Here is a 56880-nt window from a genome sequence, read left to right on the forward strand (position 1 = left end):
CGGCTTTGTCTATTGACCGCCGACATGCAGAACCGCCGCATCATCAACCGGCACTTGATCGAGGCCGGCGCCACAGTACACCCGACACTCGAATCCAATTCGATGATCGTGCTGTTCTCGCATGTCCGGACCGGCCGCTGGGCGAGCATCATGCCGCGCAATGTGGCGAAATCCTTCGGATTTCCCGTCGAAATCCGCATGATCCCGATCGTCGAGCCGGAGGCGCATCATCTGGTCGGCCTTGTGGCGCCTTATCGCGAGCCGTTCACGCCACTGGTGTCGGCACTGCTGCACGAAGCCAGAGTTTTGGTCCAAGAGGAAGAACTTCAATAGGAAAAAGCTATCAAGCAACGAGATAGCTTTATTGATTGCCGGCTGCTTCCTTGAGATGCTGCTTGCGAAAATGACACTCAGGCTGGGGGAGGCCGTCATTTTGCAACGAGCAAGCCGTGGGAGGGCTGCCTTATGACCATTCATATCGCCGAAGGCGATATTGCAGCGCGTACCCGTTCCATCGTCGCCAATCTTCGCTTCCTCGAAGGGCCGCTGCTCCCCATTCTGCACGAAGTTCAGGAAGAGTTCGGCTATGTGCCGCAGGAAGCCCTGCCGGTCATTGCAGAGGAACTGAACCTCTCGCGCGCCGAAGTGCATGGGGTCGTGACCTTCTACCACGATTATCGCAATCACCCCGCCGGACGGCATGTGCTGAAGCTCTGTCGTGCCGAGGCCTGCCAGTCTATGGGCGGCGATGCGGTGGCCGAGCGCGTGAAAAGGCTGCTCGGCATCGATTTCCACCAGACGACGCTTGATGGCAGCGTGACGCTGGAGCCGGTCTACTGCCTCGGGCTCTGCGCCTGCGCGCCATCAGCCATGCTCGATGGCGAGGTCTATGGCCGTGTCGATGATCAGATGGCGGCGGAACTCGTCGCGGAGGCACGTCGATGACAGTGAAGATTTATGTTCCGCGCGATGCCGCTGCGCTGGCGCTCGGGGCCGAAAAGGTGGCAAAGGCGATTGCCCAGGAGATCGCCGCCCGCGGCCTCGACGCAGAGATCGTGCGCAACGGCTCGCGCGGAATGTTCTGGCTTGAGCCGCTGGTCGAGGTCGAAGTCGCCGGCAAACGCATCGGCTATGGGCCGGTCAAGGCAAGGGACGTGCCTGTTCTCCTCGATGCCGGGATGATGAGCGCCGGCGATCACCCGCTCTGTCTCGGGGAGGTTGAAGACCTCCCGTTCCTGAAGGAACAGACCCGCCTGACCTTCGCCCGCTGCGGCATCACCGATCCGCTGTCGCTCGCCGATTACGAGGCGCATGGCGGCCTTGCCGGCCTTCGCCGCGCCGTTTCGATGACGCCTGCCGAGATCGTCAAGGAGGTCACCGATTCCGGCCTGCGCGGACGCGGCGGCGCGGGTTTCCCCACAGGCATCAAGTGGAAGACCGTTCTCGATGCCGCCGGCGACCGCAAATATATCGTCTGCAATGCCGATGAGGGCGACAGCGGCACCTTTGCCGACCGGATGATCATGGAGGGCGATCCCTTTGTGCTGATCGAGGGCATGGCGATCGCTGGACTTGCGACCGGGGCGACCAAGGGCTTCGTTTACACGCGTTCGGAATATCCGCATGCGATTGCGGCAATGACCGAGGCTGTCGGCATCGCCCGGCAGGCCGGCATTCTCGGCCTTTCGGTGCTCGGCTCGGGCCGCGCCTTCGACATCGAGGTGCGCACCGGCGCGGGAGCCTATGTCTGCGGCGAGGAAACGGCTCTGCTGAACAGCCTCGAAGGCAAGCGCGGCATCGTGCGCGCCAAGCCGCCGCTGCCCGCGCATAAGGGCCTGTTCGACTGTCCGACCGTCATCAACAATGTGATCTCGCTGGCCTCGGTGCCCGTCATCATGGAAAAGGGCGCTGCCTTCTACCGCGATTTCGGCATGGGCCGCTCTCGCGGCACAATCCCGCTGCAGATCGCGGGCAATGTCAGGTATGGCGGGCTCTATGAGACCGCTTTCGGTCTTTCGCTCGGCGATATCGTCGACAGGATCGGCGGCGGTACGGCCACGGGGCTGCCGGTCAAGGCCGTGCAGGTCGGCGGTCCGCTCGGCGCTTATTTCCCGCGGGCGCTGTTCGACACGCCTTTCGACTACGAAGCCTTCGCCGCCAGGGAAGGGCTGATCGGCCATGCCGGCATCGTGGTCTTCGACGATACGGCCGACATGCTGAAGCAGGCGCGTTTCGCCATGGAATTCTGCGCCGTCGAAAGCTGCGGCAAGTGCACGCCCTGCCGCATCGGCTCGACGCGCGGTGTCGAGACGGCCGACAAGATCGCCCAAGGCATCGAGCCGGAGAAAAACCGGGTGCTGCTTGCCGATCTCTGCAACACGATGAAATTCGGCTCGCTCTGCGCGCTCGGCGGTTTCACGCCTTATCCCGTCATGAGCGCCATGACGCATTTCCCGGAAGATTTTTCGCCGGGGCCGATCGTGGAGGCTGCGGAATGATGACTTTCTACCCGTCAACTTCCTCCGAATCGCTCATCTCCACGTCCATACAGGAGGCCGACCATGTCTCTCATCCATGAAATCGACTACGGCACTCCCGCTTCCAAATCCGAGGCGATGGTGACGCTGACCATCGACGGGCAGCAGATCAGCGTGCCGGAGGGCTCCTCCATCATGCGCGCCTCGATGGAGGCCGGCATCCAGGTGCCGAAGCTCTGCGCCACCGATATGGTCGATGCGTTCGGCTCCTGCCGGCTTTGTCTCGTCGAGATCGAGGGCCGGGCCGGAACGCCGGCCTCCTGCACGACGCCGGTGGCCGCGAATATGGTGGTGCACACGCAGACGGGGCGGCTGAAGGATATCCGCCGCGGCGTGATGGAGCTCTACATTTCAGATCACCCGCTCGACTGTCTCACCTGCGCCGCCAATGGCGATTGTCAATTGCAGGACATGGCGGGCGCTGTCGGCCTGCGCGACGTGCGCTACGGCTATGAGGGCGACAACCACGTCAAGGCGCGTAACAACGGCGACATCAATCTGAAATGGATGCCGAAGGACGAGTCCAATCCCTATTTCACCTATGATCCCTCCAAATGCATCGTCTGTTCGCTTTGCGTGCGCGCCTGCGAGGAAGTGCAGGGCACGTTTGCGCTGACGATCGAGGGGCGTGGTTTCGGCTCCCGCGTGTCATCCGGCATGCATGAGAATTTCATCGATTCCGAATGCGTCTCTTGCGGTGCCTGCGTGCAGGCCTGTCCGACAGCGACACTGACGGAGAAGTCGGTGATCCAGATCGGCCAGCCCGAACATTCCGCCGTCACCACCTGCGCCTATTGCGGCGTGGGCTGCTCCTTCAAGGCGGAAATGCGTGGCGAGGAGCTGGTGCGCATGGTGCCGTGGAAGGATGGCCAGGCCAATCGCGGACACTCCTGCGTCAAGGGCCGCTTCGCCTACGGTTATTCCACCCATAAGGACCGTATCCTCAATCCGATGATCCGCGAAAAGGTCAGCGACCCCTGGCGGGAGGTGAGCTGGGACGAGGCCTTCGCGCATGTAGCTTCGGAGTTCCGGCGCATTCAGTATCAGTATGGCCGCGAGTCGATCGGCGGCATCACCTCCTCGCGCTGCACCAACGAGGAAACCTATCTGGTGCAGAAGCTGGTCCGCGCCGGCTTCGGCAACAACAATGTCGACACCTGCGCCCGCGTCTGCCATTCGCCGACCGGCTACGGTCTCGGCCAGGCCTTCGGCACCTCGGCCGGCACGCAGAACTTCGACAGCGTCGAGTATTCCGATGTCGTCGTCATCATCGGCGCCAATCCGACGGACGGGCATCCGGTGTTCGCCTCGCGGCTGAAGAAGCGGCTGCGTCAGGGCGCCAAGCTGATCGTCATCGATCCGCGCCGCACCGATATCGTCCGTTCGCCGCATGTCGAGGCGTCCTACCATCTGCCGCTGAAGCCGGGCACCAATGTCGCCGTCATGACGGCGCTGGCGCATGTGATCGTGACCGAAGGTCTCTATGACGAGAAATTCATCCGCGAGCGCTGCGACTGGTCGGAGTTCGAGGATTGGGCCGCCTTCGTCGCCGAGCCGCAGCACAGCCCCGAAGAGACCGAGATCTTCACCGGCGTGCCGGCGGCGGATCTGCGCGGTGCGGCGCGGCTCTATGCCAAGGGCGGCAACGGCGCGATCTATTACGGCCTCGGCGTCACAGAACACAGCCAGGGCTCGACCACCGTCATCGCCATCGCCAACCTTGCCATGGCGACCGGCAATATCGGCCGTCCCGGCGTCGGCGTGAACCCGCTGCGCGGCCAGAACAACGTGCAGGGCTCTTGCGACATGGGCTCCTTCCCGCACGAGCTGCCGGGCTACCGGCACATTTCCGACGATGCGACGCGCGACATCTTCGAGAAACTCTGGGGCGTGAAGATCAACAACGAGCCGGGCCTGCGTATTCCGAACATGCTGGATGCGGCGGTCGACGGCTCCTTCAAGGGCATCTACATCCAGGGCGAGGACATTCTCCAGTCCGATCCCGATACCAAGCATGTCGCGGCCGGGCTTGCGGCGATGGAATGCGTCGTCGTGCAGGATCTCTTCCTCAACGAGACCGCCAATTACGCCCATGTCTTCCTGCCGGGCTCGACCTTCCTCGAAAAGGACGGCACCTTCACCAATGCCGAGCGCCGCATCAACCGCGTGCGCAAGGTCATGTCGCCGCGCAACGGCTATGGCGACTGGGAAGTGACGCAGAAGCTTGCCCAGGCGATGGGGCTCGACTGGAACTATACCCATCCGTCCGAGATCATGGACGAGATCGCCGCGACGACGCCGAGTTTCGCGCTTGTAACCTACGACTATCTCGAAAAGATGGGTTCGGTGCAGTGGCCCTGCAACGAAAAGAACCCGCTCGGCTCGCCGATCATGCATGTCGACGGTTTCGTCCGCGGCAAGGGCAAGTTCATCCGCACCGAATATGTGGCGACCGACGAACGCACCGGTCCGCGCTTTCCGCTGCTGCTCACCACCGGCCGCATCCTCAGCCAGTACAATGTCGGGGCGCAGACCCGCCGGACCGAGAATGTCGCCTGGCATGCGGAAGATCGGCTGGAAATCCATGCGCACGATGCCGAGCAGCGCGGCATTCGCGACGGCGACTGGGTGAAGCTCGTCAGCCGCTCCGGCGACACGACGCTGAGGGCCCTGATCACCGATCGCGTGGCGCCGGGTGTCGTCTACACCACCTTCCATCACCCCACGACGCAGGCGAACGTCATCACCACCGACTTCTCCGACTGGGCGACGAACTGCCCTGAGTACAAGGTGACGGCGGTGCAGGTCTCGCCCTCCAACGGGCCGACCGACTGGCAGCTGGAATATGACGAGCAGGCGCGGCAATCGCGCCGCATCGCCGGCAAGCTCGAGGCGGCGGAGTGACGATGGGGGTGCGGGCTGGCGTTAGCGGTAAGACTGAAGGGCGGATGAGGGGGCGTATGCCATGAGCTTTCCGACCACCGCCCGCGTTCCCGAAACCGCCCGCCGCAACGGGATCATGCACACCGGCTCGCGCATCGTGCCGGAAGAAGTGCCGGTCGCCTTTTCCTATGGCGGCAGCACGCATGCGGTGATGATGGCGACGCCTGATGATCTCGAGGATTTCGCCGTCGGCTTCAGCCTGACCGAAGGGATCATCACCAAGCGGGCAGAGATATCGGCCATCGAGATCGTCGAAGGCGAGCAGGGCATCGACGTGCAGGTGAGCCTTGTCGACGACGTCGCCGATCGGCTGCAGGCGCGGCGCCGCAGCATGGCGGGACCGGTCGGCTGCGGGCTCTGCGGCATCGAATCGATCGAGCAGGCGGTGCGGCAGGTGCCCGATGTCTCGGCATCGCCGTTGTCGCTGTCGCATGCCGATATCGTGTGCGCCGTTTCGCTTCTGAACGAGGCGCAGCCGCTGCATCGGGAGACGCGGGCGGTGCACGGCGCCGGCTTCTATCTTCCGGCCAGAGGATTGCTTGCGGTGCGCGAAGATGTCGGACGGCACAATGCGCTGGACAAGCTCTGCGGGGCCGTCATCCGCGCCGGCGAAAACGGCGGGGGCGGCGCCGTTGCCGTGACCAGCCGGCTTTCGGTCGAGATGGTCCAGAAGGCGGCGATTCTCGGCAGTCCCGTGCTCATCGCTATTTCAGCGCCGACCGCTCTTGCCATCCGCACGGCCGAAGAGGCCGGCATGACGCTCGTCGCGTTGGTGCGCGGCGAGGATTTCGAGATTTTCACACACCCGCACCGCATCTCGCCCGGAAGCATCGCCGATGTCGCATGATACCAAGACCAAGCTCGTCTACATGGCGAACCAGATCGCAACCTTCTTCAAGAGCCAGCCGGCAGACGAGGCCGTGCAGGGGGTGGCTACCCATATCAACAAATTCTGGGAGCCGCGCATGCGGCGGCAATTGTTCGAAATTCTCGAAAAAGAGGAAAACGGTCTGGATGCCCTCGTGCTGCAGGCCGCTCCGATGATCCGCAAACCGGAGGCGGAAGCACAGCAGATCCGGTAGTCCAAAGTGGCGTGTGCAGAGGGAGGCACACTCCCTGCATGCGCCATCGTATACTGAAATTTAAATCGATTTAAATGTAACCTACCCAGAAATTCAAAGTGTTACAGCGTCCTTTGCGCTCCTGAAAAGACGGCAGCGCTCCAATCACAGCAAGGTCTGAAACAAGGAGGAGTTGTTCATGACTGCAGCGGAAACACGTACCGACGGAGCGGTGGCGGGCTCAGGCCTGCTCGATCGCGAAAGAATTGTCGCAAGGCCCGGTTTCAACAGGTGGCTGGTGCCGCCGGCAGCGCTTGCCATCCATCTCTGCATCGGCATGGCCTATGGTTTCAGCGTGTTCTGGCTGCCGCTTTCCAAGTCGCTCGGCATTACGGCCCCGACGGCCTGCCCCGACCTGACGCTCGCTTCGGCGCTCTTCACCACGACCTGCGACTGGCGCGTTGCCGATCTCGGCTGGATCTATACGCTGTTCTTCGTTCTGCTCGGTTCGTCGGCCGCCATCTGGGGCGGCTGGCTGGAGCGGGCCGGCCCGCGCAAGGCGGGTGTCGTTTCCGCCTGCTGCTGGTGCGGCGGCATCGTGCTTGCTGCTATCGGCGTCATCACCCATCAACTCTGGCTGATGTGGCTCGGCGCCGGGGTGATTGGCGGCATTGGTCTCGGCCTCGGTTATATCTCGCCGGTCTCGACGCTGATCAAGTGGTTTCCGGACCGTCGAGGCATGGCGACCGGCATGGCGATCATGGGCCTTCGGCGGCGGCGCGATGATCGGTGCTCCGCTTGCCAACTTGCTGATGAATGCTTTCAAGACCGATACGTCGGTGGGCGTCTGGCAGACCTTCATCGTCATGGCGGCGATCTATTTCGTGTTCATGATGGGCGGCGCCTTCGGCTACCGCATTCCGCCGGCCGGCTGGCGTCCCGATGGCTGGACCCCGCCTGTTGCCAAGAGCACGATGATCACCACCCGGCATGTGCACTTGCGTGACGCCCACAAGACCAAGCAGTTCTGGCTGATCTGGGCCGTGCTTTGCCTCAACGTTTCGGCCGGTATCGGCGTCATCGGCATGGGCCTCGCCGATGTTGCAGGAGATCTTCGCCGGCTCGCTGATCGGCCTGCCTGATGTCGGCTTTGCCCAGCTCGACGCCGGACAGAAGGCGTCGATCGCGACGATCGCCGCCGGTTTTGCTGGCCTGCTGTCGCTCTTCAATATCGGCGGACGGTTCTTCTGGGCGTCGCTCTCCGACAAGATCGGCCGCAAGAATACTTACTACAGCTTCTTCATCATCGGCATCGCGCTCTATGCGCTGGCGCCGACCTTCGCCGGCATGGGCAACAAGGCGCTGTTCGTTCTTTCCTTCGGCATCATCCTGTCGATGTATGGCGGCGGCTTTGCGACCATCCCGGCCTATCTTGCCGATATCTTCGGCACGCAGTTCGTCGGCGCCATCCACGGCCGGCTGCTGACGGCCTGGGCAACGGCCGGCATCGTCGGCCCTGTCGTGGTGAACTATATCCGCGAGGCGCAGATCGCCGCCGGCGTTGCACCTGGTCCAGCCCTTTATACCGGAACCATGTATATCCTCGCCGGCATGCTGGCGCTCGGCCTCGTCGCCAACGCGCTTGTCAGGCCGCTTCCGGACAAGTGGTTCATGAGGGATGACGAGGTTGCGGCGCTGCAGGCGAAGTCGGCCGCCGTCAATGCCGGTCCGACCGGCTCCTTCGGCATCGGTACCGGCGGGCTGGATGGTAAGGCCATGCTTGCCTGGGCCGTGGTCGGCATTCCGCTGCTCTGGGGCGTCTGGGTAACGCTGAAGGCGACTTTCGCCCTCTTTGGGTAACTGGTGAAAAGCGCGCCGCCTAGTTCCAGGCGGCGCGCTCTAAAGCGCATCGCGATCTTTCAGATTCGCTCTTGCGCTTTAGGTTTTTGTTTTGCGCATGTCGTTACCGCAAAACCGCTGCACACTTTTGCGCGACATGCGTTAAATCAGAATTCTTCCCAACTTTGGGCAGTTGGCGCGGCAGCGCCGTGGGCCTTGGCGACGCGCGCGACGAGATGCAGCGCCGGCGATCCCATCTGTCGCGTTTCGGGCCTGCTGACAGGCTGGGTCTGGCTCGGGAGGCGGAATTTCGACAAGAGGACACGCAGCGTTTCGGCCTCCCTCGCAAGGCTGTGGCTGGCGGCCGTGCTCTCCTCGACCATCGCGGCATTCTGCTGCGTTGCCTGGTCCATGGTGTTGACCGCCTGATTTATTTCCTTGAGACCGACGGCCTGTTCCTTCGACGCTCTGACGATTGCCTCGACATTGCCGTCGATATCGCCGACTTGGGCGACGATCTCTTCGAGCGCCTGGCCGGTCTCGCCGACGAGGCCGACGCCGTTCCTGACGAGTTCACTCGACGTGTTGATCAGCGCCTTGATCTCCTTGGCGGCCTTGGCGGAGCGTTGCGCGAGTTCCCGGACCTCCTGGGCCACGACCGCGAACCCCTTGCCGGCTTCGCCGGCGCGCGCAGCCTCGACGCCCGCATTCAGCGCCAGAAGATTGGTCTGGAAGGCGATATCGTCGATCACGCCGATGATGTTGTTGATCTCGCGCGAGGACTGCTCGATCTGGTCCATGGCCGCGACGGCATTGCGGACCACCACGCCGGATTGCTCGGCGCCTTGCTTGGTCTTGGCGACCAACCGGCCGGCTTCGTCGGCGCGGCGGCTGGAATCGTTGACGGTGGTGGTGATCTCCTCCAGCGCGGCAGCCGTCTCCTCGATCGATGCGGCCTGCTGTTCCGTCCGCTTGGAGAAGGTATCGGCCGACGCGCCGATTTCGCGCGAGCCGGCGGCGATCGCGCCGGCGTTTTCGCCGATCGTCTTCATGGTTTCGGCAAGGTCGCCGATGGCGGTATTGAAATCGTGGCGCAGCTGTTCCATCGAGGGAACGAAAGGCGTATCCACCGTCCGCGTCAGGTTGCCTTCGGAGAGGTCGCGCAGCGCGGTGCCGAGCTGAGCAATGGCACTCATGCGTTCGGTGACGTCGGTTGCGAATTTTACGACTTTGTTGACCTTGCCGTCGGCATCGAGGATCGGGTTATAGGCTGCCTGTATCCAGATCTGCCGGCCGCCCTTGCCGAACCGGACGAATTCATTGGCGATGAATTCGCCCCGCGCCAGCCGCTTCCAGAAATTGGCATAGTCTTCTGTCCTGGCGTAGGCAGGATCGCAGAACATGCTGTGGTGCTTGCCGGCGACCTCGGCGAGCGAATATCCCAGCGCATTGCAGAAATTCTCGTTGGCGGTCAGGATTTCGCCCGTGGGCGTGAATTCGATTACCGCCTGCGAGCGTGAGATCGCTTCCAGCTTGCCGGCATCATCGACGGCCTTCCGTTTCGCCGCTGTGATATCGGCTGCAAACTTTACGACCTTGAACGGTCTGCCGCCCCTGAAAACCGGGTTGTAGGACGCCTGAATCCATATTTCTCTGTTGCCCTTGGCGAAACGCTTGTAGGCGCCGGCATCATATTCGCCGCGTCCGAGCCGTGCCCAGAATTCGCGGTAATCGGCAGTCGCCGTATAGGCCGGTTCGCAGAACATGCTGTGATGCTTGCCGAGGATTTCGTTCAGGTTATAGCCAAGCGCACGGCAGAAATTCTCGTTCGCCGCCAGGATATTACCCTTGAGATCGAATTCGATGATTGCCTGCGATTTGGAGATGGCATCGAGAATGTATTTTGAATCGGAGGATAGCCCAAACATATCCGTCTCTCTGAAGTCCACAGCTGTCGCTGTTTCGGCCTGATAGAAGCGAAGCGGGGCATTCCGAGGACCGGAGACATGTCATCCGTAGGCTTCGTCACCCATAGTGGTGGCGCGTGGTTAATATTGCGTATAAAAGCGATCGCTAATTTTAAAGTATCGCACACTAACGGCAAGCATAGACTGCGCTGTGACCGATAACAAAAACCGCCCGGAGAGGCGGTTTTTCATTGCCGAATTGTTTTGGAAGATCAGGCGGCCAGTTCGTCCGTCTCGTTTTCCTTGAACATCTTGGCGAGGTTCAGGAAGCAGATCATGCCATTTTCCGAAGCGATGATGCCTTCGCAATAGGCGCGGTCGAAGGAGGCGGTTACCTCAGGCACCGGCTGGACCTGGCTGGAGGAGATGGTGAGAATGTCCGAGACGCGGTCGACCAGCATGCCGATGACCATGCTGTGGACTTCGGCGACGACGATGGCGCTCCGCTCATTGGCGACCGTGCTCTTCATGCCCAGCTTATAGGCGAGATCGATGATCGGGATGACCGAGCCGCGCAGGTTCATGACACCGATGACGTCGGCCGGCGAATGCGGGATCGGCGTCGACGGCGCCCAGCCGCGGATTTCGCGGATGGTCGTGGTCTTGACGCAGAATTCCTGGTCATGCAGGCGGAAGGCGATGATTTCGAGCGTGTCGCCGCTGAAGCTAGTGGAATTGATCGTGGCCATTAGAATTCTTCCCAACTGTCGTAAGCCAAAGCAGAAGCGGGTGCGCCACCATTGGCGCTGACAAGCCTTGCCTTCACACCACGCGATGGCTTGGCGCTTGGCGAAGCATCGTTACGGTTACGACGACATTAGCGAAAGAGTGTTGCCCAAATCTAAATCGGCAGACGCGTTTATGAACGTTTTCGGCCTGGATTTACTTCAGCTGATCGTCTTTTCGATCTGCGAGACCGCCCAATCCACCTGTTCCCGCGTGATGATCAATGGCGGAGCGAGGCGAATCGTATGGTCATGGGTGTCCTTGGCGAGAAGGCCGCGTTCCTTCAGCGCATGGCAATATTGCCGCGCGCCGCCGGCTTCGGGCTCGAGTTCGATCGCCATCATCAGGCCGCGGCCGCGCACGTCCCTGACGATGTTCGAGCGGATCGAGCGGAGGCCTTCGAGAAAATAGTCGCCCATGGCAGCGGCGTTCTCGATCATGCCCTCCTCCACGAGCACCTTGAGCGCCGTGCGCGCCACCGCACAGGCGAGCGGATTGCCGCCGAAGGTCGAGCCGTGCTGGCCGGGCTTCAGCACGCCCAGCACCTCGGAATTCGAAAGCACGGCCGATACCGGGTAGAAGCCGCCGGACAGCGCCTTGCCGATCAGCGTCACATCGGCCTCGATGCCTTCGTGCTCCTCGGCCAGCAGCTTGCCGGTGCGGCCGAGACCGGTCTGGATCTCGTCGAGGATCAGGGTGACGTTGTTATCAGTGCAGAGCTCGCGGATGCGGGTGAAATAACCGGCCGGCGGGATGATGACGCCGGCTTCGCCCTGGATCGGCTCGATCAGGGCGGCAACCGTATTGCCATTGATCGCGGCCTCGAAGGCCTCGGCATCGCCGAAGGGAATGGTGCGAAAGCCGGGCGTGTAGGGGCCGAAGCCGGTGCGGGCGTCGGGATCGGTGGAGAAACTGATGATGCTCAGCGTCCGGCCGTGGAAATTGTCGGCGCAGACGATGATCTCCGCCTTGCCCTCGGGCACGCCCTTGACCTCGTGCCCCCATTTGCGCACAGCCTTGATGGCGGTTTCGACCGCCTCGGCGCCGGAATTCATCGGCAGGATCTTATGGGAGCCAGTGAGCGCCGCAAGCTCTTCGTAGAGATAGGCGAGCTGGTCGTTGCGGAAGGCGCGGGAGGTCAGCGTCAATCTTCCCGCCTGCTCGACCATGGCGGCCAGGATCTTCGGGTGACAGTGGCCTTGGTTGACGGCGGAATAGGCCGAGAGGCAATCGAGATAGCGATTGCCTTCGGTATCCCAGACATGAACGCCTTCGCCGCGCGTCAGCACCACGTCGAGCGGCTTGTAATTGTTGGCGCCGAGCCGCTGTTCCGTGGCGATCAGTTTTTCCGACGTGTTCATGGCTTTCTCCCCTCTATGCTGCGCGTGTCGGGCGGTCGAAGATGCGGCGGCCGAAGAGGCTTGCCGTCAGCTCCACGAGGATGCGGGCGCTCTTGCCGCGATCGTCGAGAAACGGATTGAGTTCGACAAGATCCAGCGACGAAACGAGGCCGCTGTCCGAAAGCATTTCCATGACGAGATGGGCCTCGCGGAAGGTCGCGCCGCCGGGCACCGTCGTGCCGACGCCGGGGGCGATATCGGGATCGAGGAAATCGAGATCGAGGCTGACATGCAGCAGGCCGTTCGCCTTGGCGACGACGTCGAGAATATGCCGCATGATGGCGCCGATGCCCTGCTCGTCGATCGCCCGCATATCGAAGACGTTGACGCCGTGTTCATGGATTTCCTCGCGCTCGCGCGCATCGACCGAACGGATACCGACCTGGAAGACATGCTTCGGGTCGACGAAGGGACGGTCCTTCGGCAGGATTTCGGCGAACTCCGCCTCGCCGCAGAAGAAGGCGACGGGCATGCCGTGAATATTGCCGGAGGGCGAGGTGGCGGGAGAGTTGAAATCGGCGTGCGCATCGAGCCAAAGCACGAAGAGCGGCCGGCCTTTGCTGGCGGCATAGCGGGCCATGCCGGAGACGCTGCCCATGGAAAGGCTGTGGTCTCCGCCGAGAATCAGCGGAAAGCGGCCGGCGGCGGCAACCTCATAGACGCTGCTTTCGAGCGCGCGGGTGAAAGCGCCGACGATCCTCAGATTATGGGCTTTGGGATGATTCGGCAGATCCATCGCCGGCACGATGCTGAGATCGCCGTTGTCCGCGACATCGTGGCCGAGATCGATCAGCGTCTGGTCGACGCCGGCAATGCGGAGCGCCGCAGGGCCCATGGCGGCGCCCCGGCGGCCGGAGCCTTCTTCCAGCGGTGCGCCGATGAGGGTGACAGATCTCGATTGGACATTCATTCGGGGGCTCCGGATTGAGGCCTGTTTTGGCCGATAGTGGGATAATGGGTTGCCGGCAAAAAGATGGAAAAGTGTCAGAAATGAATTATGATTGCGCAGATTGATAAAGCTATTTTGACAAAGTGATCAGCGTGGATGATCTCGATACCGAACTTCTGAGCGCCCTTCGCCACAATGCCCGAATTTCCGTTTCATCGCTTGCGGCGATTACGGGCGCATCGCGGGCGACGGTGGCCGCCCGCATCGACCGGCTGGTGGCCAGTGGCACCATTGTCGGTTTCACTATCCGCACCAGCCACGAGACCCGGTCCGCCGGCGTGCGCGCCATCGTGATGATCGAGGTGCTCGGCAAACTCGCCGACAGGGTCGCCGATCAGCTCAGGGGCTTGCCGCAGGTCCGCGCCCTTCACAGCACCAACGGCAAATGGGATTTCGTCGCCGAACTCGAGGATCGCGACCTTGCTTCCTTCGACGAGACGCTGCGCCGCATCCGGCTGATCAACGGCATCAACTCGACCGAGACCAATATTCTTCTGAAGACGAGCAAGACCGGTTTCTAAGCAGTCCCAGCCGGCTCAGTATTCTCGTTCATAGACGATACCGGCTTCGCCGTCGCCGTTGCCGCCGGCTGCGCCGCGCAGTTTGACGCCGCGGCCGACATCGAGGTTGATGATGGCCTTGGCGCCGGCCGCGCCACCCTGCTGCAGTTCGAAATAGGTGCGGTCGTTGAGATAGCGGCCGACACTGACGCTCGTCTGGCCCTTCTCGTCGGTGCTGATGTCGAGGTCGTCGACGCCGAGCTGGTTGCGCAGGCCTTCGAACAGCGAGGTGGAGCGGTTGCCGGCCAGTTGGCTGACGGCGTCGGCGAGCTGGGCGATCTGCACCGGCGAGAGTTTCGACATCGACTGGCCGAATATCAGCTGCGCCAGCACCTCGTCCTGCGGCAGCTGCGGCGAGGAGGAGAAGGTGATCGAGGGATCGGTGGCAAGGCCGGCGACATCAACGGTCAGAGTCGTCGTACCGGAGGTGGAGGTCGCTTCCATGTCGAGCGCCGGCGTCAGGTCGCCGGCAAAGGTGATCCTGCTCTTGTCGGAGAAATCCAGGCGGCGGTTGAGGATGGTCAGCCGGCCGCGGCGCATGGTGAAGCCGCCGGTCACGATCGGTGCTGCCGCCGTTCCACGGATCGTCACGCTGCCGCCGACTTCGGCATCGATGCCGCGGCCGCGCACGAAGATGTGCGAGGGCGCGTCGATTTGGAGATCGAGGGTGAGAACCGAGGATTTCTCTCCCGGCTTCCGCTCGCCCTCGTCGCGCAGCTGCGCAAGCACCGCACGCGGCGCATTCTTGTGGCGGATGTCGATTTCCCGCAGCGAGGTCGGCAACTTTTCCGGAATGGTGATCGAGGTCTTTTCCAGCTGGAGCTTGCCGTTCAGCGTCGCGCTCATGACCGGTCCGCGCAGCCCGAGGTTGCCGCTGACGGTCGAGACGACGAGCGTTCCATCGACATAGACCGCCTTGTCGAGCTTGATCGAAATATCGGCGGGGAATCCGCCGGCCGGTTGGATGCCGATGGTGCCGCTTGCCGAAATCGTGCCGCCGCCGCCGAGATTGCCACTGAGGCGGGAGATGACGGCCTGGTTGCCATTGAAGGTCACGGTTGCCGCGAGATTGTTGACGGCGAGATTACGTCGGACATCGACGAGTTTTGCGCCTGACGTCGCGACCGTGCCGTTGATGACGGGTGTCGCGGCCGTTCCGCCGATCCGGAGATCGACGGTGGCGACGCCGTCGGCGACGAAGCCCTGCTCGGCCAGCGGCGTGCCGAGTACGGCGAAGGGAAGATTGCCGTTGAAGCGCATGTCGAGGGCGCGATTGCCAGATATCATCACGCTGCCGCCGCCTTTCAGCGACATGCCGGCGTCACCGGCGAGGCTGGTGTCGACCGTCAGCTTGTTGTCGGCAAGCTTGCCTGATGCGCCGATGGTGAAGGGCGAGAGGCCGGCGCCTTTCGTCTGGCTCGTCGCGGCGTTCTTCCAATCGACCTTGAAGTCGACGGAGGGCGCCGATAGCGCCCCGGCCGCCTTTGCGGTTGCCGAGACAGTGCCTTCGGCGGCAAGACCGGGAACGAAGCCATTGGCGATGCCGGCCGGAACATTCTCGGCATTGGCCGTGACGTCGACCGAGCGGATCGACGTGCCTGCGATGGCGAGGTTGCCGGCTGCCTTCACGGCAATGCCGCCGCTGCCGCTGAGATTGGCATCGAAATCCAGCCTGTCGCCAGCGTATTTTCCCGTCGCCGCCAGGGCAAGGCGGGAAAGGCCGGCAGCCTTGGTGTGGCTGGTCGCGGCATCCTTCCAGTCGAGCTTGAAATCGACGATCGGATCGGTCGGGGTTCCCGACGTGATCGCGCTTGCCGAAATCATGCCCTCGGCGCCGAGACCGGGGACGAAGGCATTCGCGATATTTGCCGGCAGGGCAGGGATATCCGCATTGATCGAAAGATCGCGAATGGCGGTCCCCGCGATCGTTACGCCGCCCTTCGCCTTGGCCAGCACGCCGTCCCTGCCGGTGAGGTTGGCATCGAAATCGACCCTGTCGTTGACGAATTTGCCGGATGCCGCAGCACTAAGGCCGGAAAGGCCGCTGCTCTTGGTCTGTGCGGTTGCGGCATTCTTCCAGTCCAGCTTGAAATCGACCGCCGGCTTCGGCAGCGCTCCGGAAGCGGATGCCGTTCCCGATACGGTGCCTTCTGCGGCGAGACCCGGCACGAAACCATTGGCAAGGCCCGCGGGCAGATTGGCGAGATCGGCCTTGACGTCGAGATTGCGAACCGATGTTCCCTCTATCGCGACATTGCCGGCGGCCTTCAGGGAGAGGCCACTCTCGCCGCCGAGATTGGCGTCGAAATCGAGCCGGTTATCGGCGAAACGGCCGGATGCGGCCAGTGCGAGGCCGGAGAGACGGGCGCTCCTGGTGTGGCTGGTCGCAGCGTCTTTCCAGCCGAGCTTGAAGTCGGCCTTCGGTGCGGCAGGCGTGCCGGCGGCCGACATAGTGCCTGAAATTGTGCCGCCGGCGGCAAGATCCGGAACGAAGGCGTTTGCGAGGCTGGCGGGAATATTGGCGATCTCGGCATCGACCTTCATGTTGTCGACCGCCGTGCCGGCAAGAGCGACATTGCCCACGGCCTTCAGCGAGAGGTCCTTCTCGCCGCTCGCCGCCGCGTTGAAATCAAGTTTGTTGTCGGCGAATTTTCCCGACGCAGTCACGCCGAGGCCGGCAAGGCCGGCGCGTCTGGTGTGGCTGACCGCAGCGTTCTTCCAATTGATGTCGAAATTCGCGGCCGGCGCCGAAAGAGAGCCTGCGGCCGAGAGTTTGCCCGAGATCAGGCCTTCTGCGGCGAGATCGGGAACGAAGCTGTTTGCGATGCTGGCCGGGACATTGTCCAGCGCCGCATCGACCCTGACGTCGCCGACCGTCGTGCCGGTGATGCCGATATTGCCGTTCGCCTTCAGCGACAGCCTGTCGGCGCCTGTGACCGCCGTGTCGAAATCGAGCTTGCTGTTTGCGAATCGCCCCGATGCCTTTACGGCGAGATCGGCAAGGCCGGCGCGCTTGGTATGGCTGGTCGCAGCACCCTTCCAATCGAGATCGAAATCGGCAGTGGGAGCGATTGCCGAGCCGGAGGCGGCCAGCTTTCCGGTTATCGTGCCTTCTGCGGCGAGGTCGGGAACGAAGCCATTGGCGATGCGGGCCGGCAGGTTGACGATATCGGCGTTTACATCGAGGACCGGGGCCGCCGGATCGGCGAGTCCAACATTGCCGGCGGCCTTGAGCGAAAGACCGTCAGCACCGCCGACCGTCGTATCGAAATCAAGCCTCTTGTCGGCGAATTTGCCGCCGGCTGTGATGCCGAGCGGCGCAAGGCCAGCCCCTTTGGTCTGACCCGTCGTTGCGTCCTTCCAGTCAAGCTTGAAGTCGGCCACGGGCGCGGCAGGCGTTCCCGTTACGGCAATCGTGCCGGAAATCGTGCCGCCGGCCGAAAGGTTCGGCACGAAACCGTTGGCGAGCGCGGCAGGCAGCTCTCTGATATCGGCGTCGAGTTTCAGCGTTTCGCCGGCGGAGCCAGTGACCGAGACGGAGCCGGCTCCCGTTTTCAACGTCAGCCCGTTCAGATTGGCGGTGCTGCCGGTGACCGTGACGCGCGTCGGTGCGGCAAGCTCGATCGGGATGTTGCGCGGGCTTGCCGAGAAGCGATCGAGGTCCAGGCCGATATTGTCGCCTGAAGTCTCGATATTGCCGTCCGCCATTACAGGATTGCCGTCATAGGCGGCATCGAGGTCGAAGTCGGTACGGTCCTGCTGCTTGGTAAAGCCGAGCGAGAGGCCGGCAAGCCTGTTCGTTCCGGCGCTCAGTTCTTCGGCTTTCACCGTGCCGTTTGCCGCAAAGGCGCCGAGGTCGCTGATCGTGACGTCGATATCCGGCTTAACGATTGCAATCGTATCGCGACGGATCGCGTTGCCTGACGCAAGCAGCTTGAGCCCGATCCTGCCGCTATCGCTGCTGACGTCGATGGAACCTTTGAGATCGCCTGCGGCCTTCTGACCGCCGAGCGCGGCGAGCAGGCCGATATTGGGGAAATCGAAGGTCAATGCGCCGGTCGGCTCCAGGGAAGGCGACACTTCGAAATTGCCGGTCAGTCGGTTGCCGCCGATATCGGCGGTCAGTGCCGGAATTCTGGTCTTGCCGTTCTCTGAGAGAATGTCGCCGTTGATGCCGATCGGCTGGCCGTCGATCGCCCCGGTGGCGGCGATCTTGCCCTGCGGCGCCTTGGGATCGGCGATGCCCGAAAGGTCGACATTGAGGTTGGTAAGGGCGCGGCCGGCCATCTCCAGGCGGGGGGCCTTGAGATTGGCCGTCACCGAGATGGCGGGCAGCTCGCCGCCCATTCTCAACGCATAGCCTGCGCTGCCGCTGGCGCCCGCCATCAGTCTGCCGATGTCCGGCAGCCGGCCGGAAAGATCGGCGTTCAACGCCGAGCCGTCGAGCGCCACATTGCCGGCGGCTTCGAGCGTCGTCGAGGAGAGGGCGATATTGCTGAAGGCGAATTTTGACGGGATGGTGCCGGCCAGCTGGCTTTCGAGCGAAATCGGCCCATCGAATTTGCCCGTCAGCGCAACCGGCAAAGCTGCCGGTTCGATGGTCAGCTTGACGTTGCCGGTCAGCGCCTGATCCGCCTGCCGGTAGGAACCGTTGAGGGTGCCGTTGATGTTGGCGCTTTCGACGGTGGTGCCGTTGAAGCCGATGCCGTCGCGCGAGATCTGCAGCGGCGCGGCGATCGTCACCGGCCCTTGAACCGCGCGATTGAGGTTCGGGTCGGTGAAGGTCGCGTCGCCGGCAACGAGGCGCAATTGAACGCTGCCGGAACGGGCGGCGAGATTGAAGGCGTCGCTCTTGGCCGTCAGCTTGACATTACCGATATCGGCCTGCGGAAGCCTGGCGGAATCGAGGGAGCCGCTGACGTTCAGCCGGGCCGCCTGCGCGTCGCCTGTCAGCGCCAGGTTGAGGCCCGATATCAGGAAGCGCGCTTCACCCTCGGCGAGAGGCCAGCGAAAATCGACTGGACCGGATGTGCCGAGCAGATTGGCGTTCAGGCTGTTGTTGCCGGACGGATCGAGCGTGCCCGATGCGGCAATCACGACGCTGCCGGTCGCAAGGTTGCCGGTCTGGATATCGATCTTGCCGCGGTTATCGAAGGTGGCGGCAAGATCGATATTGGTCTGGCCGGCAAAAAGCGGCCGGAACGCCGCCGGCAGAAGCGAGCTCAGATCGCCGCCGCCCTTGAGGTCGAGATGGTGGAGCCCGTCCGCAGCGATGGCATGCCGGCCCTCGACTGCGGCGCGCTGCTGTCCGTCGAGCGCGGCCTGCAATTTGCCCGTCCAATCGGAGATCGGTCCTTGGCCGTCGAGAGTGATGTTGACCGCCGGATCGCCCGGCAGGCCGAGAAAGCCGGCCACCAGCCCTCCCTTCGGCTCGGAAAGATTGGCTTTCAACTGCAGCCTGTTTTCGGCCGGCGCATAGGCAATGTCGGCAGTAAGCCGGGCATCCGGGACGGCGTGGCGGCTGACGTTGATGGCGCCCTCGCCACCGTTGCCGTCCGCCGACAGGTTTCCTTCGGCGGCAAGGGCGAAGGCGCGGCCGGCAAAGGGTTCGGCAAGTTTGATATCGGGCAGGGTCACGCGGTCTATATCGACCTTGATCGGCAGGCTGAAGCCGCCGGGATTTTCGGCCGCGGGCCGCGAGGGCAGGGTACGTACCGGCTTGCGCAGCACGTTGACCGAATCGATCTCGAAGCGTTTGGCGTGGAAGGTGCCGGTCAGCAGCGCCAGCGGATTCCAGTCGATCGCGATGCCGTGAATTTCGGCGAAGACGCCCTTGGTGTCGGAAAGGGAGATGTCGGCGGCCCGAAGCCCGCCAGTCAGGAGGCCTTCCGGTTCGCGAACTTCGATCGTCATGTCGCGGTTGGAAAGGGTGGAGGCGATCCTTTCGGTGACGATGCGGGCGCCGAAACTCGTAAAGCCGAAGATCGCAAGCGCTGCGACGGCGAGAATCAAAATGGCGCCCACGGCATAGCCGGTGAGCCGAATGATCCAGTTGACGATTTTTGCCAGCGTTTGCATCGGCGCGGACACTACCCCGTTTTCATGACGGCCCACAGGTTGGAAAACAAAGCGGTAACGGCAATCCTAGAAGGATTGGCCTATGCCGGCGTAAATTCCGTAATCTGTGCCATCTTCGTACTTGTTCAGCGGCATGGCAAAATCAAGCCGCAGCGGGCCGAAAGGCGTTGCATATCGTATTCCCGCGCCGGCGCCGGCGCGGATGTCGGAAAAACCGGGGAAGGTGCTGTCCGATACCGTACCGACATCGACGAAGGGCACGATGCCGATCGTATCGGTGATCTTGATGCGGGCTTCCAGCGAAGCGGTCACATAGGAGCGGCCGCCGGTGGCCTCGCCCACATCATTATAGGGCGAGATTTCCTGATAGCCGTAGCCGCGCACCGAGCCGCCGCCGCCGGCAAAAAAGCGCTGCGTGGCGGGAATATCCTCGATCCCGCCGCCGCCGATCAGCACACCGGCGGCAACCTTGCCGGCGAGCACCAGACGGTCTTCGGCGCCGAACGGCAGATAGCCGGAGATCGAGCCCTCGAAGGCCGCATAGGGCGTGGCGTTGAAGATCTCGTAGCCGGGCTTTGCCGAGAGCGTGGCGCGATAGCCCTGCGTCGGGTTGAACTTGTCGTCGCGCGCGTCGCGATCATACTGGATCGGCAGGGTAATGGTGAGATAGTCGTTGGTACCGAAGGCGTCGTCGTCACGCTCCCAGCTGACCTCGCCGCTTGCCGAGATCGTGTCCTGATCGGTCAGTTCGTAGGAAAGGCCGAGCGAAGCGGTGACCAGCGTCGCATTATAGGCGTCCGGATTCTCGGTCTTGGCGACGATGCCGGCTTTCAGCGTGGCGGCCGGAAAGAAGGCGCCGGGCTTGGTGAAGAGGATGCCGGCGGAATAATCGAGGCTGCCGACATCCGTCGTCTCTCCGAGCCGCGAGACCGATCCCTCGATCCTCAGCGTTTCGGCTTCGCCGAAGAGATTGCGATGGCCCCAATAACCCTGGACGCCGAAGCCGTCGATGGTGGAATATTGCGCGCCGACGCCGAAATAGCGCCTCTTGCCTTCCGAAACCTCGATCGTCATCGGCAGCGTGCCATCCGGCGCCAGCGCGTCGCCTTCATGAATGGTGACGCTCGAAAAGACGCCGAGGGCGCGCAGGCGTTCGCCGGCCTTCTTCAGCGCTTCCGGGGAGTAGGCCTCGCCCTTGTTCAGCCGGGAATATCGCTGGATGAAGCCTGGTTTGACGGTCTTTTCGCCGGTGACGCCGACATCGCCGATCGGAGCGATGGGCCCGCCTTCGGCGGCAAGCACGATATCGACGGTGTCGCTCTTGTGATCGGCGACGACCCTGCGTTCCGTCAATTTGGCGAAGGGCCGGCCTTCGCTCTTCAATTGTTCGACGATCTTGTCGCCGGCCTTGATGATGGCGAGCGAGCCGGCTTGAGCGCCCGGGGCGAGATCGTAATCGGCCGGATTGCGGCTTGCGGCGTCGCCGCCGAACTGAACCTCCTTGACCCTGAAGACGGGCCCGGGAGTGATATCGACGGTCACGGGGATCGGTCCGGAGCGGTTGAAGGTCGGGTTGGGCGGCAAATCGTCGATGTTCTTGCCGTCGATGGTGATTGTCACCACGCCGCCATAGCGGGCCTTTTCGTATAAGGCGGCAATCAGCCGTTCACGGTCGTCGCGCGCCTTGACGACGACACCGAGATCGCCGGACACCGGCTGCTTCTGGTCGCTGACGAGGCGGGAACTGTTTTGCAAGGCTTCCCTGAGGTCGGGATCGGCGGTATCGGCCTTGAGATCGACCTGGTAGCGCACAGGATCGGGCACCTGCTCGCCTTCGTCTTCCTCTTTGCCGAAGATGGTAATGCCGAAAAGCTTGAAGGCGTAAGCATCGCCGATCAGGACCGGTGAGAATGCAACTGCCGCTGCAACCACCATCATGGTGCCTGTTCGCCGATACGCAATACCTGTTTTCGGGCCTGTCCCTCTTATCCGCATCCGCTGCTTTTGGTTACGCCTACAATGAAGCTTCGTTGCCCAGCCGTGAACAGCTTAGCGGCAAAATCGCGCGGGGTGTACCATTTTAAATTGCTGGCGCGCTAATTTAGCACAAAAAATCCCGGATGTGTGTCCGGGATTTCCTGATTTGGCCGGTGTGCAAGCGCTCTCAGCGCGGGCAGGCGTCGATGTAGCGGCGGCCGTAGCGGTCGCGATAGTAGCACTGGCCCGGCTGTTCGGCGACGCTGCCGATGAGGGCGCCGGACACGCCGCCGATAGCGGCGCCGACGGCCGCGCCACGAACGTCACCGGTGACCGCACCGCCAATGACGGCACCGGATGCAGCGCCGATGCCGGCACCCTGCTGGGTCGGCGTGCAGCTTGCGATCGACAGGCCGATCAATGCGAGTATGACAGCTTTCTTCATTACTTTTCTCCTGGGTTGTCGCCCAATGGGCATAGGCCGTCCCTAGTCTTTTTTGCCACGCTAGTGCGAAAACTATGTCGGAAGAAAGGGTTGTCCACTCTTGTGCCGATTTTTTTGCAATGGGGACGTTGTCGTCGCCGGGTAGTTTTCGCGAATTTCGATGGGGTTATGCCGCATCGATTCATTCATCCCAGCTTGCGTATTTTTTTATCTGGAATCATTCAAAAAACTGGGCCTTTTGCCGCAGTTGATGTTAAAGCAAAGGGTAAGCATTGACGCGCGGACGTCCGGTCGGCAAGAACGGCCGCGCGATACTGGAGCATATGATGGATTTCGAAGCGTTTTTCAAAAACGAGCTGGACGGGCTTCATGCCGAGGGCCGTTACCGCGTTTTTGCCGATCTCGAGCGTCACCGCGGCAACTTCCCGCGCGCGACGCGCCATACGGCCGATGGCGAAAAGGAAGTCACGGTCTGGTGCTCCAACGACTATCTCGGCATGGGCCAGAACCCCAAGGTGATCGAGGCGATGAAGAACGCCATCGACCACTGTGGCGCGGGTGCGGGAGGCACCCGGAATATTTCTGGCACCAACCACCATCACGTCATGCTCGAGCGTGAGCTTGCCGATCTCCACGGCAAGGAATCGGCACTGATCTTCACCTCCGGCTATGTCTCCAACTGGGCGGCGCTTGGCACGCTCGGCGCCAGGATCCCGGGGCTCATCATCTTTTCCGACGCGCTGAACCATGCCTCGATGATTGAGGGCATCCGCTACGCGAAATGCGACAAGGTGATCTGGAAGCACAACGACATCGCCGATCTCGAGGCCAAGCTTAAGGCCGCCGATCCGAAGGCGCCGAAGCTGATCGCCTTCGAGAGCGTCTATTCGATGGATGGCGATATCGCCCCGATCAAAGAAATCTGCGATCTCGCCGACAAATACGGCGCGATGACCTATCTCGACGAAGTGCATGCGGTCGGCATGTACGGCCCGCGCGGCGGCGGCATTGCCGAGCGCGAGGGGCTGATGGACCGGCTGACCGTCATTGAGGGCACGCTCGGCAAGGCCTTCGGTGTCATGGGCGGCTATATCGCTGCTTCGGCGGCTCTTTGCGATTTCATCCGCTCCTTTGCCTCCGGCTTCATCTTCACCACCGCGTTGCCGCCGGCGCTCGCCGCCGGGGCGGTCGCTTCGATCCAGCACCTGAAGGTCAGCCAGTTCGAGCGTGCCCGCCATCAGGACCGGGTGCGCAAGCTGCGCTCGCTGCTCGATCAACGCGGCATTCCGCACATGCAAAATCCCAGCCATATCGTGCCGGTGCTGGTCGGCGATGCGGCCAAGTGCAAGTGGATCTCCGACCTGCTGCTCGACAATTGCGGTGTCTACGTCCAGCCGATCAACTATCCCACGGTGCCGAAGAAGACCGAGCGGCTGCGCATCACCCCGACGCCGCTGCACTCCGATGCCGATATCGCCCATCTCGTCGAGGCGCTGCATTCGCTCTGGTCGCGCTGTGCGCTGGCAAGGCACGTCGCCTGATTCTCTCGACATCGTCCGGTTCGAATCGCGGCCAGAATCTCGATCGGGTTCTGGCCGCGATTGTTTGGCAGCCGTAAGAGCTCGTCGTAAGCCTTTCTCCAACTGAACAACGTCATCCGACGCTGGCATGTGGGAACATGCCTACCGCATCGACAGGTTCCGTACGCGTGTTTTTTCACCGCGCAGCACCCTTCGATCAGATCTTCCGATTTGAATGAGAAAACCTTTTCTCACTTGACAGTGAAGTTGGTAAAAGCTTTTCTCAGTCCAACTTGAGAAGGAGGACGTGCCTGAACATATCGGGAGGAAAGAGAGGCAGGATCACCATCCATGAAGTGGCGTCCGCTGCCGGGGTGAGCATCTCGACGGCGTCGAAGGCGCTCAACGATACTGGCCGAATGGGCGCGGAAACGCGCGAGCGGGTGAAGCGGATTGCCGGCGAGATCGGATATCGGCCGAATGCGCTGGCGAGAGGCCTTCTCAGCAAGCGCAGTTTCACCATCGGACTGCTGACGAACGATACCTATGGCCGTTTCACGCTGCCTGTCATGGCGGGCATTTCCGACGCTCTCGTCGATCATGGGGTTTCGGTTTTCCTCTGCGCTATCGAAGACGATCCGGCGCTCGCCCAGACCCATGTCGATGCGATGCTGGATAAACAGGTCGATGGCATCATCGCGACAGGAAAGCGCCTGGACAGGCGTCTGCCGGTCGACCTGTCGAATTTGCATGTGCCTGTCGTCTATGCCTTCACGGAGGGGACGCAGAACAGCGTTACGTTTCGTTCGGACGACGAACAGGGTGCGAGACTGGCCGTCGAGTGGCTGGCGAAGATCGGGCGGCGGCGGATCGCGCATGTCACCGGACCGGAGGACTTCTTTTCGGTGCGGGAACGAGCCGGCGCCTATCATCAGGTGGCGGGCCACCGCGAGCCGGTGCTCTATGGCGTCTGGTCGGAAAGCTGGGGCCATGACGCGGTGGAACAGCTTTGGAAGCGGCCGGGAGAAAAGCCGGATGCGCTCTTCTGCGGCAACGACCAGATCGCCCGCGGTGCGGTGGATGCGCTGCGCGAGCGCGGCATCAAGGTGCCGCAGGACGTTTCGGTGATCGGCTTCGACAATTGGGAGATTGTCGCAGCCCAGACGCGGCCGCCGCTGACGACGGTGGACATGGAGCTGAAGGAGCTCGGGCGGCAGGCCGGATTGACGGTGCTGGCGCTTGCGGAAGGACGGCCTGTCGAGCCCGGCGTGCGGAAATTGCCCTGCCGGCTCGTCGTCCGGCAGTCATGCGGGGGATAAGGCCCCGGAATGGGAATGAGCAAAGGCGCGAGGAGATGCGCCATATTGGGAGGAGTGTCATGATCAAGCGTCTATTGGCGGCGACCGGCATCGCTACCTTGTGCCTCGTGTCGGCCGCATCGGCCGCCGAAAATGTCGAAATGTGGGTTCGCTCGGGGATCGGCGATGCCTTCAAGAAGGTCGTCGAGGCCTATAATTCCAGCCATGAGAACAAGGTCGTGATGACCGAAGTGCCGTTCTCCGAGCTCGTGCAGAAATATGCGACCGCGATTGCCGGCGGGCAGGCGCCCGACGCGCTGTCGATGGACCTCATCTACAATCCCGCCTTTGCCGCGGCCGGCCAGCTGGAAGACCTGACCGACTGGGCAAAGTCGCTCCCCTATTTCAATTCGCTGTCGCCCTCGCATGTCCGCCTCGGCACCTATCAGGACAAGATCTACGGCCTGCCGCTCTCGGTCGAGACATCGGTCTTCGCCTGGAACAAGGATCTCTACAAGAAAGCCGGTCTCGACCCGGAAAAGGCGCCGGCGACCTGGGAGGAGATCACCGCCAATGCGGAGAAGATCCGGGCCTTGGGTGACGACACCTACGGCTTCTATTTCTCCGGCGGCGGCTGCGGCGGCTGCATGATCTTCACCTTCACGCCGCTCACCTGGGGCGCAGGTGCCGACATCCTGTCGGCCGACAGCAAGACGGCGACGCTCGATACACCGCAGATGCGCAAGGCCGTCGACATCTACCGCAACATGGTCAAGAAGGACCTGGTGCCGGCGGGCGCGGCCAGCGATAACGGCACGAACTTCCTGACCTTCACCAACGGCAAAATCGGCCAGCAAAGCCTCGGCGCCTTTGCCATCGGAACGCTGGTGACCCAGCATCCCGAGATCAATTTCGGCGTGACCCTCATTCCGGGCGTCGACGGGAAGCCTTCGTCCTTTGCCGGCGGCGACAATTTCGTCATCACCAAGGGCACGAAGAAGATCGACGCGGTGAAGGAGTTCCTCGAATATATCTATTCGGAGGACGGCCAGAAGGTCATGGCAAAATACGGCAGCCTGCCGACGCGCGGCGATATCGCCGACAAGGTGCTCGAAGGTCTCGATCCGCGCATGCAGGTCGGCCTCAAGGCGATCGGCGTCGCCAAGACGCCCTATACGCTGCAGTTCAATGACCTGATCAACAGCGCCAACGGCCCATGGGCGACCTTCACCAATGCCGCGATCTTCGGCGACGACGTCGACGGCGCGTTTTCGAGCGCCCAGTCGGAAATGCAATCGATCATCGATAGCGGCCAATAACTCTCCCACGGCCGCGGCCGGGGAGCGGTGGCAGCTTCCCGGCCAATTTCACATTGTCAGATGCGGAGCGTTTCGATGACCGGTTCCGGTTCGGATATCCTATTGCCTCGGCGAAAGCGACGGCGCAGATCGAACTGGCGCGGCCTTCTCTACATCGCGCCTGCCATGGCGCTGGTCATCGTCTTTTTCGTCATGCCGGTTCTGTTCACCGGATGGATGAGCCTTCACAACTGGCCGCTGATGGGCGCGTCCCGCTGGATCGGCTTCAACAATTATTTCCGCATGGTCAACGATACGCGTTTCATGGCGGCGCTGAATTTCACCGCCTACTACACCGTGATCGTCACCGTCGCGATCTTCGCCGTCGCCTTTCCGCTGGCGATCTTCGTCGAAAAGGAGCGGCAGTTCGTCAGCGCCTACCGCACGATCATCTTCCTGCCCGTCGTCGTCGGCCTTGCCACAGCCTCGCTGCTCTGGGTCTGGCTCGCCAATGTCGATAGCGGCTTCATCGGCCCGGCCCTGAGGGCGCTCGGTCTCGTCGAAAAAAGCCCCAATCTGCTGGCCACCTTCGACACGGCGTTTCTGACGATCGTGGTGATGGTCGTCTGGAAGATCGCCGGCTTCACCATGATCATTCTTCTAACCGGGCTGCAGGCCATCCCGTCTGAGCTGACGGAGGCGGCCCGGATCGACGGCGCCGGCCGCTGGCAGCGCTTCCGGCACCTGACGCTGCCGCTGATGCGCAAGACGATCGCGCTGGCGCTGATCGTTTCCGTCACCGGCTCGATCCTCGCCTTCGACCAGTTCTACATCATGACGTCGGGGGGACCACAGAACAAGATGATCTCGGTGGTCTACTACATCTTCAACCAGTCCTTCGTCTCCTTCAATCTCGGTTACGGCGCCGCACTCTCGATCGCCCTTCTCGCCATCCTCGTCGCCATCAGCATCGTGCAGCTCTGGCTGCTGCGGGTCGGGGAGGAGCGCTGATGAGCACGTCAAAGGAACGGCGCAAGCGCAAGGCCATCCGCGCGAAATCGGCCTATCATCTGACCGGCGTCGCAATCTCGATCTTCTTCCTCGCCCCTTTCGTCATCGCGATCCTTGCCTCCTTCCGTCCGGGCGCCGAATCCAGCCTGCCGCCCTTGCCGCCATGGCCGACATCGGGCGTCAGCTTCGATGCCTACGCGCTGCTCGATACGTTCGGCGCAGGCATCTGGCGGCACATGATCAATTCGCTGTTCGTTTCGGTCGCCACCGTCGTGCTGACCGTTCTCGTCAGCCTGCTCGCCGGCTATGGTTTCTCGCGTTACCGCTTTCCGATGAAGAACGTGCTCTTCGTGCTGATCATCGCCACGCTGATGATCCCGTTCCAGTCGATCCTGACGCCGCTCTTCATCATCCTGGCAAAGCTCGGCCTCAACAATTCGCTGCTCGGGCTGACGCTCGTCTACGTGACGCTGCAATTGCCCTTCTCCGTCTTCATGATGCGCAACGCCTTCGACGCCGTGCCGAAGGAAATCGAGGAGGCCGCGCGCATCGACGGCGCGCGCGATCTGAGGCTGTTGGCGCGGGTTCTCCTGCCGCTGGTGCTTCCGGGTGTCGCCACGGTCGCGATCTTTGCCTTCCTCAATGCCTGGAACGAGTTTCTGGCCGCGCTCGTGCTGCTCTCCAGCAACGAGAAATACACCCTGCCGGTGTTGATGACGGCGGTTCGCGCCGGACGGCTCGGCGCGATCAATTGGGGAGCGGTGCAGGCCGGCGTCGTCGTCATGACGATCCCCTGCCTGATCGTCTTCCTGCTCCTGCAACGCTACTACATGCGCGGGCTGATGGCCGGCGCGGTGAAATGATCCCAAGAAGGTAGAGCCCATGACCAACTCACGTAATGACCGCCAGTTTCGTCCTGTCGCCGTTCCCGATGTCGAACTCGGCGGGTTCTGGGGCAAATGGCAGGATGCCGTCTGTAATTCGACGGCCGAGACCCTGCTCGACCGCTGCGTCGAAGCCGGCATGCTCAAGGCGATCGATGTCAGCCAGCCGAGCCCCGGCGTCGTTATTCCCATTCAGCCATGGGGCGGGACGACGCAGATGTTCTGGGATTCCGATCTCGGCAAGTCGATCGAGACGATCGCCTATTCGCTCTATCGCCGGCCGAACCCGAAGCTGGAGGCGCGGGCCGACGAGATCATCGACATGTACGAGAAGATGCAGGACGAGGACGGCTATCTGAACGCCTGGTTCCAGCGCGTGGAGCCAAGCCGGCGCTGGACCAACCTGCGCGACCATCACGAGCTTTATTGCGCCGGCCACCTCATGGAAGCCGCAGTCGCCTATTATCAGGCGACCGGCAAGCGCAAGCTGCTCGACATCATGTGCCGCTATGCCGATTACATGATCAAGGTGTTCGGCCATGGCGAGGGCCAGATTCCTGGCTATTGCGGCCATGAGGAAGTCGAACTGGCGCTGGTCAAGCTCGCCCGTGTGACGGGCGAGAAGAAATATCTCGACCTGTCGAAATTCTTCATCGACGAGCGCGGCACCGAGCCGCACTTCTTCACGGCTGAAGCCGTTCGCGACGGCCGCAGCCTGTCGGACTATCACCAGAAGACCTATGAATATGGGCAGGCGCACCGGCCGGTGCGCGAGCAAAAGAAGGTCGTCGGCCATGCCGTGCGCGCCATGTATCTCTATTCCGGCATGGCCGACATCGCCACCGAATATAAGGACGACAGCCTGACGGCGGCGCTGGAAACGCTCTGGGACGACCTGACGACCAAGCAGATGTACATCACCGGCGGCATCGGGCCTGCCGCCTCCAACGAAGGCTTCACCGATTATTACGACCTGCCCAACGACACGGCCTATGCGGAGACATGCGCTTCCGTGGGCCTGGTCTTCTGGGCGAGCCGCATGCTTGGACGCGGGCCGGACCGGCGCTATGCCGACATCATGGAGCAGGCGCTCTATAACGGCGCGCTGCCCGGCCTTTCCACAGACGGCAAGACCTTCTTCTACGACAATCCGCTCGAAAGTGCCGGCAAGCACCACCGCTGGAAGTGGCACCATTGCCCCTGCTGCCCGCCCAACATCGCCCGTCTGGTGACGTCGATCGGCTCCTACATGTATGCGGTTGCCGACGATGAGGTCGCTGTCCATCTTTATGGCGAAAGCACCGTACGGCTGAAGCTTGCCAATGGTGCGGAGGTGGAACTGGAGCAGGCCACCAACTATCCCTGGGACGGCGCCGTCGCCTTCACGACCAGGCTGAAGAAGCCGGCTCGGTTTGCGCTGTCGCTGCGCATTCCCGATTGGGCGGAGGGCGCGACGCTCAGCGTCAACGGTGCGATGCTCGACCTTAATGCACATGTTCGCCAGGGATATGCACGGATCGATCGTGAGTGGACCGATGGTGACCGCATCGCGCTGTTCCTGCCGCTGACGCTTCGCCCGCAATATGCCAATCCGAAGGTGCGCCAGGATGCCGGACGCGTCGCCTTGATGCGCGGCCCGCTCGTCTATTGCGTGGAGACGACGGATAATGGCGAAGACTTGAACGCCATCGTCCTGCCGCGCGAACTGCCGGCGGCCGAAACCGTCGTGCTGAAGGACCTCAACGATGCCGTTGCCCTCGATCTCAAGGTCGAGCGTGAGGAAACATCGAACTGGGGCACGCCGCTCTATCGCAAAGCGCCGGCTGCAAGGCAGGTCGCCACGGCGCGCTTCGTGCCCTATCATCTCTGGGACAACCGTGCGCCCGGAGAGATGCTCGTCTGGGTTCAGTCGGGCAGATAGGTCGCTTGGGGATGACGAACGGTATGGGTAACAAGAGCGTCGTGCTCCAGGACGTGCGGAAAAGCTATGGCAGTCTGCAGGTGGTCCACGGGATCGACCTGACGATTGCCGAAGGCGAATTCGTCGTCTTCGTCGGTCCTTCCGGCTGCGGGAAGTCGACGCTGCTTCGCATGATCGCCGGCCTGGAGGACGTGACCGACGGCGAGATCGAGATCAAGGGGCGCATCGTCACCGATCTCGATCCGTCCGAGCGCGGCATTGCCATGGTCTTCCAGTCCTATGCGCTCTACCCGCATATGAGCGTGCGCGACAACCTGGCCTTCGGGCTGAAGATGGCGCGCACCAGCCCCGCCGACATAGAGACGCGCGTCAAAGCCGCCTCCGCGATCCTGAAGATCGATCATCTGCTCGACCGGCGGCCCGGACAGCTTTCCGGCGGCCAGCGCCAGCGGGTGGCGATCGGCCGGGCGATCGTGCGCAAGCCCGATGTCTTCCTGTTCGACGAGCCGCTCTCCAATCTCGATGCGGAACTGCGTGTTTCGATGCGCATCGAGATCGCCCGCCTTCACCGCGAACTCGGCAACACGATGATCTATGTCACGCACGACCAGACCGAGGCGATGACGCTCGCCGACAAGATCGTCGTGCTGCGCGATGGCCGCGTCGAGCAGGCGGGAACGCCGCGGGAAATCTATGAAGATCCCGCCAATACGTTCGTGGCGGGCTTTATCGGCTCGCCCCGGATGAACCTGCTGAATGCCCGCTGGGGCGAGGCAGGCCTGGTCGAAGTCGCCGGCTCGCGCATCGAAAGCGGCCTAGCCGGAACAGGCAGACCGGCCGGCAGCGCGGTGACGCTCGGCCTGCGGCCGGAGCATCTGAAAGTGGCGTCCGAGCATCAGGGCAAGCTGACGGCGACGGTCGATTTCTCGGAATATCTCGGGGGAACGCAATATCTCTATTGCCAGCTGGCCGATGGCCAGTCGCTGACGGTCGAGCATCGTTCGCCCGTCAGCATCGCGGCGGGCGAAGAGGTCAGCCTGCTGTTCGAACCGGCGGATTGCAGATTGTTCGACGAGGCCGGCGGCCGGCTGCGGTAAGCGCGGCCTTCAGCCGGCAGCATCCAGCTTCATGAGCTCGGCTGCCCTTTGTCGGGCCTGCCTGTCAGCCGCAAAGACATCGTCCATGGCGGAAGCCGGCGGCAGGTCGGCGAGATCGTCCATGACCCTTTCGGTGATGTCGGCCATGGCGAGGAAGGACAGCCGCCTTTCGATGAAGGCTTCGAGCGCCACTTCCTTGGCGCCGTTCAGCACCGCGCCCTGAACGCCACCGCGTGTCATTGCCAGCCGCGCCAGCCGCAAGGCCGGGAATCGCCGCTCGTCCGGCGCCTCGAAATCCAGTCGCGCGAGCCTAGCGAAATCCAGCCGCTCGACCGGCAGGTTCGGCCGGCGCGGGAAGGAGAGCACATATCCGATGGCGGTGCGCATGTCCGGCGCGCCGAGCTGCGCCAGCACCGAACCATCGGTATAGCCGACCATGGAATGAATGATCGATTGCGGATGGAAGATGACTTCGATCTGTTCGGGCTTCAGCCCGAAAAGATGCCGGGCCTCGATCATCTCCAGCGCCTTGTTGAACATCGAGGCGCTGTCGATCGAGATCTTCAAGCCCATCGACCAGTTCGGATGGGCACGCGCGGTCTCGACCGTCACACCGGCCATTTCTTCCAGAGATGCGGTGCGGAAGGGACCGCCCGAGGCAGTCAGGATGACGCGCTCGATGGCATGGCGCTGGTTTTCTTCCAGCACCTGGAAGATCGCATTGTGCTCGCTGTCGACAGGAAGCAACCTGCCGCCGCCTTCGTGGATCGCCTTGATGAAGAGATCGCCGGCCGAGACCAGGCATTCCTTGTTGGCAAGGGCGATATCGGCGCCGCGGCGGGCGGCTGCGAGCGTCGGCGCAAGGCCCGCCGTGCCGACGATCGCCGCCATCACCCAGTCCGCTTCGCGGTCCGCCGCTTCCATCAGGCCGGATTTTCCGGAGGCGACCGCGATGCCGCTGCCTGACAATTCGTTTTTCAGGGATTGGTAATGCCGGTCGTTCGCCGTAACCGCCATCCGCGCGCCGAACGACCTGGCCTGCCGGGCGAGCAGTTCGATATTGCCGTTGCCTGTCAGCACGGAGATTTCGAAGTTTTCCCGGCCAGCCAGATGGTCGACGACATCGAGGGTGTTGCGGCCGATCGATCCGGTTGAGCCGAAGATGCTGAGGCGCCGCGGCGCGGTGTTGCCGGTCATCATGGAATTTCGCGAAAAATCTCTCTCGTTAAGCTCTGGCTCTACTAGGCTTTGGAGGGAGCGGCAAGTGTGCGGTGCAGCAGATTTCAACCCTCGAGGGGTTTACAGGGTACCGCCGGAATGTGATCCTTATAACACCCCGAGCGAATCGGGATCTGCCGCAGCCGTTCGCGGTCGCAGGCAATACGAGGACGCTGCCGTGTCCAACAGGCGCTTCGGTGCCGACGGCCTTTCCGGCCAAAAATTGAAACAAGAAGAATCGGGATCGCAGCTTGGCCGCATTCCCGAGCGCGTTCGCTGCGAGCACTTCATATGCCGCCGGCGGTTCTCGGGGCTGCTGCGGCCCTATGTCAGGTGAAAACGACCGGATCTCATGACGACATTCAAAACAGCATGCATTCTTTTCTCCATTCTGTCCTTTGCCGCTGCTGCGGCGAAGGCGGACGACCTGGTGATCTGGACGCCGGCCAAGCTATCGGACCGATCCTACAAGGCGACGATGGGTTTTCGCCTGCCGGCGGAGTGGGAAACGAGCGCCGGCGCCGATCTCGCCCTTGCCTCGACCAAGGGCGGAGCGCTGCTGCCCGATTCCGAACAGGCGATGCTGTGGGGCAGGATCAGCAAGACGACCGTCACCCCGGCAGGCCAATCGCAGCGAGGCGCCAGGGTCAGCGTCGATACGCTGCGCGGCAGCGGCGCGCTGACCCTTAGCCGCTCGCGCAGCTGGATCCTGTCGGATTCGCTCGATATGCAATCGAGCCGTTCCGTCAGCGTTCGCTACGACCCGGTCGATGCCAGGCAGTCCTCGGTGACGGCGTCGCAGGCATTGAAACTGATCCATCCCTGGACGGGAACCTCGCTTTCGGCGGGCGCGGGTGTCACTAACGCCAGCGGCGACTTCTCCAGCACGGTGGCGCTTAAGCAGGCCATCCTGCCGAACCTCAATCTCGATGCCTCGGTGAGCAATCCGTTTTCACCGGATGAGGCCGGCAGCGTCAATCTGCGCTATCGCGTCACTTGGTAAGGGCACGAAACCAAAACGGGATCGGTGGCGTTTCTCTCTGAGGTTTCAAGGAGGAACGGAACATGGTTTTCAAGGAGCCGACATTTCATGGGCTTGAGCCTGAAATAGAAGCGGGAGTGGCCAACCGCGCATCCGTCGAGGCGGCCGTTGCCAACGCGCTGGCGATTGCCGGCGGCATCGACGCATCGGATGTTGAGGTGACGATGGAGGAAGATCAGATCGTGCTGACAGGCACCGTCGGCACGGTCGGCGAGATCGAAAGGGCGGCCGCAGTCGCCAGGGCCGTCGAGGGCGTGAATGCGGTGCAGAACCGGATACTGCTCGGCGGGTCCACCGCCGGCGGCCCGCATTGATATCAGCTTAAGTCTATTTCAAAGCGCCGGCTTGCCGGCGCTTTCATTCTATCGAGCCGGCGCCTGGCCGATCAACCGGCGAAACGCTCGACCAGGAAGGAAGAGCCGGCCATCCGGTCGGTCTTTCCAGTGGTCACCGGCCCCTGCGGCTGATGAGCGATGGCAAGCAACAGGGCGCTGACGGCGACATAGCCGATCGCCAGAAGAGTCATCTTGATACGCATGATCGATACTCCTGTTTCGCGATAAACGCGGCTGATATTGCGAAGTTCCTCATGGCGAAATCAGATGAAAAGCCCGGCCGGGGAGGATCGGGCGGGCTCTTCACGCATGGGGTTTGTCCTATCGGCAGATCCGGGTTTCCTTGACGACCGTATGGCCGTGCCGGCGGATCTTTTCCGTCTTGGTGAAGCAATCACGCGACACGCGATGCGACATGTGATGGCGGTAGTAAGGGCGATGACGATAATAGGGCCGTTCGGATTCGCCGTAATAGGAACGGGGATTGTCCGTGGTGATGGTGACGCTGGCCGCCTGAGACGGCACGGCTGACAAAACGGATGCTGCGGCGAGCGTGCATGCGAGGATAAACTGTTTCATGACAAGCCTCTCTTTCTCAGTTGCTCACGGGAGCAACTTGTTGGTTACGCCATCAACTCGCCGGAAGCGTTGCCGGTTCAATCACATAGGGTTACCGATTGTGTCGAAGGGAGAAACCTTTGGCTCGCCGGCTCGTTAGCGCAGAGGAATAGCCGGAGGCACCGATCATGGGACCGATTGCCAGAATAGTCGCCATTATCGCCGGGCTTGCCGGCGGTACGGTCTTCTCGCAGGCGCCGGAATTCGCCCAGCAGTACCGCCAGCGGATCGGCGGCGCGCTCGACGAATTGCGCGTCATCGTCGAGGACTTCAACAGGCAGGCGGCCGCCCACCAGCTCGATCGCCAGCAGGCGCTCAAAGCCTATGCCCAATCCCCCGACGACTTTTTGCGCGACCGCGGCGTTTCCATGCAGAGCACGATCACGCGCTACGAAACGCTGCTTTCGCAACAGCTGAAACTCGGCATCGCCGCGCCCGTCGCCAAGCCCTTCGTGCTGATGCGGAATGCCGATGATGTAGTTTTCGCCAATACCTGGCGCGACTTCGTGCCCGGCGTACCCGTCAGTTTGGCCGGTCTCGCTTGGGGCGCGATCGGGTTTATCGGCGGCTGGATCATGGCTGCGCTGCTGGGGATCGGGACGCGCCGCGTCGTGCGCAGACGACGAGCCTATCGTCAGGTGCCGTGAAGGGGTACAGAAGTATCCGTTCGCCGGTTTACAAAACGAGACCGGCCATTCTAACTGCTCCCGCAGCACGCAAGGCAGGCAAAGACGATGCAAACCATTTGGAAAAAGCCGGTGACGATCGCCCTCGAAGGGCCGGACCAATGGGTGGTGATCCAGACCACCCAGGCTGCAACATGGGCGCTGATCGAAGACTGGCCGACAGACGAGGGTCCCGCCCTGGACCGGGCTTGCGCCGTATGCGCGGATGTCATCTCCGGCAAACGAAGCCGGGAAGAGGCGCGGCAGGCTTTCATCGACGCTGCGATCGAGGCAGGGATACCCATTAAGGAATAAGCCATGCCGTGATGGCGATCTGGTTTCATCTGCCAAGCGCTTGAAGGCTGGTGATCCCGGCGCGATTCGAACGCGCGACCCCCAGATTAGGAATCTGGTGCTCTATCCTGCTGAGCTACGGGACCACTTGACGCCATGCATACAAAAGGCTTGGCGCGAAGCCAAGCCTTAATTGTTGCCAAAGCATGTCGCGCAAAAGTATGCGGCGGTTTTGCGATAACGACATGCGCAAAAAACAAGAAACCTAAAGCGAGGAGCGATCTGAAAGATCGCGATACGCTTTAGACACCCAAGCGCTGTTCGGCGAGGCGGACCCAGTAGGAGATGCCGTGGGCGATGGCTTCGTCGTTGAAGTCGTAGGCCGGGTTGTGCAGGCCGGCGCTGTCGCCGTTGCCGATGAAGATGAAGGCGCCGGGACGGGCGTTCAGCATGTAGGAAAAATCCTCGCCGCCCATCATCGGATTGATCTCGGGATTGACGTTGCCCTCGCCGGCAATGGCGCCGGCGACGGCGACGGCATGTTCGGTCTCGTCGGGGTGGTTGATGGTGACGGGATAATTGCGGTGAAAACTGATTTCGGCCTCGGCGCCGTGGGCTGCGACCACGCCTTCGATGACCTGCCGCAGCCGGGTCTCGGCGAGCGTGCGTATCTCGGGATCAAGGGTGCGGACGGTGCCGGCGAATGTCGCGTCGTTGGGGATGACGTTATGGGCGAAACCGGCATTGAACTTGGTGACGGAGACGACGACCGAGGCCAGCGGATCGATGGTGCGCGAGGCGATCATCTGCAGGTTGGTGACGATCTGGGCGCCGATGGCGATCGGGTCGATCGTGCGATGCGGCTGGGCGGCGTGGCCGCCGCGGCCCTTGATGGTGACGGTGAATTCGTCGGTCGCCGCCATGATGGCGCCCTTGCGGATGGCGAACTGTCCCACAGGCAGGCCCGGCAGGTTGTGCATGCCGTAGACCTCTTCGATGCCGAAGCGTTCCATCATGCCGTCCTGGACCATCAGGTTGCCGCCGCCGCCGCCTTCTTCGGCGGGCTGGAAGATGACGGCGATATTGCCGTTGAAATTGCGGGTCTCGGCCAGGTATTTCGCCGCGCCGAGCAGCATGGCGGTGTGGCCGTCATGGCCGCAGGCATGCATCTTGCCCGGCGTCTTCGAGGCCCAGGGCTTGCCGGTGATTTCGGTCAGCGGCAGCGCATCCATGTCGGCGCGCAGACCGACCGTGCGGCGGCCTTCGCCCTTGCCCTTGATGAGGCCGACGACGCCGGTGCGGCCGATGCCGGTGACGATCTCGTCGACGCCGAATTCCTTGAGCTTTTCGGCAACGAAGGCGGCCGTGTTTTCCACCGCGAAAAGGAGCTCGGGCCGGGCGTGGATATGGCGGCGCCATTCGGCGACTTCGTCCTGCAATTCGGCGGCTCTGTTCAAAATCGGCATATTGGCGTTCCTGTTATCAATCCCGGCAATCGTTGATCGCTTCACAAGGGCGTGAGGCTCATGCAAATTACTTCGTCAATGACCTTTGCCATGTCATAGCCATATAGGCTAGATAGGTGAAGCTTTCGAGATTTCCTGATATCTGAAGGATGAGCCGTGTCGACGAGCCACTTTGGTTTATTTGCCGCATTGCGGCCACTTAGCTTCATAGTCGCCGCGACTGCCGGTTTTCTTGCTTCCGTTCCGCTTGCCCAGGCCAATCCGCATATTCTCGTCGACGTGCAGACCGGCCGCGTGCTCGAGCACGAAGAAGCCTTCCGCAAATGGTATCCGGCCTCGCTCACCAAGCTGATGACCGTCTATACCGTGTTCGACGCGATCCGCGCCGGTCAGATCAGCCTCGACACGCCTATTGTCATCAGCAAGCGCGCCGCCGCGCAGCCAGCCGCCAAGATGTACTTCAAGCCGGGCCAGAAGCTGACGCTCGACAGCGCGCTGAAGATCCTGCTGGTGAAATCGGCGAACGATGTCGCGGTTGCGGTCGCCGAAGCCGTCGGCGGCACGCAGGAAGGCTTCGTGACGCGCATGAACGGCGCGGCGTTGAAGCTCGGCATGACGGATTCGCATTTCGTCAACCCGAACGGCCTGCCCGGCAAGGGCCAATATACGACGGCGCGCGATCTTGCGGTGCTGACGGTGGCTCTGCGCCGCGATTTTCCGCAATATGCCGGCTATTTCTCCCTCGAAGGCTTCACGACGGGCCAGCAGAACGTGCCGAACCTCAACATGCTGATCGGCCGTTTCGCCGGCGCGGACGGCATGAAGACCGGTTTCATCTGTGCCTCGGGCTTCAACCAGATCGGTTCGGCGACGCGCAACGGCCGCACGCTGGTTTCCGTCGTGCTCGGCACGGACAGCCTTGCGGCGCGCGCCGATGCGACGGCGAACCTCTTGCAGAAGGGTTTCACCACCCAGATGCCCGCTTCCGACACGCTCGGTTCGCTGCGGCCATATGGGCCGGGCCAGGACCAGGTGACCGATATCAGCGCCGATATCTGCAGCGCCAAGGGCGCCAAGATACGCAGCGAAACGCGCGATGAGGTCGGCCGCATGAAGGTGCAGTCGCCCTATATCCGGGAAATGGATCATGAGCCGCAATTCGTCTTTGCCGGCCTCATTCCAGGGCAGGACCCGCAGCCGGCCGAGAAGCCGGAAAAGGTGGCTCGCGGTGATACGGCAGGAACGATCGCCAATATTCCGGTGCCGATGCCGCGCCCGACAGCTTTCTAAAGGCGAAGTGAGATGAGTGCGCTCAACGACAGGATCCCGGTCACCATCCTGACCGGCTTTCTCGGCGCCGGCAAATCGACGCTGCTCAACCGCATCCTCAAAGATCCCTCGATGAAGGACGCGGCCGTCATCATCAACGAGTTCGGCGATGTCGGGATCGACCACCTCCTGGTCGAAAGCTCCGGCGATTCGATCATCGAGCTGTCGGATGGCTGCCTGTGCTGCACCGTGCGCGGCGAACTTGTGGATACGCTGGCGAACCTGATGGATGCCGTGCAGACGGGCCGCGTCAAGCCGGTGAAGCGCGTCGTCATCGAAACGACCGGCCTTGCCGACCCGGCGCCGGTGATGCAGGCGATCATGGGCAATCCCATCATCGCCACGAATTTCGAGCTCGACGGCGTCGTCACGGTCGTGGATGCGGTGAACGGGCTGCAGACGCTCGGAAATCACGAGGAAGCGCGCAAGCAGGCAGCGGTCGCCGACCGGCTGATCGTCTCGAAACGGTCGATGGCCGGTGAGATGGACGCGTTGGAAAAGCGCCTCAGGGCTCTTAATCCGCGCGCTGCGATAATGGATGCTGACAGCGCCGAGGCAGGCACGGCCGCGGTGCTGGTGAACGGGCTCTACGATCCGGCGACGAAGATTGCCGATGTCGGCCGCTGGCTGCAGGACGAGGATGCGCATGAGGCGCATCATCATGGTCACAGTCACGATCATCATCACGGCGATCATGGGCATCACCATCGCCATCACCACGACCACCATCACGGTCAGACGGACCAGGATCCGCATGACGTCAACCGCCATGACGCGTCGATCCGATCCTTCTCCATCATCGAGGAGAAGCCGATCGATCCGATGGCGCTCGACATGTTCATCGATCTCCTGCGCTCGGCCCATGGCGAGAAGCTGCTCAGGATGAAGGCGATCGTTTCCGTCTCCGACCGGCCCGAGCGGCCGCTGGTGCTGCATGGCGTCCAGAGCATTTTCCATCCGCCGGTGCGTCTTGCCGCCTGGCCGGACCCGCAAGACCGGCGCACGCGCATGGTGCTGATCACCAAGGACCTGCCGGAGGCTTTCGTGAAGGATCTTTTCGATGCCTTTCTCGGCAAGCCGCGCATCGATACGCCGGATCGCGCAGCGCTGTCGGACAATCCGCTTGCCATTCCCGGCATGCGGATCTGACGCGCGATTAGGCCTTTTTAGGGATGCCCGAAAGCCATCGGGCCTGCTGGCCGCTCAGCAGGACGCGGTAGCGCTCCTGGCTTGCGGTCAGGTGGGCGCGCATGGCGGCGCGGGCGGCTTCCGGGTCGCCGGCCGAAATCGCCTTCAGAATTGCCAGATGCTCGCGCTGCAGGCCTTCCTGATAATCGCGCGAGAGCGTGCTGTCTGTGCCCCAGGGGGAGGCGACGTCGCAGGGGATGGCCCGCATGCCAAGCGCGTCGAGGACTTCCACATAATATGAATTGTTGGTGGCCGCGGCGATTTGCCGGTGGAAGGCGAAGTCGCTCTTGCCCGTCGCTTCGCCGCGCTCGAGCAGCCGGTCGAATTCGAAGAACGCTTCCTGGATCTGCGCCTCCTGGGCGGCATTGCGGCGCTGCGCGGCAAGGCCGGCGCTTTCGATCTCCAGCCCCATGCGCACCTCGATGACGTTGAGCGCATGGGAAATCTTGTTGCCGACATCGAGGCTGATCGAACCGAAGGCGATCGTCGGATGGTTTTTCACGAAAACGCCTGCTCCCTGCCGCGCCTCGACGAGCCCGTCGGCGGCAAGGGTTGCGATCGCCTCGCGGACGACGGTGCGGCTGACGCCGAAAAGTTCGCCCATCCGGGTCTCGGTCGGCAGCTTTTCGCCGGGCGCGTATTCGCCTGACAAGACCTGACCGCGGATGGCCGAAACCACGCTTTCGCAGAGTTTCGGCTTTCGCTCGATCTTCAGATCAACGGCTGTATCGGCAGCCATGTCGGCCTCCTATTTGAACACGGCCGGCAGCCACAGCGAAATCGCCGGGATGTAGGTGACCAGCCCGAGCACCACGAGGCCTGCCCCATAGAACGGCCAGATCGACCGCATCGCCTCCCAGACGGAAATCTTGCCGACCGCGCAAGCCACGAATTGCACCGCGCCGACCGGAGGCGTGTTCAGCCCGATGCCGAAATTCAGGATCATGATCACGCCGAAATGCACCGGATCGACGCCGTAGGCCTGCGCCACCGGCAGGAAGATCGGCGTGCAGATGATGATGGTCGGGCCCATGTCCATGAAAGTGCCGAGCACCAGCATGAGGACGTTGAGCAGGAGCAGCACCGTCAGCGGGTCGTCGGCGACCGACTTCATCCAGAGAACCAGCGAGGCCGGCACCTTGAGGAAGGCCATCAGCCAGGAGAATGCGGCCGCGGTGCCGATGATCAGAAGCACCATTGCCGTTGTACGCACCGCGCCGTGCGTGGCGTGGACGAAGTCCTTCCAGCTCATTTGCCGGTAGACGAAGATGGTTACCAGCAGCGCGTAGATGACGGCGATGCAGGAGCTTTCCGTCGCCGTGAAGATGCCGGATCTCACGCCGCCGAAGATGATCGCGATCAGCAGGAGCCCGGGCACTGCGACAGCAAGCAAATGCGCCACCATGGCGAGGCCGGGAAACGGCTCGGTGGGATAACCGCGTGAGCGCGCGACGATGTAGGCGGTCACCATGAGCGCTGCTGCAAGCAACAGGCCAGGCAGCACGCCGGCGGTGAAGAGGTCGGCGATCGAGATCTTGCCGCCGGCCGAGATCGAATAGATGATCATATTGTGGGAGGGCGGCAGGAGCAGTGCGATCAAAGCCGCCATCGATGTGACGTTGACCGCATAGTCGGCGCCATAGCCGCGCTGCTTCATCTGCGGGATCATCAGGCCGCCGACGGCTGCCGCTTCTGCCACCGCCGAACCGGAAATGCCGCCGAACAGCGTTGCCGTGACGATGTTGACCTGTCCAAGCCCGCCGCGCACGTGGCCCACAAGGGAAGCGGCAAAGGCGACGATGCGGCTCGCAATGCCGCCGCGCACCATGAGGTCGCCGGCATAGATGAAGAAGGGGATGGCAAGCAGAGAGAAGACGCTCATGCCGGAGTTGAGCCGCTGAAAGATGACCAGGGGCGGCAGGCCCATGTAGAGCACCGTCGCGAAGCTGGCGACGCCGAGGCAGAAGGCGATCGGCGTGCCGATCAACATCAGGGCGGTGAAAACACCAAACAGGATCCAGAGTTCCATCGCGCTACACCTTCAATTTTGCGTTCGGGTCGGCGTTGATGTTTTCGATCTCGACGGCGATTTCCGCCGGCAGAACCTCATCCAGCACTTCGTCGATCGGTTCGCCGGCGAGGCGCAGCACGATGCGTTCCAGCGAGAAGATCACGGCAAGTACGCCGCCGGCGGCGAGCGGCAGGTAATCGAACGCGCCCGAGATGCCCAGCGACGGCAGGGTGGTGTTCCAGGTCAGGCTCATGAGCGCGCCGCCGTACCAGATCATGCCGGCGCCGAAGGCGAGGATGACGACGTCCGAGATCATGCGCAGCACGCGTTTTCCAGATTTCGGCAGCACATAAAGCAGCACGTCAAAACCGAGATGATTGTTCTCGCGGATGCCGACGGCGGCGCCCAGGAAGATGAACCAGCTCATCAGCATGACCGAGCCCGGCTCCGTCCAGCTCGGCGAGTCGTTCAGCACGTAGCGGCAAAATACCTGCCAGGCGACAAAGACCGTCATCAGCACCAGGCCGATGCCGGCAAGCCACAGCGCGGCGTTGCTCAGCCGCGTCATGAAATTGGCGGCAGGTGTCAGGGTGTTCGACATAAGGACCTCGTCGAAATGGGCGCTTGCTGTCCCTTATCGGGCGGATCGAAAAGATGAGGCAGGAGAAGGCAGAGGGACCGGGGTGGAAATGCCTCCACCCCGATGCCGACGCCGTCCTCCATCAGAAGAAGGCAGGCTGCGATTATTGCACGGCCTTCACATCTTCGACCATCTTCTTCAGCACGTCGTCCTTGACGTGCTTTTCGTAAACCGGAGCCATGGCGTCGATGAAGCCCTGCTTCTCCGGTGTGGTGATCTGCGCGCCGAGCTTTTCGACATTGCCGCGCGATTCAGCGACCTTGGCCGACCAGAGTTCGCGCTGCTTGCCGACGCTGTCCTTGGCTGCCTGCTTGAAGATCTCCTGATCCTCCGGCGTCAGCTTGTCGAACGCGGCCTTGTTCATCACGAACACTTCCGGCAGGATCGTATGCTCGTCGAGCGAGTAGTTCTTCGCTACTTCGGCGTGCTTGGCCGTGTCGTAGCTCGGGAAATTGTTCTCGGCGCCGTCGATGACGCCGGTTTCGATCCCCGAATAGACTTCGCCATAGGGCATGGGCGTGGCATTGGCGCCAAGGGCCGCCACCATATCGACGAAGATGTCGGACTGGATGACGCGGAACTTCAGGCCTTTCATGTCGGCCACCGAGTTGATCGGCTTCGTCTTGTTGTAGAAGGAGCGCGCGCCGGCATCGTAGAAGGCCAGCACGACGAGGCCGGCCGGTTCGAACGCCTTCTTGATCTGATCGCCGACGGCCCCGTCCATGACCTTGTGCATGTGCTCTTCCGAACGGAAGATGTAGGGCAGGGCCGGAACGATCGATTCCTTTACAGTGCCGTTGAAGGGCGCCATCGACACGCGGTTCAGCTCGATCACGCCGGAGCGCACCTGCTCGATCGTGTCCTTCTCCTCGCCGAGCTGGGCGGAATGATACACCTCGACCGAATAGCGGCCCTTGGTGCGCTCCTTGACCAGCTCGCCGAAATATTTGACGCCCTCGACGGTCGGATAACCGTCAGGATGGGTATCGGATGATTTCAGCACGGTTTGAGCGCTGGCAGCGCTGCTCATGAACGCTGCGGCAACCATCAGACCTGCCGCCAATTTAACGAAATTCTTCATGCTATCCTCCCGTATTGCATGACAATTCACTTTTCACAGTCGGTACGCCAGCTTTGCGAATCCAGGGAAAGAACCCTGCACGCGTCGCCTTCTTCCGGCGATATTCCACAATCAGGCACTGGCGTCGGTACGATTGAGAAGTTGTGTGGGAAGAGGCCAAACGGCCATGCCAAATGCAGCTCGACGTGGCCATCGGAGGCCGACGGCACGGCTGCTTACATCTGCATGCACGCACTTGCGCTCTTCTCGTGGAACAAAGGTCTCGATCGACCCCTTATCCTGCCGCTCCTCCAACCGGCGCATTATGGCTAAAACCAGCAAGGGATAATGTCAACATACAAAAGTCGCCAAGTTGTATGATGAATTTTCGGGACTGCTTCGGCATCATCCTCGACGGCGGGAGCGCGCGCAGGGAGCGAAGGCGCGCGACGGCCGCCTTCGGCTTGCTCATGGATGAGAAATTTAGCGCTTGCGGATCAGGAAGCGGTGGCCGTTGTCGGTCTTTTCCGTCTCGACCAGTTCGTGGCCGTCCTCATTGCAGAAATGCGGCATGTCGATCACCGCCAGAGGGTCGCTGGTATCGACGAGGATGAGCGCGCCGCTTGCCATGGCGGCAAGCTTCCTGCGCGTCTTCATCACGGGGAGTGGGCATTTCAGGCCGCGAAGATCGTAGAGAACGGGGGTCAAGCCGTTCAGTTCCGCGCCCAGAATTTCCAGAAGGGCTTCTTCGTCGCGGCGTCCGCCGTTTCCTGCGGTTCAGGCGCGGTATAGGCCAGCGGGTTCTGCGTCGGTACCGGCACGACCGCGGGTGTTGCGGCGGCAACGGCCGTTGCCTGCGGCTGGGCGGGTGCCGCGGGCGTGGCGCCCGCCGCGGAGTTGGTGGTGAGGCTTTGCGCGGTGCGCTTGGCCATCATATCTTCGAGTTCGGCGACCTTGACCATGCGGCCGGCTTCGAGCGACGTGCCGGTCGGCGCGAAGGCGAGTTCGCGGCCCTTGCGCAGCTTGGCGACCACGGCCTTGCGCTCTGCTTCGGACGGATCGTACCAGGCCATGCCGTCATATTTGCTCATGGCCTTGGCATAGTCGGCGTCATAGGTCTTGCCGTAGGAGGCAAGGGCCGCCGTCAGCGCCGCCGGTGTCGACATCACAGGGCATTTGCCGCCGGCATTGAAGGCGCCGCCATCGGTTGCCTGCTGGTTGAAGACATATTTCTTCTCGCAGACGTTCACCTCGGGCGGGCGCTTCGTCACTTCGAAATTGTCGTAGCCGACCTTCAGCATCTTCCAGAAGTCGTAGTTCGGGTCGAGGCGGTGCTTCACCATGTTTTCCGCCGTCATGCGGAAGGGGAAGGCCTGCAGCTGCACGCTCGTCTGGCCGCCCTTGAAGGCATCGCGGGCGAAGGCGTAGATCTCGAGCACCTGCTGGTCGGTCATCGAATAGCAGCCCGAGGACGAGCAGGCGCCGTGGATCATCAGATCGGATCCGGTGCGGCCGTTCACCGCGTCGTAGCGGTTCGGGAAGCCGGTGTTGATCGCCAGATAATATTTCGAATTGGGGTTCAGGTTGGCGCGCGTCAGGTCGTAGAAGCCTTCCGGCGCCTGCCGGTCGCCGGTCTTGACCTTCGGACCGAGACGGCCGGACCAGGCGCAGATCTTGTAATCGGCGATCTTGTCGAAACGGTTGTCGGTCTTCGCCTTCCAGATTTCGAGCGCGCCTTCTTCCTTGAAGATGCGGATCATGATGGGCGAATTGCGATCCATGCCCTTGGCGGACATCTGGGCAAGGACATGGGAGGGAAGCGGCTGCTCGACCTTGTTCTTGACCTTGGAAAGATCGACCTGCGCCGTTTCCAACGTATCGTTGCAGCCGGCTAGAGCCAGCGCCATGAGGGAAACATAGGCAAAATGACGTATGCGCATTCAAACTAGCCCATAAAGATGATGCGACCCGGTCCGCCTATGGAGTCCGGGCACGAAGCGGAATCATAAGTGGCTTATACTTCACAAAGTCTTAACAGCCTATGACGTGCCCGGAACACAAGCGCAAATGTCACAGATAACATTATTGTGGCCAAGGTTTGGCCGCAATCGATGCCGCCAAGTCTTGCTTAGAGATTGCGGCCCATATTGAGGAATTTCTGCCGCCGCTCGTTGCGCAATTGCTCGCCGGAACGTGAGGCCATTTCGCCGAGCGCATTGGCGATCACATCGCCGGTTGCGGCTATCACGCTGTCGGGATCGCGATGCGCGCCGCCGAGCGGTTCGGAAATGATGCCGTCGATGACGCCGAGCGATTTCAGGTCTTCGGCGGTGATCTTCATGTTGGTCGCCGCTTCCCGGGCGCGGGTGGAATCGCGCCAGAGGATGGAGGCGGCGCCTTCCGGCGAGATGACGCTGTAGATCGAATGCTCGAGCATGTAGACGCGGTTGCCGGTGGCGATCGCTATCGCGCCGCCCGAGCCGCCTTCGCCGATGACGACGGAAACGAGGGGAACCTTGACGCCGAGACACATTTCCGTCGAGCGGGCGATGGCTTCCGCCTGGCCGCGTTCTTCGGCGCCGACGCCGGGATAGGCGCCTGCCGTATCCACCAGCGAAATGACCGGCAGGCTGAAACGGTCGGCCATTTCAAGGATGCGGATCGCCTTGCGGTAGCCTTCCGGGCGGGGGCTGCCGAAATTGTGCTTCAGGCGCGTCTTGGTGTCGTTGCCCTTTTCCTGGCCGATGACGGCGACGGGCTGGCCGCGGAAGCGGGCAAGGCCGGCCTGGATCGCAGCATCCTCGGAAAACTTGCGGTCGCCGGCGAGCGGCGTGAATTCCTGGAACAGCGTCTTGGCGTAATCGACGAAATGCGGGCGCTGCGGATGGCGGGCCACCTGCGTCTTCTGCCAGGGATTGAGCTTGGAATAGATTTCGACGATCGCCTCGCGGACGCGAACCTCCAGCCTGCCGATCTCATCGGTGGTGTCGATGCTCTCGTCTTCCGTTGCGAGCTTCTTCAGCTCGATGATCTTGCCTTCGAGGTCGGAGATCGGCTTTTCGAAGTCGAGATAATTGTGCATGAGGTGCGTTTCCGTTCCTTGTGCCCGGGGCGTTTTCCTGGCTCCGCCCCTTGTCGCCGGTCCTATTCGTGCTTTTTCGCCTGTTTGGCAAGGGGGTGATGCGTCTGGACGAGCTGCTGCAGCCTCTCTTCGAGCACATGCGTGTAGATCTGTGTGGTCGAAATGTCCGAATGGCCGAGGAGTTCCTGCACGACGCGCAGATCGGCGCCATTGGCAAGCAGATGGCTTGCAAAGGCATGGCGCATGACGTGCGGCGAGATCATCGAGGGCGTCAGACCGGCGCGGATCGCGAGGTTCTTGAGGTCGCGGGCGAAAACCTGGCGCGGCAGATAGCCTTCCTTGGAGGCGGCGGGAAACAGCCAGGGGCTTTCCTGCGGATCTTTGGCCGCGGCGTTTTCCGCCGCCATCAGGCGCCCGTAGGATTTCAAGGCCGATATCGCCGATTGCGACAGCGGCACCAGCCGTTCCTTGTTGCCCTTGCCGCGGATCATCAGGAAGCGGCCCTCCTGATCGAGCACGCGGGCCGGAAGCGAAACCAGTTCGCTGACGCGCATCCCGGTGGCATAAAGCAGCTCCAGCAGCGCCAGCATGCGCAGGCGCTGCAGCTGGCCGGGAGCCGGATCGTCGGCCTCGGCCTGCGCTTGCGACAGCAGCCGGCTGACTTCCTCGACGCCCATCGTCTTCGGCAGGGGGCGGCCTTTCTTCGGCGCGTCGAGAATGCCTGTGGGATCGTCGGTGCGGATGCCTTCGGCATAAAGGAACTTGTAGAACTGCCGCATCGCCGCAAGCCGGCGGGCCTGGGAGGAGGGTTTGAAACCCTGGCCGGCGAGCGAGGAGAGATAGGCGGCGAGATCGGCAGAGGCGGCCTCGGTCAGGCGCACGTTTCTGCCGTTCAGGAACGAACGGACATCGTCGAGGTCGCGCTCGTAGGATTGCAGCGTGTTGGCGGCTGCGCCGCGCTCGGCGCTCATCATCTCCAGGAAGGATTCCACATGGACGCGGCTGAGATCCCTCATGGCGTCATTTCCTGCTAGGATCGATCGTGCCCGTCGGAGGCGGGTTGACCCGCTCGGACGGAATGCGGATCGTTACGTCGCGCGGCTCGGGCTCGACGAAGGTCACAAGCGCCCACATCGCTCCGTAAACCGTCCCGGCGATGATCGCGCAGAAGAACAGGAAACGGAACAGGGTCGGCATCCGGCAACTCCTTCATGCTGTGCTTCTGTTATAAGAAGCGTGTTCGCAAGTGCAAGAAGCGCCATTCAAGCCATGATTCCCTTGTCCGCGACTTGACGCTCCACCTGCATTTGTCGATACGGTTTGCAAACAAAGTGTGAATGGACCGATGAGTGAACCACTGCTGACCGTTGCTGACAGTCTGAAAGACAGAGCTCGTGCCGCGCTCGGTTCACGCAATCTGATCCTCGTCGGCCTGATGGGTGCGGGAAAATCCGCAGTCGGGCGCATCGTCGCCAGCCAGCTCGGCATCCCCTTCATCGACAGCGACCACGAAATCGAGCGAGTGTCGCGCATGACGATCACCGAGCTTTTCGCAGCCTATGGCGAGGAAGAGTTCCGGGCGCTGGAAACGCGGGTGATGAAGCGGCTCTTGAAGGGCGGACCGCGGGTCGTCTCCACCGGCGGCGGCGCCTTCATCAACGAGCGGACGCGCAGGCATATCAAGAAGGGCGGCGTCTCCGTCTGGCTGAAGGCGGATCTCGACGTGCTCTGGGAACGGGTCAACAAGCGCGACACGCGGCCGCTGCTGAAGACCGAAAATCCGAAACAGACGCTCGAAAACCTGATGAACGCGCGTTATCCGATCTATGCGCAGGCTGACCTCACCGTGCTCTCGCGCGACGTGCGCAAGGAAATCATGGCCGACGAGGTGCTGAATGCCGTGATCGAAGCCCATAAGGAAAGTGCAGCCTCATGAATGCGATAAGCTCCGCTCCCGCCGTCCAGACGGTGCACGTGCCGCTCGGCGAGCGCGCCTACGATATCCTGATCGGTCCGGGGCTCATCGCGCGCGCCGGCGCCGAGATCGCCTCGCGTCTCAAGGGGCGCAAGGCGGCCATCGTCACCGACGAAAATGTTGCTCCGCTCTATCTCAAAGCGCTCGTCGCAAGCCTCGATGCGGCGGGCATCGTCTCGGCCACGGTCGTTCTGCCGGCCGGCGAGAAGACGAAGAGCTTCGAACATCTGATTGATGTGTGCGACAAGGTGCTGGAAGCCCGGGTCGAGCGCAACGATTGCGTCATTGCGCTCGGCGGCGGCGTCATCGGCGATCTCTCGGGATTTGCCGCCGGTATCGTCCGGCGCGGCGTGCGCTTCGTGCAGGTGCCGACCTCGCTGCTGGCGCAGGTCGATTCCTCGGTCGGCGGCAAGACCGGCATCAATTCCCGCCACGGCAAGAACCTGATCGGCGTCTTTCATCAGCCGGACCTGGTCCTGGCCGACACGGACGTCTTGAATACGCTGAGCGAGCGCGAATTCCGCGCCGGTTACGCCGAGGTGGCGAAATACGGGCTGATCGACAAGCCGGATTTCTTCGCCTGGCTGGAAACGAACTGGAAAGCCGTCTTCTCAGGCGGCCCTGCTCGCATCGAGGCGATTGCCACAAGCTGCCGGGCCAAATCCGACGTCGTCGTCGCCGACGAACGCGAGAACGGCCAGCGGGCGCTGCTCAATCTCGGCCACACCTTCGGCCATGCGCTGGAAGCGGCGACCGCCTATGACAGCCGCCGGCTGGTGCATGGAGAGGGCGTTTCGATCGGCATGGTGCTGGCGCATGAATTCTCCGCACGGATGAACCTTGCCAGCCCCGACGATGCGCGCCGCGTCGAGCGGCATCTGAAGGAGGTCGGCCTGCCGACCCTGATGTCCGACATTCCGGGCGAGCTGCCGCCGGCCGAAACGCTGATGGAGGCGATCGCGCAGGACAAGAAGGTCAAGAGCGGCAGGCTCACCTTCATCCTGACACGCGGCATCGGCCAGTCCTTCGTCGCCGACGACGTTCCGGCCTCCGAGGTCGTCAGCTTTCTCAGGGAAAAGCACGCCCGATGACGATCGAAGGCGCTCTGGAATTTCTCGCGGCATATTGGCCGGAGATTGTTTCGATCGCCGCGCTCGTGCTCCTGTCGGCCTTCTTTTCCGGCTCGGAAACCGCGCTGACCGCCGTGTCGCGCAGCCGCATCCATACGCTCGAAGCCAATGGCGACGAACGGGCCGGCCTGGTGCGCCAGCTGATCGAAAGGCGCGACCGGCTGATCGGCGCGCTGCTCATCGGCAATAATCTCGCCAACATCCTTTCCTCCTCGATCGCGACCAGCCTCTTCCTCGGCCTGTTCGGCAGTTCCGGCGTGGCGCTGGCGACGCTCGCCATGACGGTCATCCTGGTCGTCTTCGCGGAAGTGCTGCCGAAGAGCTGGGCAATTTCGACGCCGGAACGCTTCGCGCTTACCGTCGCGCTTCCCGCAAGGATCTTCGTCGCCGTCGTCGGCCCCGTGTCCTCCTTCGTCAACGGGGTCGTACGGCGGATCCTGGCGCTCTTCGGCATCAATCTGTCGCGGGAGGTGTCGATGCTGACGGCCCATGAGGAACTGCGCGGCGCCGTCGATCTCCTGCACCGCGAGGGATCGGTGGTGAAGGCCGACCGCGACCGTCTCGGCGGCGTGCTAGACCTCAGTCAGCTGGAACTGTCCGATATCATGGTCCACCGCACCAAGATGCGGGCGATCAATGCCGACGATCCGCCGGAAGCCGTGGTGCGCGCCATTCTCGAAAGCCCCTATACGCGCATGCCGCTGTGGCGCGGCACGATCGACAACATCATCGGCGTCGTGCACGCCAAGGATCTGCTGCGAGCACTGGCTGAGCCGAACATGGAGCCGCACAACCTCGATGTCGTGAAGATCGCGCAGAAGCCGTGGTTCGTGCCCGACAGCACCAATCTCGAAGACCAGCTCAACGCCTTCCTGCGCCGCAAGCAGCATTTCGCCGTCGTCGTCGACGAATATGGCGAGGTGCAGGGCATCGTCACGCTGGAGGATATTCTCGAGGAAATCGTCGGCGATATTTCCGATGAACACGATATCGAGATGCAGGGCGTGCGCCAGGAGGCGGACGGTTCGGTCGTCGTCGACGGCGGCGTGCCGATCCGAGATCTGAACCGCGCGCTCGACTGGAACCTGCCCGACGAGGAGGCGACGACGATCGCCGGCCTCGTCATTCACGAATCCATGACCATCCCGGAGGAGCGTCAGGCCTTCACCTTCTACGGCAAGCGCTTCGTCGTTATGAAGCGGGAGAAGAACCGGATCACCAAGCTGCGCATCCGTCCGGCGGGAGATGACGGCGCGAAAGCACCCTGATGCCGCTTGGATTGAAGGCGTTGCCTACCCACATAGGCTGCGGTGCTGCTACCAGCGGGTCTGTTCGTCAGGTGCTGCAGGTTCGACCGCCAGCGCATGCAGGCCGGCATCGAGTTCGGGTTTCAACAGCTCGGTAATTGCCCGGTGGCGCGCCAGCCGCGACATGCCGGAAAATTTCGCCGAAACAATCCTCACCCGCATATGAGTTTCGCCGGTGCCCGTGATATCGGGCTGATGGCCGGCATGAAGATGGCTTTCGTCGATGACGCTGAGGCGTTCGGGGGCGAAGGCTTCGACGAGTTTTTCTTCGATGCGGGTCTTAAGGGTCATCATCCGGTCTTGTTGCTTCGCGAAAAGGGTTCCCACCAAGCCAGCAACATTCCTGTTTGTCAATTCTTGTTGTCGCGTCGCGGCAGCCCCATAATTAGCGCCGCCATGAGACTCGATTCCAAATATTTCGACCGCATCCGAACACGCCGCAAACGCGAGCAGGAGACAGAGCAGGCGCCGCCTACCTGTCAATGGGATGGCTGCGACAAGAAAGGTGCGCATCGCGCTCCGGTAGGGCGCAACGCCGAAGGCCAGTTCTTTTTGTTCTGCTTCGAGCACGTCAAGGAATACAACAAGGGCTACAATTATTTCTCCGGCCTTTCGGACGGCGAGATCGCCCGGTATCAGAAAGAGGCGATCACCGGCCACCGGCCGACATGGACCGTTGGCGTCAATAAATCCGCCAAGGACAGCCCGCTGCATTCCGAAGTCCGCTCCGGCGCCTATTCGCGCGTCCGCGATCCCTTCGGCTTCGTCAAGGAAGGCGGCAAGGGCAGCGGGCCGCGCTTCCCCCAGGCGCGCAAGCTGAAATCGCTGGAAAGCAAGGCCTTCGACACGATGGGTCTCCACGCAAACGCGACCTCGGCGGAGATCAAGAGCCGCTACAAGGAACTGGTCAAGAAGCACCATCCGGATGCCAATGGCGGCGACCGCGGCTCGGAGGAGCGCTTCCGCGCCGTCATTCAGGCCTATCAATTGTTGAAGCAGAACGGTTTTTGTTAATTCCCGTCCTTGCTCTTGGGCTTCAATCGGGTATGGTCCAAATCGGCTGAGGCCGCAGGCGAACGCGGCTCCTATTTGCGTGTTTACCCACCGCCTCCGCCGACCTTCCGGACGCGGCGTTTCTTGTCCGGGACTCTCTCAAGAATGCTCGCACGCGGTCATTATCCCGCCGAGGTTTCGTTTCAGTCCCGGAGAAGTATCGCCGACGTTCCGACCTGGACGGGCGCGGAATAAAATCGCGGCGTCACGGTTGCGACATGGCCTGAGACAGTATGGCCGGGTGGCATCACCCGCCTTGGAGACATGATGAGCAAGATCGACCTCGATATTTCAGAACTGCCCGACACCACCGTTTCGGTCCGCGAGACCTTCGGCATCGATTCCGACATCCGCGTTCCCGCCTACAGCAAGGGCGACGCCTATGTGCCTGATCTCGACCCCGATTACCTCTTCGACCGCGAGACGACGCTCGCCATTCTCGCAGGCTTCGCGCATAACCGCCGCGTGATGATCTCCGGCTATCACGGCACCGGCAAGTCCTCGCATATCGAGCAGGTGGCGGCGCGGCTCAACTGGCCTTGCGTGCGCATCAACCTCGACAGCCATGTCAGCCGTATCGATCTCGTCGGCAAGGATGCGATCGTCGTCAAGGACGGTCTACAGGTCACCGAGTTCAAGGACGGCATTCTGCCCTGGGCCTATCAGCACAATGTCGCGCTCGTCTTCGACGAATACGACGCCGGCCGCCCCGACGTGATGTTCGTCATCCAGCGCGTGCTGGAATCTTCTGGCCGCCTGACGCTGCTCGACCAGAGCCGCGTCATCCGGCCGCACCCGGCCTTCCGCCTGTTTGCAACGGCAAACACCATCGGCCTCGGTGATACCACAGGTCTCTATCACGGCACGCAGCAGATCAACCAGGCGCAGATGGACCGCTGGTCGATCGTGACGACGCTGAACTACCTGCCGCATGATCACGAAGTGAATATCGTTGCCGCCAAGGTGAAGAGCTTGGGCAAGGACAAGAACGGCCGCGAGACGGTTTCCAAGATGGTCCGCGTCGCCGACCTGACGCGCGCCGCCTTCATGAACGGCGACCTCTCGACCGTCATGAGCCCGCGTACCGTCATCACCTGGGCCGAAAACGCCGAAATCTTCGGCGATCTCGCCTTCGCCTTCCGCGTCACCTTCCTCAACAAGTGCGACGAGCTGGAGCGCCCGCTGGTCGCCGAGCATTATCAGCGCGCCTTCGGCGTCGAGCTGAAGGAAAGTGCCGCCAACATCGTTCTCGGAGCCTGAGACCGACCGATCATGGCAGCTCGCGGTGACAATTCGAAAGCAAAGCCCGGTGCGCCCGTCGACGTCGAGCCGTTGCGCCGGGCGATATCAGGCTGCGTACGCTCGATCGCCGGCGACGGCGATGTCGAGGTAACCTTCGCCAACGAACGGCCTGGAATGACCGGCGAGCGCATCCGGCTGCCGGAGCTTTCCAAGCGGCCGACGGCGCACGAGCTCGCGGTCACCCGCGGGCTTGGCGATTCCATGGCGCTGCGGCTCGCCTGCCATGACGAGAAGGTGCATACGACGATGGCGCCGCAGGGCTCGGACGCCCGGGTGATCTTCGATGCGGTCGAGCAGGCGCGTGTCGAATCGATCGGTGCGTTGCGCATGGAGGGCGTGGCGGCCAACCTGCGCTCCATGACGGAAGAGAAATATTCCAAGGCGAATTTCACCGGTATCGAACGCCAGGAAGATGCGCCGATCGGCGAAGCCGTCGCGATGATGGTGCGCGAGAAGCTGACCGGTCAGCGGCCGCCGGCTTCCGCCGGCAAGGTGCTCGACCTCTGGCGCGGCTTCATCGAGGACAAGGCGGGCTCCGAGCTCGACAACCTGTCGGAGGCGATCAACGACCAGCAGGCTTTCGCCAAGGTCATCCGCAACATGCTGTCGGCCATGGAAATGGCCGAGGAATACGGCGACGACGACAGCCAGGCCGACAATGAGGACCAGTCGGAGCAGGAAGATCAGCCGAGCGGCGACGAGCAGGACCAGGACGAGGTCGACGAGGATGCCGGCACCGATGCCGCCCCCGTGGAAGACAGCGAGGTCGCCGACGAGCAGATGGAGGACGGCGAGACCGAAGGCGCCGAAATCTCCGACGACGATATGATGGAAGAGGGCGAGGACGATTCGGAAACGCCGGGCGAGACCCGCCGTCCGAACACGCCTTTCGCCGATTTCAACGAAAAGGTCGATTATCACGTCTATACCGAAGAGTTTGACGAGATCATCACCGCCGAGGAGCTTTGCGACGCCGCCGAGCTGGAGCGCCTGCGCGCCTTTCTGGACAAGCAGCTGGCGCATCTGCAAGGCGCGGTCGGCCGCCTCGCCAACCGACTGCAGCGCCGCCTGATGGCGCAGCAGAACCGCTCCTGGGATTTCGACCTGGAGGAAGGTTATCTCGATCCGGCCCGGCTGCAGCGCATCATCATCGATCCGATGCAGGCGCTCTCCTTCAAGATGGAGCGCGACACGCAGTTCCGCGACACGGTCGTCACCCTGCTCATCGACAATTCCGGCTCGATGCGCGGCCGGCCGATCACGGTTGCCGCCACCTGCGCCGATATCCTTGCCCGCACGCTGGAGCGCTGCGGCGTCAAGGTCGAGATCCTCGGCTTCACCACAAAGGCCTGGAAGGGCGGGCAGGCGCGCGAAACCTGGCTGGCCGGCGGCAAGCCGCAGACGCCGGGCCGCCTCAACGACCTGCGCCACATCGTCTACAAATCCGCCGACGCGCCGTGGCGGCGGGCACGCTCCAATCTCGGGCTGATGATGCGCGAGGGCCTGCTCAAGGAAAATATCGACGGCGAGGCGCTGATCTGGGCGCATAATCGCCTGCTCGCCCGCCGCGAACAGCGCCGTATCCTGATGATGATTTCGGACGGGGCGCCGGTCGACGACTCGACGCTGTCGGTCAATCCGGGCAATTATTTGGAACGGCACCTGCGCGCCGTCATCGAGCAGATCGAGACGCGTTCGCCTGTGGAACTGCTGGCGATCGGTATCGGTCACGACGTGACGCGATACTATCGCCGCGCCGTGACGATCGTCGATGCCGATGAGCTCGCTGGCGCGATGACCGAACAGCTTGCCTCGCTCTTCGAAGACCAATCCGCCCAGCCGCGCGGCGGCCGGCTACGCCGTGCCGGCTGACGCCGCTGGAAGGAAACGCGTGGAATGACGGTCAAGCGCCTCTGCCGCGCGGCTTTGGTTGCCTTCTGCCTCGCAGCGGGCGCTTCTTCGTCGTCAGCCGGTGAGGACGTGCCGGTCATTAGCCGGCAAATTACAGATTTCAGGATCGGATCATCGGAGACGAAATTCGGCTCGCTGGAATTTCTCGGCGGGTTGGAGATGGTTTCCAGCCGGGCGCTGTTCGGCTCGCTTTCCTCCATCCGTTTCCGGCAGGACCAGAAACATTTCATCGTCGTGCTCGATACCGGCCAGTGGCTGACCGGCAGCATCGAACGCGACGCCAAGGGCAGGCTTTCCGGTCTTGCCAATGTCGAAATCACGCCGATGAAGAACCGCTCGGGGAAGAGCTTCGAGGGCAAGGGCCACATGGATGCCGAGGGCCTGGCGCTTGATGGCGATAGAATACTGGTCTCCTTCGAGCAGGAGCATCGCGTCGATGTCTACCCCGATCCCGGCTTTGCCGAATCGGGCGCCATCGCCACGCTGTCGATGCTCATCCCGCGGAAGATGCTGAGTGACAATCGCGGCATCGAGACCATCACCGTGGCGCCCGCATCCAGCCCGCTCAAGGGCGGCGTGGTGATCGTCTCCGAGCGCGGCCTCGACAGCGAAGGCAACCGGATGGCGGCCATTCTCAGCGGGCCGCTGAAAGGGCGTTTTTCAATCGAGCGTGATGGCAGCTTCGATGTCACCGACGGCGCCTTCTTGCCGAACGGCGACCTGCTGCTGCTCGAGCGCCGCTTCAACATGGCGGAAGGCATCGGCATGCGCCTTCGGCGCATCAAGGGAGCCGATATCCGGCCCGGCGCCGTCGTGAGCGGCGAGCTCCTGCTTGAAGGCGATTTCAACTCGCAGATCGACAATATGGAAGGGATCGATGCGTTCCAGGCTGCCGACGGCACGACCCATATCATTCTGGTGTCGGACGACAATCATTCGATCCTGCAGCGCAATCTGATGCTGGAATTCCGGCTTTCGGAAACCGGTGTCAAGCAGGCGTCGTCAGACTGACGTCATATGGCTTGGCTATCTGAGTGGGCGGTAGATCGGTCGGTCAGCAACATTCGGAGGGAAGTCGTGGTGCATATCCATGTCATGGGCGCGTCCGGCTCCGGCACGACGTCGCTCGGCCTTGCGCTTGCTGAACGGCTCGATATCGCCCACCTCGACACCGACGATTTCTTCTGGCTGCCTACCGATCCGCCGTTCACGACGCCGAGGGACGCCGGTGAACGCATCCGGCTGCTCCTCGATGAGACGGCGCGGCATGACGGCTGGGTTCTCTCGGGATCGGCGCTGAAATGGGGGAGGCCGTTCGAGCCGCTCTACGATTTGATCGTCTTCCTCAGGATCGAGCCGGAACTTCGCATGGCGCGGATCCGCGCACGGGAGACCGCCCGATACGGCAACAGGATCGGGCCTGGCGGCGACATGGAAGTCAAAAGCGGGGAGTTCCTGGAATGGGCGGCAAGCTACGACACGGCCGGACCGGAGCGCCGCAGTCTTGCGGCGCATGAGCAATGGCTGGAAACACAGAAGGCGTCCGTCCTCAGGCTCGATTCGTCGCGGGAACTAGACGATCTGGCTACGGAGGTATTGCTGCACCCGGCTATCGCCGCCGGTGCGGTCCGGCGGCGGTGACCTCAGGCTTTAGCCGGCGCGGACGGGCTGCATCGGCCGCAGCACGTTCATGAGCGCGCCATAGGGCAGCAGCATGACGAGGCCGACGATCATCTTGACGGC

At 62.5% G+C, this 56880-nt stretch carries 50 protein-coding genes, 1 tRNA gene and 1 pseudogene (2 of these 52 running past the window's edge); 29 read left to right on the top strand and 23 right to left on the bottom strand.

Features of this window, described 5'->3' with window-relative positions; all coding sequences use genetic code 11:
* The 7 genes and pseudogenes from ATY76_RS26380 to ATY76_RS26410 all read left to right on the top strand — a co-directional run.
* Nucleotides 1-333, top strand: the end of a protein-coding gene (locus ATY76_RS26380; RefSeq protein WP_088677601.1) for a LysR family transcriptional regulator. Its footprint begins 564 nt before the window's first position; 333 of the gene's 897 nt are visible here — the last part of the coding sequence; the start codon falls outside the window, past its left edge; it ends in the stop codon at nucleotides 331-333.
* Nucleotides 334-465: 132 nt separating this feature from the next.
* On the top strand, nucleotides 466-945 hold the full coding sequence (locus ATY76_RS26385; protein ID WP_088677602.1) for a formate dehydrogenase subunit gamma: 480 nt from the start codon (nucleotides 466-468) through the stop codon (nucleotides 943-945).
* A complete protein-coding gene (locus ATY76_RS26390) occupies nucleotides 942-2498 on the top strand; it encodes an NADH-quinone oxidoreductase subunit NuoF (protein ID WP_088677603.1) in 1557 nt (518 codons plus the stop codon). The genes ATY76_RS26385 and ATY76_RS26390 overlap by 4 nt, the downstream gene beginning before the upstream one ends.
* A gap of 63 nt (nucleotides 2499-2561) precedes the next feature.
* A complete protein-coding gene (gene fdhF / locus ATY76_RS26395) occupies nucleotides 2562-5441 on the top strand; it encodes a formate dehydrogenase subunit alpha (RefSeq protein WP_088677604.1) in 2880 nt (959 codons plus the stop codon).
* Nucleotides 5442-5502: 61 nt separating this feature from the next.
* On the top strand, nucleotides 5503-6327 hold the full coding sequence (gene fdhD / locus ATY76_RS26400) for a formate dehydrogenase accessory sulfurtransferase FdhD (RefSeq protein WP_088677605.1): 825 nt from the start codon (nucleotides 5503-5505) through the stop codon (nucleotides 6325-6327).
* Entirely contained in the window at nucleotides 6317-6562 is a 246-nt protein-coding gene (locus tag ATY76_RS26405; protein ID WP_088677606.1) for a formate dehydrogenase subunit delta, read from the top strand. Before fdhD ends, ATY76_RS26405 begins: the two co-directional genes overlap by 11 nt.
* A gap of 178 nt (nucleotides 6563-6740) precedes the next feature.
* Nucleotides 6741-8401, top strand: a pseudogene (locus ATY76_RS26410) (OFA family MFS transporter).
* Nucleotides 8402-8547: 146 nt separating this feature from the next.
* On the opposite strand, the gene ATY76_RS26415 reads toward ATY76_RS26410, so the two are convergent.
* The 4 genes from ATY76_RS26415 to rocF all read right to left on the bottom strand — a co-directional run bounded on the left by ATY76_RS26415 (nucleotide 8548) and on the right by rocF (nucleotide 13383).
* Nucleotides 8548-10308: a PAS domain-containing methyl-accepting chemotaxis protein gene (locus ATY76_RS26415; RefSeq protein ID WP_088677607.1), complete on the bottom strand. Its 1761-nt coding sequence runs from the start codon at nucleotides 10306-10308 to the stop codon at nucleotides 8548-8550.
* 251 nt (nucleotides 10309-10559) lie between these two features.
* Complete coding sequence (locus ATY76_RS26420; RefSeq protein ID WP_088677608.1) at nucleotides 10560-11036, bottom strand: chemotaxis protein CheW; 477 nt, start codon at nucleotides 11034-11036, stop codon at nucleotides 10560-10562.
* A gap of 198 nt (nucleotides 11037-11234) precedes the next feature.
* Entirely contained in the window at nucleotides 11235-12434 is a 1200-nt protein-coding gene (gene rocD / locus ATY76_RS26425; RefSeq protein ID WP_088677609.1) for an ornithine--oxo-acid transaminase, read from the bottom strand.
* A gap of 13 nt (nucleotides 12435-12447) precedes the next feature.
* On the bottom strand, nucleotides 12448-13383 hold the full coding sequence (rocF, locus tag ATY76_RS26430) for an arginase (RefSeq protein WP_088677610.1): 936 nt from the start codon (nucleotides 13381-13383) through the stop codon (nucleotides 12448-12450).
* Nucleotides 13384-13505: 122 nt separating this feature from the next.
* Here rocF and ATY76_RS26435 point away from each other — a divergent pair, with 122 nt between their 5' ends.
* Nucleotides 13506-13943, top strand: coding sequence for an Lrp/AsnC family transcriptional regulator (locus ATY76_RS26435; RefSeq protein ID WP_009990797.1), 438 nt, complete (start codon nucleotides 13506-13508; stop codon nucleotides 13941-13943).
* A gap of 15 nt (nucleotides 13944-13958) precedes the next feature.
* Here the strand turns inward: ATY76_RS26435 and ATY76_RS26440 are convergent, their stop codons facing one another.
* From ATY76_RS26440 to ATY76_RS26450, 3 genes are all read right to left on the bottom strand, one after another.
* Complete coding sequence (locus tag ATY76_RS26440) at nucleotides 13959-20060, bottom strand: translocation/assembly module TamB domain-containing protein (RefSeq protein ID WP_088677718.1); 6102 nt, start codon at nucleotides 20058-20060, stop codon at nucleotides 13959-13961.
* 66 nt (nucleotides 20061-20126) lie between these two features.
* The gene (locus ATY76_RS26445) at nucleotides 20127-22055 is read right to left on the bottom strand and encodes an autotransporter assembly complex family protein (RefSeq protein ID WP_190233738.1); all 1929 of its coding nucleotides are present in this window, start codon (nucleotides 22053-22055) and stop codon (nucleotides 20127-20129) included.
* Between the two features lie 169 nt (nucleotides 22056-22224).
* Nucleotides 22225-22482, bottom strand: a complete 258-nt coding sequence (locus ATY76_RS26450) for a YMGG-like glycine zipper-containing protein (RefSeq protein ID WP_088677611.1) — start codon at nucleotides 22480-22482, stop codon at nucleotides 22225-22227.
* 326 nt (nucleotides 22483-22808) lie between these two features.
* Here ATY76_RS26450 and hemA point away from each other — a divergent pair, with 326 nt between their 5' ends.
* From hemA to ugpC, 7 genes are all read left to right on the top strand, one after another.
* Complete coding sequence (gene hemA / locus ATY76_RS26455) at nucleotides 22809-24023, top strand: 5-aminolevulinate synthase (RefSeq protein WP_088677720.1); 1215 nt, start codon at nucleotides 22809-22811, stop codon at nucleotides 24021-24023.
* A 335-nt stretch (nucleotides 24024-24358) separates the two neighbouring features.
* Nucleotides 24359-25321, top strand: coding sequence for a LacI family DNA-binding transcriptional regulator (locus tag ATY76_RS26460; protein ID WP_088677612.1), 963 nt, complete (start codon nucleotides 24359-24361; stop codon nucleotides 25319-25321).
* A gap of 59 nt (nucleotides 25322-25380) precedes the next feature.
* A complete protein-coding gene (locus tag ATY76_RS26465) occupies nucleotides 25381-26619 on the top strand; it encodes a sugar ABC transporter substrate-binding protein (RefSeq protein ID WP_088677613.1) in 1239 nt (412 codons plus the stop codon).
* Nucleotides 26620-26694: 75 nt separating this feature from the next.
* Complete coding sequence (locus ATY76_RS26470) at nucleotides 26695-27609, top strand: sugar ABC transporter permease (protein WP_088677614.1); 915 nt, start codon at nucleotides 26695-26697, stop codon at nucleotides 27607-27609.
* Entirely contained in the window at nucleotides 27609-28472 is an 864-nt protein-coding gene (locus ATY76_RS26475) for a carbohydrate ABC transporter permease (protein WP_088677615.1), read from the top strand. The genes ATY76_RS26470 and ATY76_RS26475 overlap by 1 nt, the downstream gene beginning before the upstream one ends.
* A gap of 19 nt (nucleotides 28473-28491) precedes the next feature.
* On the top strand, nucleotides 28492-30414 hold the full coding sequence (locus ATY76_RS26480; RefSeq protein WP_088677616.1) for a glycoside hydrolase family 127 protein: 1923 nt from the start codon (nucleotides 28492-28494) through the stop codon (nucleotides 30412-30414).
* An 11-nt stretch (nucleotides 30415-30425) separates the two neighbouring features.
* Nucleotides 30426-31511: a sn-glycerol-3-phosphate ABC transporter ATP-binding protein UgpC gene (gene ugpC / locus ATY76_RS26485; protein ID WP_088677617.1), complete on the top strand. Its 1086-nt coding sequence runs from the start codon at nucleotides 30426-30428 to the stop codon at nucleotides 31509-31511.
* Nucleotides 31512-31520: 9 nt separating this feature from the next.
* On the opposite strand, the gene dxr is transcribed toward ugpC, so the two are convergent.
* Nucleotides 31521-32711 carry a 1-deoxy-D-xylulose-5-phosphate reductoisomerase gene (dxr, locus tag ATY76_RS26490; protein ID WP_088677618.1) on the bottom strand — a complete coding sequence of 397 codons (1191 nt, stop codon included), beginning with the start codon at nucleotides 32709-32711 and terminating at the stop codon, nucleotides 31521-31523.
* A 370-nt stretch (nucleotides 32712-33081) separates the two neighbouring features.
* Between dxr and ATY76_RS26495 the strand changes: the two genes are divergently transcribed.
* Nucleotides 33082-33732: a hypothetical protein gene (locus ATY76_RS26495; protein ID WP_088677619.1), complete on the top strand. Its 651-nt coding sequence runs from the start codon at nucleotides 33082-33084 to the stop codon at nucleotides 33730-33732.
* Between the two features lie 62 nt (nucleotides 33733-33794).
* A complete protein-coding gene (locus ATY76_RS26500) occupies nucleotides 33795-34085 on the top strand; it encodes a BON domain-containing protein (protein ID WP_088677620.1) in 291 nt (96 codons plus the stop codon).
* Between the two features lie 71 nt (nucleotides 34086-34156).
* Here the strand turns inward: ATY76_RS26500 and ATY76_RS33845 are convergent, their stop codons facing one another.
* Entirely contained in the window at nucleotides 34157-34309 is a 153-nt protein-coding gene (locus ATY76_RS33845) for a hypothetical protein (RefSeq protein WP_176539072.1), read from the bottom strand.
* A 118-nt stretch (nucleotides 34310-34427) separates the two neighbouring features.
* Entirely contained in the window at nucleotides 34428-34685 is a 258-nt protein-coding gene (locus tag ATY76_RS26505; RefSeq protein WP_088677621.1) for a hypothetical protein, read from the bottom strand.
* Nucleotides 34686-34852: 167 nt separating this feature from the next.
* Between ATY76_RS26505 and ATY76_RS26510 the strand changes: the two genes are divergently transcribed.
* Nucleotides 34853-35371, top strand: coding sequence for a DUF2937 family protein (locus tag ATY76_RS26510; protein WP_088677622.1), 519 nt, complete (start codon nucleotides 34853-34855; stop codon nucleotides 35369-35371).
* 87 nt (nucleotides 35372-35458) lie between these two features.
* Entirely contained in the window at nucleotides 35459-35704 is a 246-nt protein-coding gene (locus tag ATY76_RS26515) for a DUF982 domain-containing protein (RefSeq protein ID WP_088677623.1), read from the top strand.
* Between the two features lie 48 nt (nucleotides 35705-35752).
* On the opposite strand, the gene ATY76_RS26520 is transcribed toward ATY76_RS26515, so the two are convergent.
* Both ATY76_RS26520 and ATY76_RS26525 read right to left on the bottom strand, forming a co-directional pair.
* Nucleotides 35753-35829, bottom strand: a tRNA-Arg gene (locus ATY76_RS26520).
* A gap of 156 nt (nucleotides 35830-35985) precedes the next feature.
* Entirely contained in the window at nucleotides 35986-37149 is a 1164-nt protein-coding gene (locus ATY76_RS26525) for a M20 aminoacylase family protein (protein ID WP_088677624.1), read from the bottom strand.
* Nucleotides 37150-37305: 156 nt separating this feature from the next.
* Between ATY76_RS26525 and ATY76_RS26530 the strand changes: the two genes are divergently transcribed.
* On the top strand, nucleotides 37306-38439 hold the full coding sequence (locus tag ATY76_RS26530; RefSeq protein WP_088677625.1) for a D-alanyl-D-alanine carboxypeptidase family protein: 1134 nt from the start codon (nucleotides 37306-37308) through the stop codon (nucleotides 38437-38439).
* Between the two features lie 12 nt (nucleotides 38440-38451).
* Nucleotides 38452-39627 (top strand): GTP-binding protein, encoded by a 1176-nt coding sequence (locus ATY76_RS26535; RefSeq protein ID WP_088677626.1) that lies wholly within the window; start codon nucleotides 38452-38454, stop codon nucleotides 39625-39627.
* Nucleotides 39628-39634: 7 nt separating this feature from the next.
* Here ATY76_RS26535 and ATY76_RS26540 read toward each other — a convergent pair whose 3' ends face one another.
* From ATY76_RS26540 to ATY76_RS33850, 9 genes are all read right to left on the bottom strand, one after another.
* Nucleotides 39635-40405, bottom strand: coding sequence for a FadR/GntR family transcriptional regulator (locus ATY76_RS26540; RefSeq protein ID WP_088677627.1), 771 nt, complete (start codon nucleotides 40403-40405; stop codon nucleotides 39635-39637).
* A gap of 9 nt (nucleotides 40406-40414) precedes the next feature.
* The gene (locus ATY76_RS26545; protein WP_088677628.1) at nucleotides 40415-41695 is read right to left on the bottom strand and encodes a TRAP transporter large permease; all 1281 of its coding nucleotides are present in this window, start codon (nucleotides 41693-41695) and stop codon (nucleotides 40415-40417) included.
* Nucleotides 41696-41699: 4 nt separating this feature from the next.
* Nucleotides 41700-42278 carry a TRAP transporter small permease gene (locus ATY76_RS26550; RefSeq protein ID WP_141103965.1) on the bottom strand — a complete coding sequence of 193 codons (579 nt, stop codon included), beginning with the start codon at nucleotides 42276-42278 and terminating at the stop codon, nucleotides 41700-41702.
* Between the two features lie 142 nt (nucleotides 42279-42420).
* A complete protein-coding gene (locus ATY76_RS26555) occupies nucleotides 42421-43398 on the bottom strand; it encodes a TRAP transporter substrate-binding protein (RefSeq protein WP_088677629.1) in 978 nt (325 codons plus the stop codon).
* Nucleotides 43399-43860: 462 nt separating this feature from the next.
* Nucleotides 43861-44085 (bottom strand): sulfurtransferase TusA family protein, encoded by a 225-nt coding sequence (locus ATY76_RS26560; protein ID WP_088677630.1) that lies wholly within the window; start codon nucleotides 44083-44085, stop codon nucleotides 43861-43863.
* A gap of 5 nt (nucleotides 44086-44090) precedes the next feature.
* A complete protein-coding gene (locus tag ATY76_RS26565; RefSeq protein ID WP_088677631.1) occupies nucleotides 44091-45317 on the bottom strand; it encodes a murein L,D-transpeptidase family protein in 1227 nt (408 codons plus the stop codon).
* Between the two features lie 188 nt (nucleotides 45318-45505).
* On the bottom strand, nucleotides 45506-46459 hold the full coding sequence (locus tag ATY76_RS26570; RefSeq protein WP_088677632.1) for an acetyl-CoA carboxylase carboxyltransferase subunit alpha: 954 nt from the start codon (nucleotides 46457-46459) through the stop codon (nucleotides 45506-45508).
* Between the two features lie 62 nt (nucleotides 46460-46521).
* Nucleotides 46522-47475: a site-specific tyrosine recombinase XerD gene (gene xerD, locus ATY76_RS26575; protein ID WP_088677633.1), complete on the bottom strand. Its 954-nt coding sequence runs from the start codon at nucleotides 47473-47475 to the stop codon at nucleotides 46522-46524.
* 4 nt (nucleotides 47476-47479) lie between these two features.
* On the bottom strand, nucleotides 47480-47656 hold the full coding sequence (locus ATY76_RS33850; RefSeq protein ID WP_088677634.1) for a hypothetical protein: 177 nt from the start codon (nucleotides 47654-47656) through the stop codon (nucleotides 47480-47482).
* A gap of 148 nt (nucleotides 47657-47804) precedes the next feature.
* Between ATY76_RS33850 and ATY76_RS26585 the strand changes: the two genes are divergently transcribed.
* From ATY76_RS26585 to ATY76_RS26595, 3 genes are read left to right on the top strand one after another with little or no spacing between them, the layout of a single operon-like run.
* Entirely contained in the window at nucleotides 47805-48395 is a 591-nt protein-coding gene (locus ATY76_RS26585) for a shikimate kinase (RefSeq protein WP_088677635.1), read from the top strand.
* Nucleotides 48392-49525 (top strand): 3-dehydroquinate synthase, encoded by a 1134-nt coding sequence (gene aroB, locus ATY76_RS26590; RefSeq protein ID WP_088677636.1) that lies wholly within the window; start codon nucleotides 48392-48394, stop codon nucleotides 49523-49525. Before ATY76_RS26585 ends, aroB begins: the two co-directional genes overlap by 4 nt.
* Entirely contained in the window at nucleotides 49522-50832 is a 1311-nt protein-coding gene (locus tag ATY76_RS26595) for an HlyC/CorC family transporter (protein WP_088677637.1), read from the top strand. The genes aroB and ATY76_RS26595 overlap by 4 nt, the downstream gene beginning before the upstream one ends.
* A gap of 48 nt (nucleotides 50833-50880) precedes the next feature.
* On the opposite strand, the gene ATY76_RS26600 is transcribed toward ATY76_RS26595, so the two are convergent.
* A complete protein-coding gene (locus ATY76_RS26600) occupies nucleotides 50881-51165 on the bottom strand; it encodes a BolA family protein (protein WP_190233739.1) in 285 nt (94 codons plus the stop codon).
* A gap of 102 nt (nucleotides 51166-51267) precedes the next feature.
* Between ATY76_RS26600 and ATY76_RS26605 the strand changes: the two genes are divergently transcribed.
* The 5 genes from ATY76_RS26605 (at nucleotide 51268) to ATY76_RS26625 (ending at nucleotide 56778) form a co-directional block, all read left to right on the top strand.
* Nucleotides 51268-51885 (top strand): J domain-containing protein, encoded by a 618-nt coding sequence (locus ATY76_RS26605; RefSeq protein WP_085779650.1) that lies wholly within the window; start codon nucleotides 51268-51270, stop codon nucleotides 51883-51885.
* Nucleotides 51886-52191: 306 nt separating this feature from the next.
* Complete coding sequence (gene cobS, locus ATY76_RS26610) at nucleotides 52192-53184, top strand: cobaltochelatase subunit CobS (RefSeq protein ID WP_088677638.1); 993 nt, start codon at nucleotides 52192-52194, stop codon at nucleotides 53182-53184.
* Nucleotides 53185-53196: 12 nt separating this feature from the next.
* Nucleotides 53197-55098: a cobaltochelatase subunit CobT gene (gene cobT, locus ATY76_RS26615; protein ID WP_088677639.1), complete on the top strand. Its 1902-nt coding sequence runs from the start codon at nucleotides 53197-53199 to the stop codon at nucleotides 55096-55098.
* Nucleotides 55099-55122: 24 nt separating this feature from the next.
* Nucleotides 55123-56148 (top strand): esterase-like activity of phytase family protein, encoded by a 1026-nt coding sequence (locus tag ATY76_RS26620; RefSeq protein ID WP_088677640.1) that lies wholly within the window; start codon nucleotides 55123-55125, stop codon nucleotides 56146-56148.
* Nucleotides 56149-56214: 66 nt separating this feature from the next.
* Nucleotides 56215-56778 carry an AAA family ATPase gene (locus ATY76_RS26625; protein WP_088677641.1) on the top strand — a complete coding sequence of 188 codons (564 nt, stop codon included), beginning with the start codon at nucleotides 56215-56217 and terminating at the stop codon, nucleotides 56776-56778.
* Nucleotides 56779-56787: 9 nt separating this feature from the next.
* Here ATY76_RS26625 and ATY76_RS26630 read toward each other — a convergent pair whose 3' ends face one another.
* On the bottom strand, nucleotides 56788-56880 hold the 3' portion of the coding sequence (locus ATY76_RS26630; protein ID WP_088677642.1) for a VUT family protein. Its footprint extends 543 nt past the window's final position; only the last 93 of its 636 coding nucleotides appear in the window; its start codon lies beyond the right edge, outside the window; the stop codon is at nucleotides 56788-56790.

The sequence above is a fragment of the Rhizobium sp. R339 genome, from assembly GCF_002211395.1.
Taxonomy (GTDB): domain Bacteria; phylum Pseudomonadota; class Alphaproteobacteria; order Rhizobiales; family Rhizobiaceae; genus Rhizobium.

Bases quoted from the DNA above. Each gene is read 5' to 3' on its own strand.
- ATY76_RS26385 (WP_088677602.1), top strand. From the start codon at position 466: ATGACCATTCATATCGCCGAAGGCGATATTGCAGCGCGTACCCGTTCC.
- ATY76_RS26390 (WP_088677603.1), top strand. From the start codon at position 942: ATGACAGTGAAGATTTATGTTCCGCGCGATGCCGCTGCGCTGGCGCTC.
- fdhF (WP_088677604.1), top strand. From the start codon at position 2,562: ATGTCTCTCATCCATGAAATCGACTACGGCACTCCCGCTTCCAAATCC.
- fdhD (WP_088677605.1), top strand. From the start codon at position 5,503: ATGAGCTTTCCGACCACCGCCCGCGTTCCCGAAACCGCCCGCCGCAAC.
- ATY76_RS26405 (WP_088677606.1), top strand. From the start codon at position 6,317: ATGTCGCATGATACCAAGACCAAGCTCGTCTACATGGCGAACCAGATC.
- ATY76_RS26415 (WP_088677607.1), bottom strand. From the start codon at position 10,308: ATGTTTGGGCTATCCTCCGATTCAAAATACATTCTCGATGCCATCTCC.
- ATY76_RS26420 (WP_088677608.1), bottom strand. From the start codon at position 11,036: ATGGCCACGATCAATTCCACTAGCTTCAGCGGCGACACGCTCGAAATC.
- rocD (WP_088677609.1), bottom strand. From the start codon at position 12,434: ATGAACACGTCGGAAAAACTGATCGCCACGGAACAGCGGCTCGGCGCC.
- rocF (WP_088677610.1), bottom strand. From the start codon at position 13,383: ATGAATGTCCAATCGAGATCTGTCACCCTCATCGGCGCACCGCTGGAA.
- ATY76_RS26440 (WP_088677718.1), bottom strand. From the start codon at position 20,060: ATGCAAACGCTGGCAAAAATCGTCAACTGGATCATTCGGCTCACCGGC.
- ATY76_RS26445 (WP_190233738.1), bottom strand. From the start codon at position 22,055: ATGCGGATAAGAGGGACAGGCCCGAAAACAGGTATTGCGTATCGGCGA.
- ATY76_RS26450 (WP_088677611.1), bottom strand. From the start codon at position 22,482: ATGAAGAAAGCTGTCATACTCGCATTGATCGGCCTGTCGATCGCAAGC.
- hemA (WP_088677720.1), top strand. From the start codon at position 22,809: ATGGATTTCGAAGCGTTTTTCAAAAACGAGCTGGACGGGCTTCATGCC.
- ATY76_RS26465 (WP_088677613.1), top strand. From the start codon at position 25,381: ATGATCAAGCGTCTATTGGCGGCGACCGGCATCGCTACCTTGTGCCTC.
- ATY76_RS26470 (WP_088677614.1), top strand. From the start codon at position 26,695: ATGACCGGTTCCGGTTCGGATATCCTATTGCCTCGGCGAAAGCGACGG.
- ATY76_RS26475 (WP_088677615.1), top strand. From the start codon at position 27,609: ATGAGCACGTCAAAGGAACGGCGCAAGCGCAAGGCCATCCGCGCGAAA.
- ATY76_RS26480 (WP_088677616.1), top strand. From the start codon at position 28,492: ATGACCAACTCACGTAATGACCGCCAGTTTCGTCCTGTCGCCGTTCCC.
- ugpC (WP_088677617.1), top strand. From the start codon at position 30,426: ATGACGAACGGTATGGGTAACAAGAGCGTCGTGCTCCAGGACGTGCGG.
- dxr (WP_088677618.1), bottom strand. From the start codon at position 32,711: ATGATGACCGGCAACACCGCGCCGCGGCGCCTCAGCATCTTCGGCTCA.
- ATY76_RS26495 (WP_088677619.1), top strand. From the start codon at position 33,082: ATGACGACATTCAAAACAGCATGCATTCTTTTCTCCATTCTGTCCTTT.
- ATY76_RS26500 (WP_088677620.1), top strand. From the start codon at position 33,795: ATGGTTTTCAAGGAGCCGACATTTCATGGGCTTGAGCCTGAAATAGAA.
- ATY76_RS33845 (WP_176539072.1), bottom strand. From the start codon at position 34,309: ATGCGTATCAAGATGACTCTTCTGGCGATCGGCTATGTCGCCGTCAGC.
- ATY76_RS26505 (WP_088677621.1), bottom strand. From the start codon at position 34,685: ATGAAACAGTTTATCCTCGCATGCACGCTCGCCGCAGCATCCGTTTTG.
- ATY76_RS26510 (WP_088677622.1), top strand. From the start codon at position 34,853: ATGGGACCGATTGCCAGAATAGTCGCCATTATCGCCGGGCTTGCCGGC.
- ATY76_RS26515 (WP_088677623.1), top strand. From the start codon at position 35,459: ATGCAAACCATTTGGAAAAAGCCGGTGACGATCGCCCTCGAAGGGCCG.
- ATY76_RS26525 (WP_088677624.1), bottom strand. From the start codon at position 37,149: ATGCCGATTTTGAACAGAGCCGCCGAATTGCAGGACGAAGTCGCCGAA.
- ATY76_RS26535 (WP_088677626.1), top strand. From the start codon at position 38,452: ATGAGTGCGCTCAACGACAGGATCCCGGTCACCATCCTGACCGGCTTT.
- ATY76_RS26540 (WP_088677627.1), bottom strand. From the start codon at position 40,405: ATGGCTGCCGATACAGCCGTTGATCTGAAGATCGAGCGAAAGCCGAAA.
- ATY76_RS26545 (WP_088677628.1), bottom strand. From the start codon at position 41,695: ATGGAACTCTGGATCCTGTTTGGTGTTTTCACCGCCCTGATGTTGATC.
- ATY76_RS26550 (WP_141103965.1), bottom strand. From the start codon at position 42,278: ATGTCGAACACCCTGACACCTGCCGCCAATTTCATGACGCGGCTGAGC.
- ATY76_RS26555 (WP_088677629.1), bottom strand. From the start codon at position 43,398: ATGAAGAATTTCGTTAAATTGGCGGCAGGTCTGATGGTTGCCGCAGCG.
- ATY76_RS26565 (WP_088677631.1), bottom strand. From the start codon at position 45,317: ATGCGCATACGTCATTTTGCCTATGTTTCCCTCATGGCGCTGGCTCTA.
- ATY76_RS26570 (WP_088677632.1), bottom strand. From the start codon at position 46,459: ATGCACAATTATCTCGACTTCGAAAAGCCGATCTCCGACCTCGAAGGC.
- xerD (WP_088677633.1), bottom strand. From the start codon at position 47,475: ATGAGGGATCTCAGCCGCGTCCATGTGGAATCCTTCCTGGAGATGATG.
- ATY76_RS33850 (WP_088677634.1), bottom strand. From the start codon at position 47,656: ATGCCGACCCTGTTCCGTTTCCTGTTCTTCTGCGCGATCATCGCCGGG.
- ATY76_RS26585 (WP_088677635.1), top strand. From the start codon at position 47,805: ATGAGTGAACCACTGCTGACCGTTGCTGACAGTCTGAAAGACAGAGCT.
- aroB (WP_088677636.1), top strand. From the start codon at position 48,392: ATGAATGCGATAAGCTCCGCTCCCGCCGTCCAGACGGTGCACGTGCCG.
- ATY76_RS26595 (WP_088677637.1), top strand. From the start codon at position 49,522: ATGACGATCGAAGGCGCTCTGGAATTTCTCGCGGCATATTGGCCGGAG.
- ATY76_RS26600 (WP_190233739.1), bottom strand. From the start codon at position 51,165: ATGATGACCCTTAAGACCCGCATCGAAGAAAAACTCGTCGAAGCCTTC.
- ATY76_RS26605 (WP_085779650.1), top strand. From the start codon at position 51,268: ATGAGACTCGATTCCAAATATTTCGACCGCATCCGAACACGCCGCAAA.
- cobS (WP_088677638.1), top strand. From the start codon at position 52,192: ATGAGCAAGATCGACCTCGATATTTCAGAACTGCCCGACACCACCGTT.
- cobT (WP_088677639.1), top strand. From the start codon at position 53,197: ATGGCAGCTCGCGGTGACAATTCGAAAGCAAAGCCCGGTGCGCCCGTC.
- ATY76_RS26620 (WP_088677640.1), top strand. From the start codon at position 55,123: ATGACGGTCAAGCGCCTCTGCCGCGCGGCTTTGGTTGCCTTCTGCCTC.